General features: G+C 48.6%; 44 protein-coding genes, 1 pseudogene and 1 riboswitch (1 of these 46 running past the window's edge). Of the genes and pseudogenes, 3 read left to right on the top strand and 42 right to left on the bottom strand.

Features of this window, described 5'->3' with window-relative positions:
- The 5 genes from leuA to rfbA form a co-directional block, all read right to left on the bottom strand.
- On the bottom strand, positions 1-1460 hold the 5' portion of the coding sequence (leuA, locus tag DW826_RS10455) for a 2-isopropylmalate synthase (RefSeq protein ID WP_117552687.1). Its footprint begins 214 nt before the window's first position; 1460 of the gene's 1674 nt are visible here — the first part of the coding sequence; the start codon lies at positions 1458-1460; its stop codon lies beyond the left edge, outside the window.
- 577 nt (positions 1461-2037) lie between these two features.
- Complete coding sequence (glmM, locus tag DW826_RS10450) at positions 2038-3396, bottom strand: phosphoglucosamine mutase (RefSeq protein ID WP_117552686.1); 1359 nt, start codon at positions 3394-3396, stop codon at positions 2038-2040.
- 316 nt (positions 3397-3712) lie between these two features.
- Positions 3713-4561 carry a dTDP-4-dehydrorhamnose reductase gene (gene rfbD, locus DW826_RS10445; protein WP_117552685.1) on the bottom strand — a complete coding sequence of 283 codons (849 nt, stop codon included), beginning with the start codon at positions 4559-4561 and terminating at the stop codon, positions 3713-3715.
- A 31-nt stretch (positions 4562-4592) separates the two neighbouring features.
- Positions 4593-5630 (bottom strand): dTDP-glucose 4,6-dehydratase, encoded by a 1038-nt coding sequence (gene rfbB / locus DW826_RS10440; protein WP_015552506.1) that lies wholly within the window; start codon positions 5628-5630, stop codon positions 4593-4595.
- Positions 5631-5790: 160 nt separating this feature from the next.
- Positions 5791-6693: a glucose-1-phosphate thymidylyltransferase RfbA gene (gene rfbA / locus DW826_RS10435; protein ID WP_015552504.1), complete on the bottom strand. Its 903-nt coding sequence runs from the start codon at positions 6691-6693 to the stop codon at positions 5791-5793.
- A gap of 430 nt (positions 6694-7123) precedes the next feature.
- Here rfbA and DW826_RS10430 point away from each other — a divergent pair, with 430 nt between their 5' ends.
- Positions 7124-8461 carry an MATE family efflux transporter gene (locus DW826_RS10430; protein WP_117470444.1) on the top strand — a complete coding sequence of 446 codons (1338 nt, stop codon included), beginning with the start codon at positions 7124-7126 and terminating at the stop codon, positions 8459-8461.
- 277 nt (positions 8462-8738) lie between these two features.
- On the opposite strand, the gene prfA is transcribed toward DW826_RS10430, so the two are convergent.
- From prfA to DW826_RS10325, 22 genes and pseudogenes are all read right to left on the bottom strand, one after another.
- Positions 8739-9812 (bottom strand): peptide chain release factor 1, encoded by a 1074-nt coding sequence (gene prfA, locus DW826_RS10425; RefSeq protein WP_117552684.1) that lies wholly within the window; start codon positions 9810-9812, stop codon positions 8739-8741.
- Positions 9813-9825: 13 nt separating this feature from the next.
- Entirely contained in the window at positions 9826-10989 is a 1164-nt protein-coding gene (locus tag DW826_RS10420; protein WP_242994083.1) for a HemK/PrmC family methyltransferase, read from the bottom strand.
- Positions 10986-11987, bottom strand: coding sequence for a DUF1385 domain-containing protein (locus DW826_RS10415; protein WP_117552683.1), 1002 nt, complete (start codon positions 11985-11987; stop codon positions 10986-10988). The genes DW826_RS10420 and DW826_RS10415 overlap by 4 nt, the downstream gene beginning before the upstream one ends.
- A 260-nt stretch (positions 11988-12247) precedes the next feature.
- The gene (gene rpmE / locus DW826_RS10410; protein ID WP_015552500.1) at positions 12248-12457 is read right to left on the bottom strand and encodes a 50S ribosomal protein L31; all 210 of its coding nucleotides are present in this window, start codon (positions 12455-12457) and stop codon (positions 12248-12250) included.
- Between the two features lie 221 nt (positions 12458-12678).
- Positions 12679-13416 (bottom strand): GntR family transcriptional regulator, encoded by a 738-nt coding sequence (locus DW826_RS18860; RefSeq protein ID WP_278286575.1) that lies wholly within the window; start codon positions 13414-13416, stop codon positions 12679-12681.
- A 314-nt stretch (positions 13417-13730) separates the two neighbouring features.
- Positions 13731-14729, bottom strand: a complete 999-nt coding sequence (locus tag DW826_RS10400; RefSeq protein WP_021905624.1) for an SIS domain-containing protein — start codon at positions 14727-14729, stop codon at positions 13731-13733.
- A gap of 31 nt (positions 14730-14760) precedes the next feature.
- Entirely contained in the window at positions 14761-16500 is a 1740-nt protein-coding gene (locus DW826_RS10395; protein WP_117552682.1) for a hydantoinase B/oxoprolinase family protein, read from the bottom strand.
- A gap of 1 nt (position 16501) precedes the next feature.
- Positions 16502-18565 carry a hydantoinase/oxoprolinase family protein gene (locus DW826_RS10390; RefSeq protein WP_117504605.1) on the bottom strand — a complete coding sequence of 688 codons (2064 nt, stop codon included), beginning with the start codon at positions 18563-18565 and terminating at the stop codon, positions 16502-16504.
- A gap of 374 nt (positions 18566-18939) precedes the next feature.
- Positions 18940-19845: a PfkB family carbohydrate kinase gene (locus DW826_RS10385; RefSeq protein ID WP_117552681.1), complete on the bottom strand. Its 906-nt coding sequence runs from the start codon at positions 19843-19845 to the stop codon at positions 18940-18942.
- A gap of 19 nt (positions 19846-19864) precedes the next feature.
- Positions 19865-21673 carry an amidohydrolase gene (locus DW826_RS10380; RefSeq protein WP_117552680.1) on the bottom strand — a complete coding sequence of 603 codons (1809 nt, stop codon included), beginning with the start codon at positions 21671-21673 and terminating at the stop codon, positions 19865-19867.
- 49 nt (positions 21674-21722) lie between these two features.
- Entirely contained in the window at positions 21723-22724 is a 1002-nt protein-coding gene (locus DW826_RS10375) for a dipeptide ABC transporter ATP-binding protein (protein ID WP_117552679.1), read from the bottom strand.
- On the bottom strand, positions 22725-23708 hold the full coding sequence (locus DW826_RS10370) for an ABC transporter ATP-binding protein (RefSeq protein WP_117472448.1): 984 nt from the start codon (positions 23706-23708) through the stop codon (positions 22725-22727). It lies immediately after the preceding gene.
- A gap of 19 nt (positions 23709-23727) precedes the next feature.
- Positions 23728-25143 (bottom strand): M20/M25/M40 family metallo-hydrolase, encoded by a 1416-nt coding sequence (locus DW826_RS10365; protein ID WP_117472450.1) that lies wholly within the window; start codon positions 25141-25143, stop codon positions 23728-23730.
- 29 nt (positions 25144-25172) lie between these two features.
- On the bottom strand, positions 25173-26843 hold the full coding sequence (locus tag DW826_RS10360; protein ID WP_117552678.1) for an ABC transporter substrate-binding protein: 1671 nt from the start codon (positions 26841-26843) through the stop codon (positions 25173-25175).
- 20 nt (positions 26844-26863) lie between these two features.
- Positions 26864-27730 carry an ABC transporter permease gene (locus DW826_RS10355; protein ID WP_117472454.1) on the bottom strand — a complete coding sequence of 289 codons (867 nt, stop codon included), beginning with the start codon at positions 27728-27730 and terminating at the stop codon, positions 26864-26866.
- Positions 27731-27744: 14 nt separating this feature from the next.
- A complete protein-coding gene (locus DW826_RS10350) occupies positions 27745-28434 on the bottom strand; it encodes an ABC transporter permease (RefSeq protein ID WP_242994084.1) in 690 nt (229 codons plus the stop codon).
- Positions 28435-28452: 18 nt separating this feature from the next.
- Positions 28453-28698, bottom strand: a pseudogene (locus DW826_RS18630) (ABC transporter permease); the annotation flags it as partial.
- Between the two features lie 405 nt (positions 28699-29103).
- Positions 29104-30330 (bottom strand): MFS transporter, encoded by a 1227-nt coding sequence (locus DW826_RS10345; protein ID WP_117552676.1) that lies wholly within the window; start codon positions 30328-30330, stop codon positions 29104-29106.
- On the bottom strand, positions 30327-31418 hold the full coding sequence (locus tag DW826_RS10340; protein ID WP_117552675.1) for a sialidase family protein: 1092 nt from the start codon (positions 31416-31418) through the stop codon (positions 30327-30329). Before DW826_RS10340 ends, DW826_RS10345 begins: the two co-directional genes overlap by 4 nt.
- 17 nt (positions 31419-31435) lie before the next feature.
- Positions 31436-31876 carry an RbsD/FucU family protein gene (locus tag DW826_RS10335; RefSeq protein WP_117552674.1) on the bottom strand — a complete coding sequence of 147 codons (441 nt, stop codon included), beginning with the start codon at positions 31874-31876 and terminating at the stop codon, positions 31436-31438.
- Between the two features lie 276 nt (positions 31877-32152).
- Positions 32153-32560, bottom strand: a complete 408-nt coding sequence (locus DW826_RS18245) for a C-GCAxxG-C-C family (seleno)protein (protein ID WP_021905635.1) — start codon at positions 32558-32560, stop codon at positions 32153-32155.
- Positions 32561-33390: 830 nt separating this feature from the next.
- Positions 33391-34572, bottom strand: coding sequence for an acyltransferase (locus DW826_RS10325; RefSeq protein ID WP_117552672.1), 1182 nt, complete (start codon positions 34570-34572; stop codon positions 33391-33393).
- 321 nt (positions 34573-34893) lie between these two features.
- On the opposite strand from DW826_RS10325, the gene DW826_RS10320 reads away from it, so the two are divergent.
- Positions 34894-35673, top strand: coding sequence for a YwaF family protein (locus tag DW826_RS10320; protein ID WP_117552671.1), 780 nt, complete (start codon positions 34894-34896; stop codon positions 35671-35673).
- Between the two features lie 201 nt (positions 35674-35874).
- Here DW826_RS10320 and DW826_RS18240 read toward each other — a convergent pair whose 3' ends face one another.
- The 15 genes from DW826_RS18240 to DW826_RS10250 form a co-directional block, all read right to left on the bottom strand.
- Entirely contained in the window at positions 35875-36513 is a 639-nt protein-coding gene (locus DW826_RS18240) for a hypothetical protein (protein WP_181968043.1), read from the bottom strand.
- Between the two features lie 3 nt (positions 36514-36516).
- A complete protein-coding gene (locus tag DW826_RS18235; protein WP_181968042.1) occupies positions 36517-36756 on the bottom strand; it encodes a hypothetical protein in 240 nt (79 codons plus the stop codon).
- Positions 36757-37293: 537 nt separating this feature from the next.
- Positions 37294-38589 (bottom strand): phosphopyruvate hydratase, encoded by a 1296-nt coding sequence (gene eno / locus DW826_RS10310; protein ID WP_117552670.1) that lies wholly within the window; start codon positions 38587-38589, stop codon positions 37294-37296.
- A gap of 395 nt (positions 38590-38984) precedes the next feature.
- Complete coding sequence (mgtE, locus tag DW826_RS10305; protein WP_117552669.1) at positions 38985-40382, bottom strand: magnesium transporter; 1398 nt, start codon at positions 40380-40382, stop codon at positions 38985-38987.
- Positions 40383-40956: 574 nt separating this feature from the next.
- On the bottom strand, positions 40957-41850 hold the full coding sequence (locus DW826_RS10300; protein ID WP_117515317.1) for an EamA family transporter: 894 nt from the start codon (positions 41848-41850) through the stop codon (positions 40957-40959).
- Positions 41851-41995: 145 nt separating this feature from the next.
- Positions 41996-42946 (bottom strand): carbohydrate kinase, encoded by a 951-nt coding sequence (locus DW826_RS10295; protein WP_117552668.1) that lies wholly within the window; start codon positions 42944-42946, stop codon positions 41996-41998.
- Entirely contained in the window at positions 42934-43980 is a 1047-nt protein-coding gene (locus DW826_RS10290) for an aldose 1-epimerase family protein (protein WP_117552667.1), read from the bottom strand. Before DW826_RS10290 ends, DW826_RS10295 begins: the two co-directional genes overlap by 13 nt.
- Positions 43981-44667 (bottom strand): D-lyxose/D-mannose family sugar isomerase, encoded by a 687-nt coding sequence (locus DW826_RS10285; RefSeq protein WP_117552666.1) that lies wholly within the window; start codon positions 44665-44667, stop codon positions 43981-43983.
- Positions 44668-44917: 250 nt separating this feature from the next.
- Positions 44918-46756: a substrate-binding domain-containing protein gene (locus DW826_RS18970; protein ID WP_117504757.1), complete on the bottom strand. Its 1839-nt coding sequence runs from the start codon at positions 46754-46756 to the stop codon at positions 44918-44920.
- Positions 46757-46921: 165 nt separating this feature from the next.
- Complete coding sequence (locus DW826_RS10275) at positions 46922-47938, bottom strand: ABC transporter permease (protein WP_117504755.1); 1017 nt, start codon at positions 47936-47938, stop codon at positions 46922-46924.
- Between the two features lie 14 nt (positions 47939-47952).
- A complete protein-coding gene (locus DW826_RS10270) occupies positions 47953-49461 on the bottom strand; it encodes a sugar ABC transporter ATP-binding protein (RefSeq protein ID WP_117552665.1) in 1509 nt (502 codons plus the stop codon).
- Positions 49462-49648: 187 nt separating this feature from the next.
- Entirely contained in the window at positions 49649-50512 is an 864-nt protein-coding gene (locus DW826_RS10265; RefSeq protein ID WP_117552664.1) for an ROK family protein, read from the bottom strand.
- Positions 50513-50630: 118 nt separating this feature from the next.
- Positions 50631-52079: an ATP-binding cassette domain-containing protein gene (locus DW826_RS10260; RefSeq protein WP_242994082.1), complete on the bottom strand. Its 1449-nt coding sequence runs from the start codon at positions 52077-52079 to the stop codon at positions 50631-50633.
- Positions 52076-53155 carry a histidine kinase gene (locus tag DW826_RS10255; protein WP_347472330.1) on the bottom strand — a complete coding sequence of 360 codons (1080 nt, stop codon included), beginning with the start codon at positions 53153-53155 and terminating at the stop codon, positions 52076-52078. The genes DW826_RS10260 and DW826_RS10255 overlap by 4 nt, the downstream gene beginning before the upstream one ends.
- Positions 53152-54759, bottom strand: a complete 1608-nt coding sequence (locus tag DW826_RS10250) for a response regulator (RefSeq protein ID WP_117552662.1) — start codon at positions 54757-54759, stop codon at positions 53152-53154. Before DW826_RS10250 ends, DW826_RS10255 begins: the two co-directional genes overlap by 4 nt.
- 158 nt (positions 54760-54917) lie before the next feature.
- Positions 54918-54997: riboswitch (ZMP/ZTP riboswitch) on the top strand.
- 256 nt (positions 54998-55253) lie between these two features.
- On the opposite strand from DW826_RS10250, the gene pflB reads away from it, so the two are divergent.
- A complete protein-coding gene (pflB, locus tag DW826_RS10240; RefSeq protein WP_117552661.1) occupies positions 55254-57557 on the top strand; it encodes a formate C-acetyltransferase in 2304 nt (767 codons plus the stop codon).
- The last annotated feature ends 114 nt before the right edge of the window (positions 57558-57671 follow it).

Here is a 57671-nt window from a genome sequence, read left to right as displayed (position 1 = left end):
AGTCCGCGTTTCACAGCATCGATCGGGCCGTTTCCGACACCTTCAAACTGTTTTGTCTCGCCGTGGTCAGAGTAGGTAACAACAGCAACGGTTGTGAACTGGTCTCCGGACTCGAAATCTGTGATCTTGCACTTGCGGAAGTGGTACGGTTCCTTGCGGTCGAGATACTCTTTGCGGAACTCTTCCATGATCTGCTCCGGTGCAACCTCACCCTGCTTCTCTGCGATCTTCTGGATCACATCCGCAAACTCCTTGTGCATGCCGCGCGGAAGCTTGAAGCCAAAGAAGCTGTCCATAACGAAAGCAACACCGCCCTTTCCGGACTGGCTGTTGATACGGACCACCGGCTCGTACTCTCTTCCGATATCGGACGGATCGATCGGCAGATACGGAACCTGCCAGATCTCGCTCTTTCTTTCCATAAGCGCATGCATTCCCTTGTTGATAGCATCCTGATGGGAACCGGAGAATGCAGTAAATACCAACTTTCCAGCGTACGGATGACGCGGATCGATATGCATCTTTGTGCAGCGCTCGTAAACCTCCGCGATCTTCTTAATGTCGCCGATCTCAAGCTCCGGATCGATTCCCTGAGAGAACATATTGTAGGCGATGGTCAGGATATCCACGTTGCCGGTACGCTCACCATTTCCGAACAGGGTTCCTTCAACGCGGTCAGCGCCTGCAAGCATTGCAAGTTCTGCAGCAGCGACACCTGTTCCGCGGTCATTATGCGGATGAACGCTTAAAATGATGCTCTCGCGGTTCTCCAGATGTTTGCTCATCCACTCGATCTGATCTGCGAATACGTTCGGTGTCGTCATCTCAACAGTGGACGGAAGGTTGATGATCATCTTATTGTCCGGTGTCGGTCCCCATGCTCTCTGGACCGCGTTGCAGATATCAAGCGCATAGTCCATCTCTGTTCCGGTAAAGCTCTCCGGGGAATACTCCAGGATCACTTTTCCGTCATAATCTTTCATGTACTTCTTTACCATATCGACACCGTCGATTGCGATCTGCTTGATCTCCTCACGGTCCATATGGAATACAACATCACGCTGTAAGGTGGATGTAGAGTTGTAAATATGCACAACTGCCTTCGGGATTCCCTGAATGGACTCGAAGGTTCTCTTTAACAGGTGATCACGGCACTGGGTCAGAACCTGAACCGTCACATCGTCCGGGATCAGCCTGCGTTCAACGAGCTGTCTTAAAAAGTCAAATTCGATCTGGGAAGCGGCCGGGAAACCGATCTCGATCTCCTTGAAGCCCATCTGCACCAGCATATTGAACATTTCGATCTTCTCTTCAACGACCATCGGCTCTACAAGTGCCTGATTGCCGTCGCGCAGATCCACACTGCACCAGATCGGTGCTTTCTCGATCTCTTTATTCGGCCACTCCCTCTCCGGGTAATTCATGACCGGTACTCTCTGATATCTCTTATAATTCATCATAGTTTCTTTCCTCCGCTTTTCTGATAAAAGTCATTTTCATTCCTGCATTTCATGAATTTTTGTAATCATGCAGTCTTTCCAGGCACTGCAGTTTCCCTCCAGCTTCATAGTCGCAGGCCACGGAGTCGGTAAACCACGCTGTACTTCTCAATTATAAACAATGTTACGCTTTTAGGTCTAACCCCATTTTCATCAGTCCTTTTTTGTGAAATTCTGGCGGCGGCCGCGTTTTTCGGCCGCTTCCTTTTCGTTTCTTCATTATATCACTGCGAAAAAGGAATCGCAAGAATCTATACCATAACATTTAGATATGGGAGATATGCAGTGTTACAGTACACGGACACTCCATGCCCGCGCACTGTAACAGGATTTTGCCGATGCTTCGCATTCCGAATCGGCAAAATCCGCGGTCATAACAGTATCATACGGAATTTTCAGTTCAGAAAATTCCTACCCATGAAAAGTAACTACGAAGTCACTGTACACCTCCCAAGCCTTTCTGAGATTATAACCATATGTAAAATGAGGCAGCAAATTATTTCACTGCCTCATCCTTCATATTTTATATTTCAAGCGATCAGCTTTCTGTCACATGACCTTTTTTCTTCAATACATCGATCACCTGATCCACGTACTTCTCGCAGATCTCCGGTGTCTCCGCCTCGACCATAACGCGGATCAGCGGCTCTGTTCCGCTCTGACGGAGGAGAAGTCTTCCGTCATTTCCAAGTGCCTCATCAACAGCCTTTCCCGCTGCCTGCACATCCGGATCGTTCAGCGCAGCCGCTTTATCTGCCACCCGGACATTCTTTAAAAGCTGCGGAAGAATTGTTACCTCCGAGGCAAGTGTTCCGAGTGTTTCTTTTTTCTCCAGCATAACCTCCATGATCTTTAAGGACGTCAGGATTCCGTCACCGGTAGTCGCATATTTGCTGAAAATAATATGTCCTGACTGCTCACCGCCGAGGCAGTTTCCGGTCTTTGACATATTTTCATATACATATTTGTCGCCAACAGCCGTCTTCTCGTAGCCGATGCCCTCACGGTCAAGTGCCTTGTAAAGGCCAAGGTTTGACATAACTGTGGTAACGATCTTATTGTTGCGCAGAAGTCCCTGTTCCTTCATGTACTTTCCACAGATGTAGAGGATCAGGTCGCCGTCCACGACGTTTCCGTTCTCATCCACAGCCAGGCAGCGGTCCGCGTCACCATCATAGGCAAAGCCCACATCGAGACCTTTTTCCTTCACGAATTTCTGAAGCTCCCCGATATGTGTGGAACCGCAACCGCGGTTAATGTTCAGTCCGTCAGGCTTATCGTTGATGACATAAGTGTCAGCGCCGAGGGCATCAAATACGCTCTTCGCAACGGAGGAGGCGCTTCCGTTGGAGCAGTCGAGGCCAACCTTCTTACCCTTAAAGGATCTCGTAGCGATGGAGATCAGGTAACCGATATAGCGGTTTCTTCCCGCTGCAAAATCCTGCGTTCTTCCGATATGTTCTCTCTTTGCAAGCGGGATCTCTTCCATCTCTCCGTCTAAGTACTTCTCAATCTCTGTGATCACACTCTCCTCAAGCTTCTCGCCGTTGCCGTTCATGACCTTGATTCCATTGTCATAGTACGGATTGTGGCTGGCGGAGATCATAATCCCACAGTCAAAATCTTCCGTGCGGATCACATGGGACACGCTCGGAGTTGTCGTTACATGTAAAAGATAAGTGTCAGCGCCGGATGCCGTGAGTCCCGCCGCAAGGGAGTACTCAAACATATAGCTGGAGCGTCTCGTGTCTTTTCCGATCACAACTCTGCAGTGGTCTCCCTTGGCCTGTTTTCCATAATACCAGCCGAGAAATCTTCCGACTTTATACGCGTGTTCCACGGTAAGATCGACGTTTGCCTCGCCGCGGAAGCCGTCGGTACCAAAATATTTTCCCATTCCTCAATTTCCTCCATATACCGCGAACCTTATAGAGAATCGGACATTTCCATAAAACAATATCCTCATTCTCTATAGAGTCCGCGGTTTTCTGTCTCTTCATAGATTATGCGCATCTGCACCAAACTGTCCGGCATTGATACGCTGCTGACAGGACTTCGCAGATCCTGTTTTCTCTGATAAAACAGGCTGCCGGAGAACATGTCTTCACCGACAGCCGTATGTCTTTTTATAAGCAGGACCGGTCCTTCGCCGCCAAATCCTGATCTTTATCTCAGTCCGGTAAGACTCCACCGCTTTCAGGCAGTGAATCCTTCTACCAGGTGATCTCCTTCAGATATCTCGCAACCGCGTCCTTCCACTCCGGAAGACGCTCGAAGCCGTTCTCTGTAAGCTTTTCCTTGCTCATCCGGCTGTTCATCGGGCGTTTTGCCTTTGCTGCCGGATACTCATCGGAATGCACCGGTGTCACCTTGACATCTATGCCGGCTGCGCGGAAGATCTCGCACGCGAACTCATACCAGGAGCAGAGTCCCTCGTTGGTCGCATGGTATCTGCCGTATTTGTCGGTCTGGATCATATCCACAAGGAGTCTTGCGAGATCGTAAGTGTAGGTCGGGGATCCGATCTGATCATCAACGACAGATGCGGCTCCTCGCTCCTTTCCGATCCGCAGCATGGTCTTGATAAAGTTCTTGCCGTTTACGCCGAATACCCAGGCGATGCGGACGGTAAAGAATTTCTCTACCAGCTCCTCGACTGCAAGCTCTCCCTCATATTTGGACTGTCCATAGACATTCAGTGGATGTCTCTCGTCATCCGGCTCCCACGGGCGGGTTCCCTGTCCGTCGAACACATAGTCCGTGCTGATGTACATCATCTTAATGCCGAGCTTTTTGCAGACTTCCGCGATATTTCTTGTCCCGCCTGCGTTGACCTTCATGCAAACATCCACATTGTCCTCCGCTGCGTCAACCGCTGTATAAGCGGCACAGTGGATGACCGCCTCGACATTTGCCTCCGTGATCACACGGTCGCATGCCTCTTTATCGGTAATATCCATCTCCGCAAGATCGACTCCGATCGGAGTCAGACCGCGTTTTTCCATCTCATTTACAACGTCATGACCAAGCTGGCCTTTTACGCCTGTTACTAAAACTCTCATGTTCGCGTTATTCCTTTCACCTGAAAGTGCCTTACTTTAAATCTTTACCGAGGCGGTCGCCGTACATATTATCGAAGTAATTGCTGTACTCACCGCTTAAGATGTGCTTCCACCAGTCCTCGTTATCCAGATACCACTGGATCGTCTGCTGGATACCGGTATCAAAGTTGTATTTCGGCTTCCAGCCAAGCTCTGTCTCAAGCTTTGTCGGGTCGATGGCGTAACGTCTGTCGTGGCCCGGGCGGTCTGTTACGAATTTAATGAGGCTCTCCGGCTTATTTAATGCCTTTAAGATCGTCTTAACGACCTCCAGGTTTGTTCTCTCATTGTGTCCGCCGACGTTATAAACCTCACCGACACGTCCGTTGTGGATGATCAGGTCGATGGCCTCACAGTGGTCGGAAACATGGAGCCAGTCGCGGACATTCTCGCCTGTTCCGTATACCGGAAGCGCCTCGTCTGCGAGGGCACGGCTGATCATCAGCGGGATCAGCTTCTCCGGGAAGTGGTACGGGCCATAGTTGTTGGAGCAGCGGGAGATCGTCACCGGGAGTCCGTAGGTTCTGTGGTAAGCGAGAACGAAAAGGTCAGCGCTTGCCTTGGAGGAAGAGTACGGGCTGGAGGTGTGGAGCGGTGTCTCCTCTGTGAAGAAGAGATCCGGGCGGTCCAACGGAAGATCTCCGTAGACCTCATCGGTGGAAACCTGATGGTAACGCTTGATCCCGTAGGTGCGGCATGCGTCAAGCAGCGTTGTAGTTCCCATAACATTTGTGCGGACAAAGCTTTCCGGATCTACAACGGAACGGTCAACATGGCTCTCCGCTGCGAAGTTTACAACGATATCCGGTTTCTCTTTTTCGAAGAGGTCGAATACGAATTTACGGTCTGCGATGTCGCCCTTTACGAACTTGTAGTTCGGCTTATTCTCGACCGGCTTTAATGTCTCAAGATTTCCGGCGTATGTTAAGAGATCGAGGTTTACGATCTGGTACTCCGGGTATTTGTTTACCATATGGTGGATGAAGTTGCCGCCGATAAATCCGGCGCCGCCTGTTACGATGATTTTCATGTGTTTATTTCTCCTTCATGAACATGATCCTGACTGCAAAATTTCCCTACAGGAATACACTCAGCTCATGTTCCATCCTTTCCTGTATCAGTTCAGAAGCTTCCACTCAAACGCTTTGTGTTTGGGCGTGAGTGCGCTGAAAGCCTGCTGTTTTTTCTCTTTACTTATCTGCGTGTCCCGGCAGTTTGTCGATATATTTTCCGTCGATGACATCCTTTAAATACTGGCCGTACTGGTTCTTCTTATAGATCTCGTATGCGGCCATAACTTCTTCCTTGGAGATCCAGCCATTCGTGTAGGCGATCTCTTCCAGACACGCGATCTTTCTGTGCTGGTGGGTCTCGATGGTCTTAACGAAGTTTGTGGCCTCAACTAAGGACTCGTGGGTACCGGTGTCAAGCCATGTAAAGCCCTGTCCTAAAAGTGTTACATCCAGCTCGCCGTTCTCAAGGTAGATGCGGTTTAAATCTGTGATCTCAAGCTCGCCTCTTGCGGACGGCTTTAAGTTCTTCGCATACTCGACAACGCGGTTATCGTAGAAGTAAAGACCGGTCACGCAGTAATTGGACTTCGGTTTTTCCGGCTTCTCTTCGATGGAGATCGCTTTTCCAGTCTCATCGAACTCAACGATACCGAAACGCTCCGGATCATCGACATAGTAGCCGAATACGGTTGCGCCTTTCTCCTTCTCTGCTGCCGCACGGAGACGTTTCTTTAAGCCCTGTCCGTGGAAGATATTATCTCCTAAGATCATCGCAACAGAGTCACCATTGATGAATTTTTCACCGATGATGAAGGCCTGGGCAAGTCCGTCCGGGCTCGGCTGTACAGCGTAGGATAAGTTCACGCCGAACTGTTTTCCGTCACCTAACAGCGCCTCAAATCTCGGGGTATCGTCCGGTGTGGAGATGATGAGGATATCTCTGATTCCTGCGTTCATCAGCACGGATAACGGATAATAGATCATTGGTTTATCATAAATTGGTAAAAGCTGTTTGGAAGTTACCTTAGTGAGCGGATACAGTCTTGTGCCGCTTCCGCCGGCAAGTATGATTCCTTTCATATGCTCTCCTTTTCTCATCTGTTTTTGGGCACACTACGCCCTATACTGGGGTCATTATAGCATAAATGCCTTTTCTTTTAAAGGTACTTCCTCTTATAATTCTCTTAAAAAACATGAAGATTTTTGTGGATTTTTTATAATTTCCCCATATTTCACATCATACCTATGATGTTCGCTGTCCGTTTCCCTCTGCAGACATCTGTTTTTCCTTCTGACTCTTTTCTTAACTGCCCTTGCACCTTCTTCGACATTCATTTCCCTTTGCAGTTCTATTCTTAAATATTCTTATAGACTATCCCTTTGTTTAAGAAAATTCGCTGAAATCATACCACAGGACCATACTTAAAAACCGGAACTTTTCCCAATTGCAAATCTTATAAAAATATGTTAGAACCTATATTATATTTTTTTCTGGAGGATGTATCTACATATGAATAATCGTCTTTTCAGCCGGAACGACCTGGTGCGCCTGATCATCCCCCTGATCGTGGATCAGTTTCTACAGGTCGCCGTCGGTCTTTCCGACTCCATCATGGTCGCCCGGGTCGGGGAGGCAGCCGTCTCTGGTGTTTCCTTGGTCGACACGGTCATGCTTCTCATCATCAATATCTTCACGGCTCTCGCCACCGGCGGTGCGGTGATTGCCGGACAGTATCTTGGAAGAAAAGATCCGAAAACCGGCTGCGAAGCGACCGCCCAGCTTTTTAACTTCACATTCCTGTTCTCGATCTTTATTATGATTCTCGGCTACCTCGGACAGAACGTGATCCTGTACCATGTATTCGGAAAGATCGAGCCGGAAGTCATGAAGGACAGTCGTACCTACCTGCTGATCGTTCTGTCTTCCATCCCGATGATCGCCATGTACAACGCGGGAGCCGCGATCTTCCGTGCTATGGGAAATTCCAATATCGCCATGAAGACCTCACTACTCATGAACTCCATCAATGTATTCGGAAACGCACTTTTAATCTTCGGATTCCACCGCGGTGTCGAGGGCGTTGCGATCCCGACGGTCGTGTCCCGAGGTGTTGCCTGCGTGGTGATTCTTATTTTGTTAAACAACCAGAAACATGAACTTCACATTTTGCACCCATACCCGTTTAAGATCAAGTGGAATGTGCTGAAAAAGATCCTCTATATCGGAATTCCGAACGGCCTGGAGAACAGTATGTTCCAGCTTGGAAAGATCGCCGTTTTAAGTCTCGTCTCCGGTCTCGGAACCGCATCCCTGGCAGCGAACGCGGTCGGCAATAATATCGCGAACTTTGCGATCCTGCCCGGCATGTCCTTCGGCTTTGCACTTCTCACGGTCTGCGCCCAGTGCGTCGGCGCGGGAGATTTCGAGCAGGTAAAATATTACACAAAGCATATGATGCGCGTGGAGTATCTCTGCCTGATCGCATCAAACCTCATCGTGATCCTGGCGCTGCCGTTTATCCTGTCGGTCTACAATCTCTCCGACGAGGCCGCCCAGTATGCAAACGATATTATCCTGTATCATGCTGCCTGCGTTGTGACGATCTGGCCGCTGTCCTTCACGCTGCCGAATACGCTGCGCGCCGCGGCGGATGTGAAGGTCACCATGGTGCTCTCCATCATCTCCATGTGGGTGTTCCGGTTTGGTTTCAGCTACCTGCTGACCATGGTGTTCCATATGGGAATCTTCGGTGTCTGGGTTGCTATGACCATCGACTGGCTTGTCCGCGGAATCTTCTTCGTCTGCAGGTACAGGAGCGGGCGGTGGCAGAAGATTATTTTCTCATAAAGAGAATGTGCCTTTTGTGAAATAGGGAATTTCTTGGAATTTCCCATTTTTCAAGTCGAACGTCCATGAGACTTGACACGTAATTCTGGTCAGCGCAAGCTTACATATTCTTTACAGAATCACTGCGCATCCTCGCGGAGCGTCTCTCTCAGTCGGAGACCTAACTCCCACTGAGACTAATTTGTTATGACTCACCACCTGAAGAGGCGGGAGTCTTCTCGACTGAGGTAAAAAATACCTTCGAAGATCATTTCTGGTCCTCGAAGGTATTTTTTAATTAGTTCTCATTCATCTTCGCAAGCTTCGCCGCCTGATCCGCCGCAATAAGGCTGTCGATCAGCTCCTGAATATCGCCGTCCATGATGGCATCGATCTTATAGAGTGTCAGCTTGATCCTGTGGTCTGTCACACGTCCCTGCGGGAAGTTGTAGGTACGGATCTTCTCGGAGCGATCACCGGTACCGATCTGGCTGCGGCGCTCTGCCGCCTCCTCATTCTGGCGTCTCTCCAGCTCCATATCATATAACTTGGAACGCAGTAAACGGAACGCTTTCTCCTTGTTCTGAAGCTGGGACTTCTCAGTCTGGCTGTAGATCACGATTCCTGTCGGGATATGGGTTAAGCGCACCGCGGAGTCTGTGGTGTTGACACACTGTCCGCCGTTACCGGACGCACGCATAACATCAATACGGATATCCTTATCATCGATCACAACGTCGAATTCCTCAGCCTCCGGCATGATGGCAACGGTTGCCGTGGAGGTGTGGATCCTTCCGCCGGACTCTGTCTCCGGGACACGCTGTACACGGTGGACGCCGCTCTCGTATTTTAACTTGGAGTAAGCGCCGTGTCCGGTGATCATAAACTCAACTTCCTTCATGCCGCCGATTCCGCTCTCACTGACGTTGATCATCTCTGTCTTCCAGTGCTGGCTCTCCGCATAGTGCACATACATGCGGTATAACTCGGAAGCGAATAATGCTGCCTCGTCTCCGCCTGCACCGGCACGGATCTCGACGATTACGTTCTTCTCATCGTTCGGGTCTTTCGGGAGAAGCAGGATCTTTAACTCCTGTTCCAGCTCCTCGATCCTCTTCTTTGCGTCGGCAAGTTCTTCCTTCGCGAGTTCCTTCATCTCCTCGTCGCTCTCCTCATCGAGAAGCGTAAGGCTGTCCTCCACGTCCTGTTTCGCCTGCTTGTACTGCTTGTATGCGTCAACGATCGGCGCCAGGTCTGCCTGCTCCTTCATCAGCTTGCGGAATTTTCTCTGGTCTTCCGCCACCGACGGGTTATTTAATTCCAGCATTAACTCTTCGTAATGCCGTAACATGTCATCCAAACGGTCAAACATCTATAAAACCTCCTCATACGCCTGCGGTCTGCCAGGCTCCGCACACAACGCGGTCTTTTCCTGCCAGATCCTGAATCACTCTTGTATCCTTAAAACCATGGATATCCAGCAGTTCCTTCACCGCTGCTCCCTGGTCATATCCGGTCTCAAAATACACATGTCCTCCCGGCGTCAGATGTTTGGCACATTCTTCTGCCAGAATTCTGTAAAAATAAAGCCCGTCCGCGGTCCCGTCAAGAGCTCCTCGCGGCTCATGGTCCCGCACTTCCGGTTCCAGCTCTTCGATAACTGCGCTGGGGATGTAGGGTGGGTTGGAAACGATCACATCAAACTGTTCTGTCTCCGGAAAATTGCTGAACATGTCACTGTGGCGGAATGTTACACCTGCCTGCGACAGCTTGCTGGCTTCAGAAATCTTGCGTTTTGCAGAATTATTCTGTTTATTCTGATTATTTGTCAGATTCGTGCAATTCTGTATTTGTTCTGTCCTGCTGCTGACTGCATCATTATTTACATCGTTGTTTTCAAGAATCTCTTCTGAATTTCTTTTTGCAACCTTTAACGACTCTTCCGAGATATCCGCGCCTTCCACATGCGCATATCCTCCAAGCTTCTTCAAGCTCACCGCAATACAGCCGGATCCAGTACACATATCAAGGATCGAAATATCCTTATCCTTCTGCTCCTGCAGCACAAGCTCCACCAGCGTCTCCGTATCCTGCCTCGGGATCAGTACATGCTCATTGACAAAGAACGAAAGTCCCATGAACTCCTGTTGTCCTATGATCTGCTGCAGCGGAATGCGGGCTACGCGTTTTTTCAGTGCGTTCTCATACGCTGACAGTTTCTCTTTCAGCCACAGTTCTACACAGTCCAGCGCGTTTTTGCTCTCCAAAGAATTACCAGTCTGCTCTTGAGCAGTCATTTTCTGTGCCGTGCTTCCGACAATGTTCTCCCTTGCGCAAAGAAAATACTGCGCCCTGGAGATCCCGAAGCTCTGCTCAAACAGATACCAGGCGTCAAGATCCGCCTCCACAATCCCCGCATTCTTTAAGATCTTTTTTCCGTAGTTTAGGACATCTGCCCAGATCTTAAATTCACGCACACTATTTCCCGCGCATAGATCATCTCCAGACCGACCTGTTCCAGCCCCGACAGCGTTCTTCATCTCGCTCATGCCGTTATCTCCTGCGCGTTCTTCCCTGTCTGATCTTCTCTCTCAAAATATCCTGCCGGATACTGCTCCGGGAAATTTTCTTCCAGATATTTCTTCCAGTCAAACACAGCCTCGACCGCGACAATCGCTACCTCGATCATCGAGTCATCCGGCTCCTTTGTCGTAAGTCCCTGCATCCACATGCCCGGACGGCTGACGATGTCCATGATCTTCGAATTGCTGGTTCCTGCAAGGCGGAGCACCTCATAGGAGACACCCGCGATCACCGGGATCAGGACGATCCGGCTGACGATCCGAAGCCAGATCGTATCTACACGGACCACCATGAAGAACAGGATGCTGATCACCATAACGATCAGAAGAAAGCTCGTTCCGCAGCGCTTATGCTCTTTGGAGCTTTTTCTTACATTCTCCACGTTGAGCACAAGGCCATGCTCTAAGCAATTGATGCATTTATGTTCCGATCCGTGGTACATGAACGTCCGCTTGATGTCATCCATCCGTGAGATCACCTTAATGTAGGTGATGAAAATCGCAATTCGGATACAGCCTTCAAGAATCGCCATCACAGTCTCAGAGTGGATAAATTTCCGGAAGATTCCCGCGATCAAAAGCGGGAGTACCATAAAGATCGCAATCGCCATAAAGATGGAGAATACCATCACCGCCGACATAACGACATTATCTACTTTTTCACCAAATGTATCGATCAAAAATTTCTCGAACTTTCCCGGCTCCTCGTCCTCCTCATCGTCCTCAAAGAAGCTTGCCGACCATGTCAGGGAACGCATTCCCAGGATCATGGAGTCCGCGAAACTAAAGATTCCTCTCACAAACGGCAGGGAGAAAAACTTTACTTTTTCTGTCATGCTCACATAGGTATCTTTCTTGACAACGATCTCGCCGTCCGGCTTTCTGACAGCCGTGGCGTAATTGTCCTTGTTCTTCATCATGATACCCTCTAATACTGCCTGTCCCCCGATACCGGAATATTTCAAGATTTTACCTCCATATATGTCTCATAGTGTCATACCAGAATCGCTCCGCACTTCGTGCTCCCGCGATTCTCCACAAACATTCATAATCCGCTCATTTTTCTTACGAAAAATGGCTGCTTGTTCATGTTTGTGCGGGAATCAAAGAGAAAAAATCCCCTGCAAGCAAGCTTGCGTTGATTTTTTCTCCTTGATTCCCTGTATGACAAAAAAGGCTGAGTTTTCAGAGTTATCCAAAAGCTCAACCTTTCACTAATCAAACCTTATTTGTCTGTTTTCATACCATACTTACGGTTGAACATCTCGATACGTCCGCGAGCGGAAGCAGCCTTCTGCTGACCAGTATAGAATGAATGGCATTTGGAACAGATTTCTACGTGAATGTCTTTCTTGGTAGAACCAGTTACAAATTCATTACCGCAGTTGCAAACGACCTTGGCCTGATAGTAATTTGGGTGGATTCCCTGTTTCATGATTTTCACCTCTTTAAAATTTTTGGTACATGACTGACAGTCACGTTACGTTAATAATATAATACGGCGTTTTCAGCCATATGTCCTGTTCCGCCAGAACAGCTTAATAATTATAGCATATGCATACTGCTAATGCAAGTATATTTTCCGCGGTTTTTCATGATTTTTGCAGGTTATCCACAATGACCGCAGGCAGCCCATCATTTTTCCACTTCCCGCTGCTACTGTTCTACAGATTCACAGACATAGAGGGAACATACCTCACCGTTAAAGACCTGGGCACCCGCGTAGAGAGGTTCCCTGTCGTACGTATAGGCAACACTCTTAATATATAGAAGTGGAGCTCCTTTCTTTACTTTCATCAACTTTGCCTCTGCTGCTGTGGCCCGGCATAACTCGATCTGCTTTTCTGACGTGATAACACGCACCTTCGCCTCCTCCTGAAGGCATTCAAACAGAGAGTTATCATCAAACTTCTTCTCCAGGAGGAATGAGTATTTCACTGGGAAATAGTTTCTCTCGATCGTCACCGGTTCACCATCGGCTGTCCGCAGCCGGGAAATATAGATCACGTATGCTCCCGGCTCCAGATTTAACTGTTTCCGAATCTTTTCATCAGCGCGAACCAGCTTGTTCTCCAGCATCTGTCCGCCCGGTTTCATATTCATATGATGACACATCTCTGAGAAACTCTGAAGGTTTTTAATATCTTTCGCAAATTTCTGGCGACAGATAAAAGTTCCCTTTCCCTGTTTTTTCTCGACCAGTCCCTGACTTACCAGATCATCCACAGCTCTGCGGATCGTGATCCGGCTCACTTTATACTGTTCTGCCAGTTCCGCCTCCGTTGGAATTCTTCCTGTTGCATTGTATACTCCGTTTTCAATATCGCGTTTTAGACATTCTACGACCTGTACATATAACGGAACAATGCTGTTTGGATTCATATTTATTTCCATACACCCCTCCTTCTACCCCATTTTTTCAGAGCAGTTAATTATACTAATTAGATATATAATGTTATATATACTATAATACTATTTGTACTATTAGATAGCAAGATATTTTTTCTCTTCGCCTTGTATTTCTAATTTTTTTCTCAAACACAAAACAGGCTGACATCCACATTCCGTAGGCATCAACCTGTCTTATATCTCATTTGTAATTCAAGTCAAACAGCTGTGAGACTGGGCTCCCACGGGGACGCATTTACCAGTATTCACCACTTGAAAGAGGTGAAAGTCTTCTCTGACTGAGATAAATTAATGAGCAATTAATAATCAAATTTCCACATGTAACGACGATAGGTCATCGGATGCATTCTCACATCTGCCATCGCGGAGATGAACTGTTTGGAGATCGGGTGGAACAGAAGAGAGTTAAAGTACTCTGCAACTCTCTCATCCAACTCGCCTAAGCCCAGCTCCTCGGCATCAATAATCCAGTGATGTCCGCCGAACTGATTTAAGAAGCGCTCGGCTCTCTCATCCACCGGACGTGTGCGTCCAACGCTCTTAAATAACAGAATTGCCAGATCCTTGTCGCATGTCTCAAATGCGCCGTGGAAATATTCACCGGAGTGGATCGGAACACAGTGAACGGTCTGCATCTCCTGGAAGAAGCAGAATGCGTCAGAATAGGAAACTTCCCATGCAGCTCCGCTGGACATTACGTTCCATACGGTGTCATCCTTATATGTCATGGCGAATTTTGCTGCTTCCGCGCGCACATCCTTGTATGCCTTACCGTAGATCGTCTCTAACTTCTCGAAAGCTTCCAGAGCCTGATCATATGCCTCATAATTATCGTACTCTTTTAAGAGCCAGAACGCGATCTTTAATGCTGTACCCTGACTGTTGTAATGAACAAGTGTCGGGTCCTTATACCACTCGTCTGCGTGATAATATGTTACATAATAATCAGCTGTCTGGGCTGTCAGGGAATCCGCGTAGCCGGATAATCCGATGGTGACCGCACCCTTTGCCTTAGCCACTTTCAGCGCTTCTACGGTCTCTGCCGTCGCCTTTGTGGATGTGCCGATCACAAGAGTGTTTTTATCTACATTCTTCGGGGTTGCATTGACGAACTCGCTGCTGTTGTAACCCTGGACACGGATGGAACTCTCCTGATTTAATAAAAAGCGTGCCGGATAGGAAGATGCGAAAGAGCCTCCGCAGGCTACAAAGATCACCTGCTTTAAGCCGCCGTTTTTATCCAGATCTGCTTTTGCCTTTGTCATCACATCGATGACTTCCTGCATCCCTTTGATCATAGGAATATCCTCTCTTTCTTACAATTGATTTTTATTCACGGAGTGCTTTGGTTGCCTGCTCATCTACATGGTAATCAACTCCATCGGATACAACAACCACACCGTATTCCTTCTTTGCTGCCTCTGCAGATACTTTTTTCTCTCTAACGTCCTTCAATACCTTTTCCGGATCACGTTTCATCGGATCACCGTAACCGCCGGCACCAGGTGTTGTAACACGGATCACATCGCCCTTCTTTAACGGGAAGCTTGTCGTCTTATGGCCCATCTTTGTGACGGTGCCGTCTGTCGCAACGCGGTAGAATGCGCCTGCTGCGCCCTCTTTGCCGCCTGCAAGTCCCCACGGATGGAATTTATGACGATCACCGAGTCCTGTGTATGCCACATCATCCTGCAGTACTTCAAGCTCACGCTCAATTCCAAGACCGCCGCGGAACTGACCTGCTCCGCCAGTATCTTCCTTCAGTTCATATTTTCTGGCAAGGATCTTCGTGAACTCCATCTCTGTTGCCTCGATCGGCATGTTGGATGTATTCGTCATATTTACCTGAACACCCGACAGACCGTCTAAGCCCTTGGAAGCTCCGCCGCCTCCGGCGATAACCTCATGGAAGATAAATACGCTGTCTGTACCGATCGCACCTTCACCTGCTAAGATCGTTGTGGTGCACGCGCCGTTTCCTGCGGTAACTACGGTATCCGGGAAAATCGGAGCGAGGGCACCGAAGATCGCGTCCGGAATTCTCTGCTGGCAGTCGATCTGCGCGCCGATCGGGCTCGGCTCTGTCGGATTTACAATGCAGCCCTTCGGAGCAATGATCTTGATCGCACGGTTGATTCCCTCATTGGCTGGGATATCGTCGCCCATCAGGGCTTTTACTGCGAAAAATACTGCCGCTTTTGTACACGGATACGGTACGTTGATCGGAGCTTTGATCTGATCTGCAGTTCCTGTAAAATCGATCGTTAAATTGTCGCCCTTGATGGTTACTTTTACTTTGATCGGAAGCGGATCCGGATATTTGTCTCCGCAGCCGTCTACATAGTCCGTGTAGTTATACTCGCCGTCCGGAAGCTCTGCAACGACAGCGCGGACACGGCGCTCGGAGTAGCCTACCAGTTCCTTCATGCACGCAATCAGGTCATCCTGGTAGCGGGCATATGCCTCCTGGATTCTCTGCACACCGATCAGGTTTGCAGACATCTGTGCAGTCAGGTCTCCCTCACGTTCCTGTGGAACACGGGTATTGTCAAGGAGGAGATCAAGAACGCTGCTGATCGTCTCGTTATTTTCGCGGATACGGATCACCGGAATACGGATACCTTCCTGGAATAAGCTGTCAGCGTCACCGGATGTGGAGCCCGGTACTTTACCGCCGATATCAGAATGATGGGCAATGTTTGCGATCCAGCCCACCAGCTTGTCGCCTACAAAGGCCGGAGCCGCGATTACAATATCCGGCAGGTGGTTGCCGCCGCCGTGATACGGGTCGTTAGCGATAAACATATCGCCCGGGCGGACATTTTCTTTTCCGAATTTTTCATAAATATTTGGAACTACACTCAGCATGGAGCCTAACAGTGCAGCTAAACTTTCTACCTGCGCAACGCTGTTTCCATCCGGATCGATCACAGCCGTACAAACGTCACGGCGTTCCTTCATATTGGTGGAGTATGCACTGCGGACAATGATTCCGTAAGTCTCCTCAGCAATGGACATCAGGAGATTGCGGACAACCTCAACAGTTACGGTATCGATCTGCTTTGCCATCTTACTTCTCCTCCTCATCACGAATCTTTAAGTTATGATATCCATCTACATGGATCGTCCAGCCCTTCGGCACTACAAGTGTGGTATCCATCTGTTCGCAGATACACGGACCTGGGATCGCCTGACCCGGAACGAATTCTTCTCTTAAGTATACCGGAGTCTCAATATACTCGTCGCTGTTCTGGAAGAGGACCTGACGGACTTCGATCGGTGCCGGGATCGGTGCTTCCGGATGAAGCTCTGATGCCTTAAGATCCGGTTTGTCGATCACGCCGATCGCGGAAACACGGTAGCTTACAAACTGAACGATTGCGTCTTCCTTGCAGTAACCGTAGCTTCTCTTGTGCTCTGCATGGAAATCAGCCAGTGCTTTCTTTAATGTCTCCTCTGTCATCTTTCCAGCCGGTACCGGAATGCTGATCTCGAAGTTCTGACGCTGATAACGCATATCAATAGCAAACTCAAAGTAACGGCGGTCTGCCGGAACACCTTCTTTGTCTAAAAGACCGGTTCCCTGTTCTACCATATTGTCAAACTGCTCGTTGATGCTGTCTAAGTTGTCAGCCTCACCGTTCATAACTTTTGTTCTGGATAAGTCAAACTTTGTATCAGCTAAGAGTAAACCTAAGCTGCAGAGTGTGCCCGGATGCGGCGGAATAAGAACTTCCTTCATTCCCAGTTCTTTTGCTACTTCGCACGCATGGAGCGGACCTGCGCCGCCGAATGCCATCAGACTGAATTCGCGGACATCGTAGCCTTTCTCTACGGATACGCTTCGGATCGCACGGACCATGTTGGAGTTAACTACGGTGATGATTCCGTTTGCTGCACGTTTCATATCAAGATTAGATTTATCACAGATCTTTGTCTTGATCGCATTCTTTGCCAGTTCAATATCCACGTCCATTCTGCCGCCGAGGATCTTCTTCTGGTTCAGTTTTCCTAAGACGATGTTTGCATCTGTTACGCACGGATTCTCGCCGCCGCGCATGTAGCATGCCGGTCCAGGAGTTGCGCCGGCACTCTTCGGTCCTACCTTTAACGCGCCGCCGTCATCGATCTTTGCGATGGAGCCGCCGCCGGCACCGATGGTGATGATGTTGATCATCGGGATTCTTGCCGGATATCCCTCAACGTAACGCTCGTTGGATACCTGCGGTGTATAGTTCTCGATCAGGGAAATATCTGCGCTGGTACCGCCCATATCGAATGTAATGATCTTGTCTGCTTCGCACTGTTTGCCGATATAAGCCGCTGCGATAACGCCGGCACTCGGTCCAGATAACGCGGTCTTGATCGGGCAGTCGATCGTCTCTTTAATGGAAATGATGGAACCGTTGGACTGTGTTACATACGGCTCAACCTTGATGCCGAGCTGTGCGATAGACTCGCGGAAGTTGTTTACATACTTCTTCATAACCGGTCCTAAGTAGCTGTTCATGACCGTTGTACTCATACGGCTGAACTCACGGAACTCCGGTGCCAGCTTGCTGGAAATCGTTACGTAAGCTTCCGGGAACTCCTCATGAATGATCTCTTCGATTCTTTCCTCATGAACCGGATTGATGAAGGAGAAGAGGGTGCACACTGCGATAGCAGCAACTCCCTGGGCTTTTAAGTAGCGGACCACTTCTCTGGTCTCTTCCTCATCAAGCGGTGTCTCAATGCTGCCGTCATAGCGGATACGCTCTGTAACGGTGCAGTTTAAGCCAGACGGAACTAACGGATACGGCTTCTGTGCCTGAAGGTTGTAAAGAGACGGACGGCGCTGTGTTCCGATCTCCATCAGGTCTTTAAATCCCTTTGTGGTGATAAGACCGAGGCGGCAGCCTTTCTTTTCGATCAGCGCATTGGTTCCTACTGTGGTACCATGTGCCAGATAGCTGACTGTCTCCGGTTTTGCCTTCTTTATCTCTAATACATCCTGCACACCTTTTACAATTGCCTTGGACGGGTCTGCCGGTGTAGAACTGTCCTTATAATTGAACAATTCGCCGGTTTCCTGATCAAAAACAGAGAAATCTGTAAACGTTCCTCCAACGTCTACGCCAATCATATAAGACATATTATTTCCTCCCATGTATTGGTTGTTTGTAAGCTGCTCTGTCCGGGCATGACTATTTGCATGTCCGCTGCTTCATATTGATTTCATACAGCTTGTATTGTTATATATCGTCATATATTCTTTAATGATAAAATACTTTATTTTTGACCATTTGTCAATACTATTCTTCATTTCTTTCTCATAACAAGCTACTCCGATTCTTTCAAGTCGAATGTCCGTGAGACTTGGCGCGTGATTCTTGTCAGCGAAGCCGACATATTCCTATCAGAATCACTGTGCATCCTCGCGGAGCATTTATCTTAGTCGGAGACCTAACTCACACTGAGACAAATTTGCTACGACTCACCACCTAAAAGAGGTGGGAGTCTTCTCGACTAAGATAAATCTTTATACACCTGCTCATATACAGAATCCGGCACTTGAACGCCTCCACCAAAAGCGCCTTTGATCAGACATGTTTTTGCTGAAAAAGCTGCGGCAGTCTTCAATGCTACTGGCAAAATCTTCATTCTTATTTCCGGATCTTCCCAATTTGCTTCTGACTCCTCTTCTAATTTTTTCAAAATTGTCACCAACATGGCCGTCGCAAAGCTGTCTCCCGCCCCCATTGTGTCCACAGGGATCACATAGTCCGGCAGTTGACGGTAAAAATGGTGTCCATCATAAACTGTCGCACCTTTGCTTCCGCGGGTAGCTGTCACAACCCCACAGCCTTTTTCATGCAGTTTTCCGCACAACCTTTCCGTTGCTTCATCGCTTAAATCGCTGCAGGAAAGAAACGCAAAATCAATATACGGGCAGACACGGTCCACACGGTCCTCCTCATTCCAGCGGTAAGAAAAGTCGTAGCTTACAAATGGTGAAAGCACATGCAGATCAGGAAGCAGATCATCCGTAAATCCATTGTTTGTCGTGTGGATCAGATCAAATCCGTCCGCATACTCAAGATCCTCTTTCTCAAGACGGATCGGATGTTTCTGGATTACTCCGCCTTTATTGCTTCCCTTAAACACACGGTCCCCATCGACGATCATCACTCTCGCAAAACCATTTTCTCCGGCATAGCTGCGACAATGGCTGTATCCAACGCTATGGGCGTCGAGTGATGCCTTCACATGACCGGCAATCGCGTCATTTCCAAAAACGCCCATAAAATCTGATTTTACGCCAAGCATACCTGCGTATACCGCAAAATTAACTGCCTGCCCACCTGGATACATCGTCCTCTCATTCAGGTAGATATCACACACATTGTCACCCAAACCCAAAACCTTAACCATTTTTGTATCCTCTTATTTTTTACTCAAATAAAAATTTTACCTGGCAGCCAGTCACTTCTGCCGCCCCTGTGGCTACCATGTCCACACCTGTAAAAAATTCTCTGAGATCATCACTGCGAATGTCTTCCTGCTGCTTTACAGTCACCAGGATCTTCGTCAGTTCCGGAACCTTAACCATATCCTCATCGCCTGTTTCCATGATTCTCGTCTCATAGCCAACCTTATCGAATATATCTTTGTTCCCATATGCCAGACCCAGAGTGAAAAATTCCAGCGCCTCTAATGCATTTCCATTTTTGGACAGGGCTTTACCTGTCTGTCTTTGTGCTAATCCATCGTCACACAGACCAGTAAACTCTACCTGCACTTTCCGGGACTTGTTAAAATCAGACAGCTTCCTCTCCATATCCATTTTTTGTGCAGACATTTCCCCGTTCTCTACAGTTTTCCTTGCAAGGAGCGGCAGATATGAATATGCTTTTCTCTTTTCCTCAAACTCTTTCCGAACCTGCTCCAAAAGAAGCGGCTGTTCAAATAACTCAGCTCCCGTCAGTGCCATTACCTTTGCCGCTACCAGCATTCCCTTCATGCAGATATCACTGCGCCCTTGGGCAACCTCCTGCCAGGAATGTCCCAACGTATCCTTTATATAGCACGCTGCCACACACTGTACAGTAGGCGTTGCAAAGCTTACATCGCAAATATCTGTTGAACCAGGCTTATGGATATTAATTTCGCGGAAAGGATACAATACATCATTATACGGCTTTCCTTTCACCTGCCTGATAATATCTTCTGCCTGTTCCTCATACAACAGTCGCATTAAATCGAAGGTTGCCTGTTCTCCGTTTTCCGGAAGAGACTGATGCATATGTTCTGCATATTTCCAGTCTGCTTCCGTCATTGGAACAGTGCCCACTATCTGGTATTTTTTATACATAGTGCGTTCCAGCGTCCGGTTCGGAAGCAGCTCAGTTGTTCCTGTCTTATAATCCGCCGTCAATACGCATCCGGTCATGACAGCCGCGCCGTATGCTGCCATATGTAATAGCTGAAATCCTTCTTTGACCTGACTACTCACATGAGCGCGATATGCATATAGAATCCGGGCTTCAGGCACTTCTCCATCGTTTGCATCATCGCCCGGTGAAAGAATTGTGGAACGTACGACAAAGCAGGGATCAAGATAATGTCTGACATTTGTCGCGCCCATCAAAAAGATCTGCAGCGCATCAGCAGCGCGTTTTCCCTTAAAACTGTAAATTACTTTTTGCTGCGCGTGAAAGTTGATCGACCATATACCGTTATCGTCTGTCGGATGCCAACTGATCGCTGCGGCGCAATCATCAAATACTCCAGCCTGTTTCATCAGCACTTTTCCGGCACCGCCTTCCTCGGCCGGGCATCCATAAAAACGGACGGTTCCTTTTATTCCGTTTTCCTTTAAATAGTCTTTCACCGCGATTGCAGCAGCGACAGCCGCTGTTCCCAAAGTATGATGACCACACCCGTGACCGTGTCCACCCTCGATGATCGGTTCTCTTTCAACGGAATCTGCTTTCTGGCTCAGATTTGGAAGCGCGTCAAATTCTCCCATGAACCCGATTACGGGCTTTCCCTCACCCCAAGAGGCAATAAATGCGGTCGGCAGACCGGCAACCCCTTTTGTCACGGAAAAGCCTTCCTGTTCAAGAAGTGCTGAAAGGCGGGCAGAAGATTTATATTCTTCAAAAATTGGTTCCGCATAATCCCAGATATCAAGAGCAGCATGAATATACTGCTCCCTTTTATCTTCAATTGTCTTCAGAATACTTTCCTGTGTGTTCATCGTTTCCATTCCTCCATCCATGCAAATATCCCTGTTTGGTCACATCACGTCATTTTTCTTCATGCTTTGTTTCTGACTGCTGCTCTTCTGCCAGCCAACATAATACCTGATGTCCCGGTTCAACTGTTACAAACGGCGGTACTGTTTCTGAACATTCTTTTTTTGCATAAGGACAACGCTTATGAAAATGGCATCCTGATGGGGGATCGGCCGGATTTGGGACATCTCCCTGAAGAATGATCCGTTCCCGCTTTACCTCCGGATCAGGCATTGGAATTGCCGACAACAGAGCCTTTGTGTATGGATGGACCGGATTCTCATATATCTGTTTTTTATCTGCTATCTCCACAACCCGTCCCAGGTACATAACAGCCACGCGATCGCAGATGTGATGTACAACACTGAGGTCATGAGAAATAAAGATATAAGTCAAATTCAGTTTGTCTTTCAATTCCTTCATCAGATTCAACACCTGCGCTCGTATGGAGACATCCAGTGCCGATACTGGCTCATCACAAATGATCAATTTAGGATTCACCGCCAGTGCTCTTGCGATCCCAAGACGCTGTCTTTGTCCACCGGAAAATTCATGCGGGAAGCGATTAATATACGCACGGTTAATCCCAACCAAATCCATGAGCTTATAAATTCTCTCTTCTTTTTCCTTGCCCTCGCAGATATGAAACACTTCGAGCGGTTCTCCGATAATTTCGCCAACCGTCAATCTTGGATTTAACGAGGCGCCCGGATCCTGAAACACGATCTGCATTTCCCTGCGTTTCAGACGCATTTCTTCTTTCTTTAATCCGCAGATATTAGTGCCTTCAAAAATGACTTCCCCGCTTGTTGGCTCTATCAATCGTAAAATACTTCTTCCGAGTGTTGACTTTCCACAGCCGCTTTCTCCGACAATTCCAAGAATTTCTCCCTGCTTTACCGATAAGTTAATGCCGTCCACGGCTTTTACGCTGCGGCAGTCCTTATTCAGAAAACCAGACTTAACTGAATAATATTTCTTTAAATTTCGTACTTCTAATAAATTCCCTGCCACCTATACCACCTGCTTTCGATTTTCATGTAAAAAGCATCGTACCTTGCGATCACCTATCTGATATAAATCGGGAACTTCTGTTTTGCATCTCTCCGTCGCATAAGGACAACGAGGCCAGAATCCACATCCGGCAGGCATGTCATACAGGCTTGGAACATTTCCTTTTATCACATATAATCTGTCCTTCTGATCGTTAATATTAGGAAGTGCGCTGATCAGACCCTGCGTATATGGATGCAGTGGATCTTTAAACAGGGAATGGACATCACAATATTCCATTACCCTCCCCGCGTACATCACAAGCACATAATCAGCCATTTCCGCAATAACACCCAAATCATGCGTGATCATCATAATAGATGTATTCAGCTTTTTCTGTAGTTTACGCATTAAATCTAAGATCTGCGCCTGGATCGTCACATCAAGAGCCGTTGTCGGTTCATCTGCGATCAAAAGTTCCGGATTGCAAGACAGCGCCATGGCAATCATAACCCTCTGGCGCATTCCTCCGCTCAGTTCATGTGGATATTCGTCCACTCTTTTCTCGGGAGACGGAATACCTACAAGCCTGAGCATTTCGATAGCGCGCTCTCTTACTTCCTTTTTTGAGACTTTCTCATGGGCAGTTATCATTTCTGAAATCTGGGTTCCAACTGTATAGACCGGGTTCAACGATGTCATCGGCTCCTGAAAAATCATCGCGATTTCTTTTCCACGGATTTTTTCCATCTGCTCCGCAGAATAATTCACAATATTTTCCCCTTTAAAGATAATCTCCCCATCTACAACCTTTCCTTCCGGAGGCAATAGCTTTAATATTGACATCGATGTAACGCTCTTTCCGCATCCCGACTCGCCTACGATACCAAGGGTTTCGCCTTTTCGTATGGTGAAATCAACTCCATCGACAGCAGGAACTTTTCCAGTTCGATCAAAGAAATATGTTTTCAGATCTTTTACCTGTAATATTACATCATCCTTCATTACACATTCCTCCCCGCATCTATTTTTTCTTGCTGTCCGCGTATTCAGGGAATAGTTTCAGATAATATATCATGGATTTTTCGAAATCCAGTACTCCTTTGACTGTGCAGTATTCATTGCTGGAATGCTGCCTGGATCCATGTCCCATACCGCCTGTGACGTATGGGATCCCCAATATCTTCTCGAACAGGAAATATGGTGCGGAACCCGGATTCCAGGGCCAGATCTGCGGTCTTGTTCCCATCAGCTCATATGTTTTCTTCAAGGTCTGAACAGAAGAAGAATGATAAGGTACGCTGGACGGATCATATGGCTTTCCATACTCCTCGATCTCGATATCCTGGAAGCCTCTGGAATCCAGATGTTTCCGTACTTTCTTCAGCATTTCGTCCGGCTTCATTCCCGGAACAAGGCGGATATCCATCTTAACCGTTACTTCGTGCGGTAAAAGTGTCTTTGAACCTTCACCGATATAGCCGCCTTTGATACCATCAATATTCAGAGTCGGAACCGTCAGCATCTTTTTCCACAGATCCAGACCGGTTAAGTCCCACTTGAATTTTTTGACGTCATACGCTGTTTTCCACTCTTCTTCATCCAGAAGGTCCGCGGAAGCAGCCAAAGCCTCGTCTTTTTCCTTTTCCAATGGTAAGATTCCATCATAAAAACCATCGATCAAAATTTCATTTTCATTCTCGCCGATCATCGATGAGAGCGCTTTTGTCATTCTCCACACAGGGTTCGCAACCCAGGCTGCAAAAGCGCCATGGATCCCTCGGTCTGTCGGACCGCCCCAGTCTCCGCCTTTTGACTTCAGTTCAAAGCTTACAATTCCCTTCACCCCCATAAAGATGGAAGCAATTCTGTTTTCCTCTCCAAATGATGGGAAAAACATTGCATCGCAGTCTTTAAATTTATCCTTGTTGACTTCCAGGAACTCCTGGAGGGATTTGGAGGAAAGTTCCTCCTCCCCCTCTATCAGGAATACAAGGTTTACCGGAAGTTTTCCGGCAATTTTTTTATATGCCTTTATCGCTCTGAAGAAAGCGACTGTCGGTCCCTTTGTATTTACTGCACCACGACCGATAATGCAGTCTCCGTAATCTCTGAACGGATGGATTTCTGCTGCCCACGGATCTGAAATCCAGTCAGGCTCCTCAGCCGGAAGCACATCGTACATGCTGTAGATAAGAAGCGTGTGCTCTGCTTTTTCATCAATGCGGCCGTAAACAATGGGATTACCAGGTGTCTCAATCAGCTCAGAGGTGCCGCCGCACTCTTCGATCATTTCCTTCACGCGTTCCGCTGTTTCCCGGATACCTTCCCCTGTCGCTGAAATGGATTTCATACGCATAAAATCCTGGACAGCCTTTAAATCATTATCAAAATTCTCGTCAAGATATGTCAATACTTCCTCGATTTTCGGTCCTTCCATCGCTATGCTATCTCCTTTCCGTCCACGGATCAATCTGCAAGTTTCCATTTCCATACTTCGAAATTAAACCATACAAAATTCTCGATCGGAACTTCTGCTAAACGTTTTGAATATGCCCATAAATCATTCTGATGGTATAACCAGATATACGGCTGATCTTCTACTAATGCTTCCTGATATGCGTCATAGCACTTTTTCCGCTCTTCCTTTGTTACTTTAGAAACGCCTTCGTTAGCCAGATCAAACCACTTTGGATCTTTTACAAGTGAATAGTTTCTTGCGTCATTCGGTTTTAAAATTACGCTGCTTTCGTTCGGATCGATATTACTTCCGCCTCCGAGAAGACCTAAATCAGCTTTTCCTTCGCGGAGCATCTGAAGTAATGTAGTGAAATCATATGTCTCAATTTTTACTTTCACACCGATTTTTTCAAGGTCCTGTTGGATTAGGAGCGCAGACTGCTCTCTTACCTGATTTCCTTTCGGAACGATCATCAGATACTCTTTGTCAAAATTAAATCCTGCTTCTTTCAGCATTGTCTCTGCTGCTTCCGGGTCATATGTATTAGGTTTCAGGTTCTCATCATAATACGGATGATATTTTGGCATCGGTCCGACAGCAACCTGACCTTCTCCCAGCATCAGCTGATCAACCATCACCTGTTTGTTGATCGCTTTATCAAATGCATTTCTCACCTTCGCGTCCTGGAAATCAGGATCCTCGTCAGACAGATTAAATAACATATACTGATAAGAATAATCTTCTACAGAAGCAGCCACAAGAGAGTCTGAGCTCTTGACAGTTGCCCAGTCGGATAACGGGATACTTCCCATGCCAACCACATCAATATCTCCATTTAAGAGTCCTGCTGTCAGGTTTGCTGCCGGCACAACACGAACGACTAATGTCTTAAAATCAGGGCATCCCTGATAATAGTCTTCAAATGCTTCCATCTCTAAAGTCTCACCTGCAGTATCTTTCACATATTTAAATGGTCCGGCACCAACTGGACTTGTCCAGAAAGAAGAGTTATTGATATCCGCATAATTTCCAGTATCTAAAATATGTTCCGGAAGAACATAAAGGAAGCTTAAGAATGCGTTTAAAATAGTATCCTGATCCTTCGGCTCTTTAAATGAAAATTTTACCGTATAATCATCGACAGCTTCTACACCTACCTGATCTGTGTCTGCTGCAATGCCGTCATCATCGGTTCCCGCTAACACATTAAACGCGGAACGATAATAGTTATCCACATCTGGATTCGTCATTGCCTTACAGGTAAATACAATGTCATTTGCCGTCAGTTTTTCTCCGTCATGCCACAATGCATTTTCAGCTAATTTGAAAGTCATCGACTTGTTATCATCTGCTATTTGCCACTCAGTCGCAAGGCGGGGTTCGATAACTCCATCATGTGTTCTTGTAACCAGACGTTCAAATAATTGATCTGCTACCGCGTTTCCGTAATTTCCTGACGTATTGTAAATATTCAATGTGTCCCAGGAAGAAATAACTGCCATAGTTACTACTTCATCTTTAGGACCTTTCTGCGCTGTTTCTGTTCCCGTTTTTTCCGCTGCAGCCGTTGTTTCCGTTTTCCCTTCTGTCTGTGTGGTCGTTGTACCACTTCCTCCGCATCCGGACAGCGCTGTCATTGCCGCTAATAAAATTGCCAGCATTTTTGTCGTCTTCTTCATTTTCTTTTCTCCTCCTATAATTATTTTTTTGCTGTTTTCGGATCTAACGCATCCCGCAAACCGTTTCCAATAAAGTTAATCGAAAGAATTGTGATTACCAGTGCCAGTCCCGGCGGAACCCACATCCATGGACGGCTGGTCAAGATCGTGATGGACTGTGCATTATAAAGCATATTTCCCCAGGAAGCAGCCGGCGGCTGAACACCCATTCCAAGGAAGCTTAACGAAGATTCCAAAATAATCGCGGAGGCGATCCGAAATGTAATGGAAATAAAAATCGGAGCGACCGCGTTCGGAAGGATATATCTGGTAATGATCAACTTGTCTTTTGCTCCAATCGCCACAGCACCTTCAATGTAATCCTTTTCTCTTATGCTCAAAACACTTCCATAAATCTGTCTTGCGAATTTCGGCCATCCGAGCACACCTATCACAACCGTGACGGTGATAATTGACGGGCCAAACATGGATACCAGAAACAAAATCAGAATCGTGGATGGAAATGACATGAAAATATCTGACAAACGCATTACCACAACTTCAAATGCCCCACGATAAAATGCTGCCAGCATACCCAGAGGAATTCCCACAATCACGCTGACCGCCGTGGAAAAAATTCCAACTGCCAAAGACACCCGGCCACCGTAAAGTAATCGACTTAATACATCTCTGCCGACATCGTCTCCTCCCAACAGATGTTTCGCGCTAGGCGGCATATTGAATGCCAACGGATCGATCTCAGCTTCCGAAAACGGAAGGAACGGAGGAGCTATGATAACGATCAGTGTGATAAGCACCAGTGTGAAAAAACCGATTACCGCCAATTTGTTGTTACAATACCTCTTGATAAAGTTTTTCGCTTTCGACTCTTTTTTACTATCTTCCACCTTTCTCACCTCCCTTAATTATACCGGATCCGTGGATCAAGAATTCCGTAAACAAGATCTGTTAAAATATTAAATACCAGCACCGCAATTGCGACCAACACTGTAATCCCCATAACAACCGGATAATCTCTGGCATCTATGGACTTGATCATCAGGCTTCCGATTCCCGGCCAGGAAAAAACCTGCTCCGTGACAACTGCTCCGCCAATCAGCAGCGGTATTTCCATACCAAGATATGTAACCACCGGTATCAAAGAATTTCGCAGCACATGTTTTATTATAACTTTCTTTTCTTTGATTCCTTTTGATCGTGCTGTTCTGACGAAATCCTCCCTCATAACCTCCAGCATGCTGCTTCTTGTATACTGGATCAGGCTTCCCACTAGCTGCATTGCCAGGACGACCGACGGCATAAATAAATGGCGCAATAATGAACCTATGGTCTCCTTTTTTCCAACATCGTACATGCCGCCAATAGGAAGCACTTTTAATTTCACTGAAAAAACATATAAAAAAATCAATGCCAGGAAGAAGCTCGGAGTTGAAGTCGCCAGGAATGAAAATACCGACGAACCATTGTCCCAGCCTTTATTCTGATATCTTGCTGACTGAACTCCTAATGGGATTGAGATCAGACAGGCAATGATCACTGCCGCAAAGGTCAACAGAATTGTCGGACCAAGACCTTCCAAAATCATTTGCATTACCGGCTGTCCTGTTCTGTATGAATCTCCCAGATTTCCCTGGAAAAAGTTTTTGATCCAGGTGAAATACTGGATATACAACGGTTGATCCAGACCAAGCTTTATCCGCTGTCGTTCAACTTCTGCCGCTGAAATATTCTGGTTGTTGAGCAACAACTCTAATGGGCTTCCGGACGCCATAGAAGAAATTAAAAAAACCAGAACTGTAATTCCAAAGAAAATTGGTATTGCTATCAAAGCACGCCGTAATACATACTTTTTCATTCTATTTCTCCCTTCCATTGATCATGTAAACATTTGCATATGCTATATAACATTATATAATATTAGATACGTCTATATTAGCATTCAAGTGCTGATTTGTCAAATAATTTTGTACTCTGACATATTTTTTAAGTCAGATTCTGTTATCCGGATTTTTTTCACAAAGTGTACCGAAGAACGATCATATCCTTATGCCGCACCATCGAAAATATATATCCGGATTCTGCACGGATCACCGCATGGCTGACCATTTGATTTCATGTTTATACAATACATTATGTAACATCATGGCTTTATATGATTCAGTATAAATAAATTGTGAACAATCAACATTTTTCTATTCTTTTTTATTTTTAGTTCAGAAAATGCATACCACGTGTACAGTAATGTAATTTTTACAATTCTTCAGCCATGTTTTTCCATACTGTGGTATAACCGTTCTGCAAAAAATACAGCTGAATTCAGGAATCCCAGAGCAAAGCTAACCAGAATCAGGATCCCTGGATAGAACATATCACACAGTCTGCCTCCCACCAGGTTTGCAAGGACTGTTCCCACCACACTGCTGACGGTCAGTCCCATTGAAATACTGAAGCTGCGCAGGCGCTCATCCGCTGCCTCCGCAAAGCACTCCACGCTGACACTCATGTAGAACGCAAAACTGGCACACTGCAGCATCTGCCCCAGATAAAGGGCCCATGTACTGGAAAACAGCTGAAAGCAGAGCGGTCTGAGGAGATTTGTGATCAGAGCGATCGCCATTCCCAAAAGGGCATGGGAATTCTTCTTTTTCCATGCAAAAGCCAGCAGCATAAGACCTGCAAACTCCACTGCCGCTCCTGCCCCACAGACATTTCCATATGTCTCCGCATCTCCGCCCAGTTCCACGATGATTAGGGAGAGAAAGCTTCCCACCAGACGGTGGCTGAACCAGTAAAATGTGATGATCCCCAGCCAGAACAGAAAACGACGGTTCTGCACCAGAGTATGAAATGCCTGGAAAAAGGAGAGACTTTTCTCTTTCTCCTCCTGTTTCCGGCGATTCCCGAGACTGGTATCTGGAAGAAGAAGGAGACATGGGATCATGAAGAGAAATATCACCATTTGTACGAGAAAATAGTCATCCCAGCCTCTGTGTTTAAAATAATATCCACCAATCACCGACATCACCGCATACCCGATGGACCCGCCGGCACGAACCCGGCTGTAGATCAGATCCGGCTGTTTTTCCCGGCTGATATTGACCCAGGCATCCATCAGCTGACTGAACGGATAAACGATCCCGGCAGACAGGACCATCCCAGGAAGCATGATCCAGGGCTGGTCCATATATTTTGTACAGAAGATACACAGCGCTGAGATCATTCCGATAAGCAGAAGAAGATACCGCCTTGTTGGAAGAAATGTGTCCGTGATATAACCGCCCACCGGCTCCATCAGAAGATTTGCCAGAAATGTCAGGCTGGTGATGATTCCGCAGACCGTGGCGCTGTAGGCGCGTTCCGTCAAAAACAGGACCGTATAGCTGGAAAATATGCAGTATGCGGCATAGTAAATAAAGTATGCAGAAAAAAACAGAACCGTATAGTGAGAGCCGCTGTTTATTCCAGCGGCCCTCTCGCGTCTCATCATAAAACTTCCAATGGAACAGATGCCAGCAGTAACCTCCTGTTAAAAATACAGTTACCGTCCTGCCATCCTTCTTCATAGAAGCAGTACACCGGACCTGTTCCCGCCAGGTCAGACGCCCCGCCCTCTTCTGCCAGAAGGAAACCATCGTCCCAGTTTTTTCCATCATCTGCACTGATGCGGATCGTCAGTTTCTGACGGGCGTCAAGACTCCACCGGACCGCCTCGCCGTTTTTCTGGCGCTCCAGTGCCGGTTCATCTCCGTAAGCGCAGTTGACAAAAGCCATCTGTCCGTCTGGAAGTGCAAGCAGCGCTCCGCCGCAGATCGGATCCGGAAGTTTTTCGTTCAGCCATGGTGCTCCCCACCGGACCGCATCCTGTCCTTTCTCCGTTTTTCTGCTCTCACAGAACGCTCTTCTCCGCACTCCCGGGATCTCATGGCGCATGGTGGCAAGCAGAGTTCCGTCGCTCCGCTCCGCCACGGAGCTCTCGGTTGGATCACCGATTCCATTCTCCGCTGGAACCGTATTGCTGCAGTGCCACGTCCCACCCCAGTCATCGCTGGAAAGGCAGGCAAAGCAGGCCGGGAGGTGCGCATTCTCTCCACGGCTCAGCCACAGCGGCAGTATCAGGGTTCCGTCTTTTTTGCAGATTCCATGTCCCGGAGCAATGGCCCACAGCGTCACCGGCCATTCCTTTCGGAAACCGTCGATCAGAGATGTCAGCTCACGCTCCTCTCCAAAGGTTTCCCCATTATCACGGCTTTCCCTGAGAAACAATCTTTGATAGTCCTGACACCAGAAGAAATATACTCTTCCCTCCGGTGCTGCGATCAGTAAAGGATTATGAAGAAGTTCTTCTCCTTTCGGTGATACCATTGTGATCCGCTCTCCTGCGGGCTGCGGCTGTCCGTCCTTTATCTGATATCTCCTGAAGAATAAAGTTCTGCGGTTTCCTCCGGCTTCCCTGCCCTCATATGCCAGAAGCAGATCCCCGTTGGAAGCCGTAACGATTCCCGGGACACGGTAAGAGTCAAAGCCATGTTCCCCATTTTCCTCCACCAAAACCTTAACACAAGTCTTCTCCGCCATCATTTTTCCTCCCCACTTTACTCCTGCATTGGAAAATCACAGTTAAACTGTGTTACATACTTGTCCCTTCCGGACGTGGAATATAAAACCATTGTACAGCAGCTGCCAAAATCTCCAGTCCGCACTACTGCCTTAGCATTTTTCATTATCTCCATCAGGCGCTCCTGGCTGATCGTTCCGCCCGGAAGCTGAGGCACGAGAGACTGGATCTTCTGATACATCGCATCATTGTACTGCGGCATCAGCTCAAATACTTCATAGCGCTCCGCAACCAGATCATTCAGGATCGCGCACATCGTCTGCACCAGCGTCGGAACTCCCCGCACGAGAGAGACATCGATCACATTACATCCATCCGGAATTGGCATATTCGCGTCACAGATCACGATCGCATCCTTATGTCTCGCTGTCGCCAGCGCATATCCAAGCTCCGCATTGATCACCGTGTGTTTAATCATTTAATTTCTCCTTTCGCTAAATACGTTATATAACATCATTATTTTATATGACCAGTATAGAGGAATCTGAAAAAAAGGTCAATATTTCTTTTTTCTTTTTTTAATAACATTTAAAATTAAAAAAAGAAGATGCATCTTTGGTGGTATGTTAATGCCTTTTTGTCCAACAGGACGTCCCATCAGAATTTCCTGTTACATAAGAAAAAGCCCTGTAAGCTGTTTATATCAACAGTTTACAAGGCTTTGGGGCTTTTTTCTTGATTTTCCAGGTTATTTTCACTTTTCTGCAATCAATGTATTATAAAACTCTTCAAACACATCTGCTGCAAGACAGACGGTTTCCAGACAGCGTACATCGTCTTTCTTATAGATCTTTACCAGCTCTGAGCAGTCTGTGTTTCCAAGCTTCTTTCGGAATTCATCTACAAGGTCCGCGCATGTATCCTTAAAACCATCGGTTGCATGGGCACGGGTCTTCACCGTCAGCCGTCCCAGCGCTGCCATTGCGCCGCATAATGCACCGCAGGAGGAGCCGCATCCCATGCCGCCGCCAAACGCACTGACCAGCTTGAAATCATCCTCCGTAAGACCGATCCCGTATTCCTCGTCAATACATCGTAAGATCGTCTCCGCACAATTGTAATCCTGTTCCAGATAGTATTTTTTTACGTTATCTCTCAGCATATCCTCTTCCTCCGGTTCTTTTTTCTGACTAAGTCCCAATTCTCTCTTAAAGTATTTTAATGATGAAAAATGATATCGACGTCCAAATTCTCTTTCATGAAGCTTTTTTATTCCTTTTATATGTTCGACATAATCATCAACAAATTTTATCACAGATTCTACTATCTTTTCAATATTATATATAACTTCTTTGTATTCGTCCTGATCAACAATAGCGATATCCTCGTTTATAAATTCTTGATTGGCGACAATTACCGCCTTTGTAAAATCCAGCCCAGAATGGTGCTTTCTCGATCTTTTCGATGCTTGGAAATGATACGCATATTTATGACGTATTTCAGTCCGAAACGGTACACATATAAAATATCCATATTGTTTAACAAGAAGACATGAATATGGTCTATCCTCTTTACTTAGAATTTCCTCATACATTTTAGATGGATACCTCTGATAAAATTTTTTGCTTAATTTCTTTATACAAAATTCAATTGATGTATTCATGGTAAGAATCCCCTAAGAAAAATAGACTGGTATAGAAAAGGGAGGATTTCTCCTCCCTCAAAGATTCTTCGCTCGGTCACTTTTTATTTTACCGACGAGTCGGAACCGTCACTCGTCTCATCGCTCGGTCACTTTTTATTTTACCGACGAGTCAGAACCGTCACTCGTCTCATATGCGAAGGAAAGATTAACTCTTTCACTGATAGTATAGTGGATTTCTTATCGAAATACTATTAGCATTTTTTACAAAAAAGAACGTTTGAATTTTACGTGCTGCTGTTCATGCGGTACGCAGACAGTAACGGATTTTCTGCAGTTCTTATTCCCCCCTATCCTTCCAGTTTTCTCCCTCCGGACAATACTCTCCACACCCCCGGCAGGAAGCGGACGAGGAATTTTGCGAGAATGTAAGAGACAATAACTGCGATTGCCGGAAGCAGGAAATAGACGACCAGAGAGATTCCGGCGGCTGTTGTCGTACCTGCAAGACTTCTCGTCACGGCGGCAGTTCCTTTGTTTACGAATCGTACGACGATAAAATGGATCGCATAAAGAAACATGCTCTGGCGCATCCATGGACGGATCTTCGGAAGACGCACTCCGCAGGCAAAGGCCCAGCACGTCATCGGCACAGCCATACGATAAAAGCAGGTCCAGAGGACGGCTGCTTCAGGCGCCATCATCCTCCGGTAACAAAATACAGAGATCACGACTCCCGCCAGACCTTCTGCAAAACAGCGCCTTCTCACATAGTCCGGGATGACACTGGCTGTATTTCCATCTTTGTCCTCTGGAGCAGCTTTCTTTTCTTTCGTTCCATGATCTTCCTTCCACCCGGCTGCTTCTTCCTCCATACTTCTCTCCACCAGCCCGCGCCGATGGACTGCAAAGTATGCAGCAACCGAATAGTAAAGCAGGGCGTCCGTATTCGGATGGCGCATATCCAGATGGAGATGAACCGCAAATACAAGGCCCACGATCCAGAAAAGACCGGTCACCCGATTCTTAACAAGTGCGTAGATCAGCGGTGACACGATGATCAGGAAGATCAGCTGATAAAGATACCAGAAGATCGGCGCATACGCATACTGTGAGACTGCCCGCCAGATCTCCTGCACGGAAAATGGAATGATGTCACGTCCGACCACGGATCGTATGGCGAGAAACCGGGATGCTGCCATATAGCCCAGATAGTAGATGATATTCCAGACTACATAAGGGATCAGGACACTGAATACCCGGCTCTTCCATTTTCCGGTCAGCTTCTCCCAAGAAAAATTCCGGAAAAACAGGTAGGAGGACAGCAGGAAAAAGCCAGGAACGGCGATTTGTCCCAGTCCCACCGACACGAAATTTTCGATCCGGTCCGCAAGACTCCATATCACATCCCGCGCCCCACCGGAAAACAGATCCACATTATAAGAGTGGACCCATATCACAAATATGCTGAATAAAAACATCAGCCATGATATCTGATCATGAAACCGTCTTTCTCCGCTGCCTGTCACCATACGCACTCCCCGCAGTTTTCTTTTATCTTATCATATCCCATCTGACATTTCCAGTAAGTGTTCAGTCATTCCATGTATTTGCCCCGCAGACCGGAGGAAAATACATAATGACCGGCTGACCGTTTTGACAATGTCCTGTGCATGACAGTATTCCATTTGACATAACCAGAAATCCGCACTAATATTTAGCTCAGTACAGGTGCTTTAAAACACAACACCGCGCTTTCCATCTTACAGCGTATTTTAACTTTGTATACACTCCGGCATACAATATTTTTCTTTACCTGCGAATTTTAACTTTGAAAGAAGGTTTCTTTATTTATGTACGCTTTTTTCGAATCCATCCTGCGCGTGACCGCATGGCCGATGACGCCCCCGGCGCCCTATTCCGCCTTTCATATTCTTCTGACACTGTTCGGCGCAGGACTTGCGGTCTTTTTTGCCCGGATCTTCAGAAAAAAAATACGGTCCACATCAGCTCCCGAACCGTATTTTCGCCGTATTCTCTTTTCCTGCGGGGTGCTCCTCGCTCTCATGGAGCTCTATAAGCAGGCATTTTTATATGTCATCGAGTTTGACAGCCACTTCAACTGGTGGTACTTTCCATTCCAGCTCTGCAGCGTCCCCATGTACATCTGCCTGGCAGCACCGCTCCTGCGCTCCGGACAGACACTCCGCCGCGCCGCAACTTTTCTCCAGGACTTCGGTCTGCTTGGTGGAATCATGGCTCTGGCCGTTCCACCGGGGCTCATGCATCCGTACTGGACGATGACGCTGCACGGGTTTATCTGGCATTTTATCCTGCTCCTTTTGGGGCTTTTATCCTGCATGTCAGGCAGTGCCGGACATACACGGCGGGACTATCTGGAAATTCTCCCGTTCTTTCTCCTCTGCTGCCTGATCGCCTGCGTGATCAACATCGCCGCAGGTCCCACCGCTGATGCCGACATGTTCTACATATCCCCATTCCACCCATCCTCGCAGCCGGTTTTCCACCAGATTGCCTGTGCGCTCGGTATCTTCTGTGGAAATCTGCTGTATGTTCTTTCAATGATAGTGGGCGGATTTCTAATGCATAGAATCTCGTCACGGCTTGTCTAAACGTTCCTCGCATAAATAAAAGACCGATCTGCCATTCCATTCTTTGGTTCTTTATGATCTTTGGATATTAGTAAAAAAGCAGGTATGGATATATCTGCTTTTTTACTGACCAGCTGCTTCTTATCTTTGGGTATTTATAGTATAATAAAACCATCACAGTCGAACGAAGATGATTCATTTGAAATACGTCCCAACGTAAGACTATTCATTCATCAGCTTTTCAAATTCTTTAACAGAACCCGCTTTCGCAGCTAACTTTACCAGACAATACAAGTGTTCCTTATCCTCCTCGTCACGGATTTTCTTTTCAAGAGTCGCTGATACTCTTCCTTTTTCTTTTAGCAAACGTAAAATCATTTCAAGTGTTGCCTGATGTTCCCCTCGTTCTATTCCATCTTCTACTCCAACCGAATAAATGCTCATCCTGACATCCTCCCACTCTTCCGATTTCTTGACTTCTTCTACGATCCGGTTCAGATTCATAATTCTCTCATCCCGAACCAGGATCTCCGGATTGTCAAGTTCACTCTTTTTCATATATTGCAGCAGACTGACCAGTTCTGCCCGTCCATTTTTACTGGACATATTTAAAAAAATCTTTTTTGTTCCATCACCCAGATGAAGTCCCTGTATCTCTTCACACTGCTCTGTAAATGTATACATTGCCCGGTCCAGTCCGAAAATATCCTCCTGAGTAATAAATGTGACGATCGTGGACGGTAATTCCCGGTATTTCGTCTTCTTCCCCGCCTTCAGAATCGGTGTATCCAGTAGGCCCTGATAAAATCTGGATCTCCTGCGAACATCATCATTCTGGGTGTCATTCTGCATCTCTGTCACAAATTAGCGCTCGTCTTCCGACTCTGCCCACGCATCCAGCCGAATTGCCCTTTTTCCTATGGCATTTAGAACGACCTCTTCTACATGGACCCGCGCCAATTTCAAGCCCGGTTCATCCATGATAATACTGAGTACGCTTTCATGTGCTTCTGGATACTTCATCACCGATAGAAACAGTGCAAAATCACTCAGATTCACTCCTGCATCCTTGAAGGACGCAAGTTTCTGTCCATTTTCTTTCATTCAATCTTCCTTTCCTGTGTGCGGCAGGAAGATCTTTCCGATTCCTCCCTGCTTGTTTTCATTGGGTGTTTAGCAAAGAGCCATCAGATGCTGTTTTCAGCTAAGAAATTTAGAATTTTAGATGTATAGAAACTTTGCCTGAGATAATAAAGACATTGATCTTTATATCTGGCTCTAAGATAACATATTCCTTTCAATAAGACAATGGACCAGACCATAAAATATTATTAAAATCCTGTAAACTGTTACAGTACACGGGCACTCCATGCCCGCGCACTGTAACAGGATTTTGCCGATGCTTCGCATTCCGAATCGGCAAAATCCACTACCACCACTGTATTGTACGGAATTTTCAGTTCAGAAAATTCCTACCCGTGTACAGTAACTGTAAACCTACAAGGTACTCTATCGGCTGCGATTTTCGGGTTCACACCATAAAAAGACCCCCAATAGCCTCATCAGCCGTCGGGGATCTCTTCGTGCAATCATACCTTAAGTTTTAGTTGGAGAATATCTATTTTATATTATAAATCTGTCTTAGTTTACATGAAACGCATCCATTCCCGGATATACCCCATTCTCTCCGAGTTCTTCCTCGATTCTGAGAAGCTGGTTATACTTCGCGACACGCTCGGATCTGGACGGGGCACCAGTCTTGATCTGGCAGGTGTTGAGAGCTACGGCGAGGTCTGCAATAGTCGTATCTGCGGTCTCACCGGAGCGATGGGAGGAGATTGCTGTGTAGCCGGCACGGTGCGCCATCTTGATCGCCTCCAATGTCTCAGATACGGAACCGATCTGATTTAACTTGATCAGGATGGAGTTTGCGCAGCCGAGCTTGATCCCTTTGGAAAGTCTCTCTGTGTTTGTTACAAAAAGGTCATCTCCGACTAGCTGCACCTTCGTTCCAAGCTCTGCGGTCAGCTTTTTCCATCCTTCCCAGTCTTCCTCATCAAGGGCATCCTCGATGGAAATAATCGGATATTTCTCAACAAGCTTTTTCCAGTGCTCGATGAGCTGCTCGGAAGTATAGACAGTTCCTGCCTTGGGGAGCTTGTACTCTCCGGTTTTTCCTGTCTTCCACTCGGAGGACGCCGCGTCCATAGCGATCCTGAAGTCACGGCCCGGCTCATATCCGGCTTTCTTTACTGCCTCGAGGATCGTCTCGATCGCTTCCTCATCAGACTTCAATGCCGGAGCAAAGCCACCCTCATCTCCAACGGAGGTTGCAAGTCCGCGTTCTTTTAAGATCGCAGCCAGTGCATGGAAGACCTCTGCACACCATCTTAAGCACTCCTTGAAGGACGGAGCACCGACCGGCATGATCATAAATTCCTGAACATCAAGACCGGAGGAAAGTGCATGGCAGCCGCCGTTGATAATGTTCATCATCGGAACCGGAAGACGGTTTCCGCCTATTCCACCGAGGAATCTGTATAACGGAATATCTAAGGAGATGGCTGCGGCACGCGCGCAGGCGATAGATACCGCAAGGATCGCATTCGCTCCAAGTTTTGACTTGTCCTTTGTTCCGTCAGCCTTGATCATCGCGCGGTCAACTGCATAAATATCGGACGCGTCCAGGCCTGTCAGGGTCTCGTTGATAATTGTATTGATATTTTCAACAGCCTTTGTCACACCTTTTCCGCCATAACGTGCCTGATCTCCGTCTCTTAATTCCAGCGCCTCGAACTCGCCGGTAGATGCACCGCTCGGCGCAGTTCCTCTCCCGATGGTTCCGTCTGCCAGATATACTTCCGCCTCAACCGTGGGATTTCCACGGGAATCTAAGATCTCTCTTCCAATGACTTTCTCAATTTCCAGATAATTCATCATCATAAGCTCCTTTCGAGTATCAACGCCAATTACTCTCCCACCCGGATCAGGCAGGAAAAACAACGTGATCTATTGATCTGTCCACCTGCGAAATCAACCACCTGCACATGTTTAGGAAATGCCAGCCAGTATTTCGGTTAGTTTTTTCTAACCATCATGATTTTATCATAGCATCATTTTCAGTTCAAGAGGATCGTATGCCAAAACATCCAATTGAAAAAAGTTGTCGTTACCATAAATTGATCGGCAATCCCCGGAATAGAAAAGAGTGTGCTTTTTTATGTAACAGAGAATTCCTCGGAATTTCCTGTTGCATAAAAAATGGACCATCCTGATATCCTTAGGATCGCCCATTTTTTCTATATTTATTCACATTTTTATTTCATCTGATATCAGCCCGTCACATGCAGCAGATCGACCAGGAATAACATCGCCAGTCCATAATAAACCACAATTGCGACAAGGTCGTTCACCGTCGTGATCAGCGGGCCGGACGCAACTGCCGGGTCTACGTTAATCTTCTTAAAGAACATCGGGATCAGTGTGCCGACCATACTGGAGATCACCATCGCTGTCACAAGCGCGATTCCGACACAGCCGGAGACAAGCAGCGCATGATGGATCGGATATCCCTTGATCACGCAGATATAGATTCCGAGGAAAAGCCACGCCATAACCCCAAGAAACAGTCCGTTCACGAAGCCGATCTTCATCTCTTTCACAACAAGCATAAGCTTCTGCTTTGCGGTCAGTTCCTCATCCATAAGCACACGGATCGTAACAGCCAGGGACTGTGTTCCGACGTTTCCTGCCATGTCGAGGATCAGGGACTGGAAGCACATGACGATCGGGATCACCGCAACGACAGCCTCAAAAGCGCCCACAACGGAAGATACTACCATGCCCAGGAATAACAGAATGACCAGCCACGGAAGTCTCTTTTTCACGCTCTCCGTCAGTTTCTCGTTCAGGTCCTCCTCCGCAGTCAAACCGGCTAATTTCGCGTAATCTTCGCCCATCTCATCATCCACGGCCTCAACGATATCCTGGGATGTGATGATACCGGCGATCGTTCCGTCTTCCTGCAGTACCGGGATGGAATCCTCGGCGTAATCCTTGATCTGCTCGATACAGTCCGCAACCTTTTCATGATCCTTGACATACGGATACGAGTGGCTGATCAGGTCCTCAAGGTCCGTATACTCTCTTGCGATGATCAGGTCCTTCAGATCGATCGCACCGTAAAATTTATCCTCGTCATCGATCACATAGATCGTGGAGATATTGTCGTTTTCCCCTGCCTGCTCGATCAGTTCCCGCATCGCCTGACGGATCGTCAGGTTATTGTGGATCATAATAAAGTTGGTAGTCATGCGGCTACCGATCTCATCCTCATCGTATGAGAACAGGAGTCTTACATCCTCGCTGGCTTCCTTATCCAGCATGCCGACGATCTTATGCTTCGTCGTCGCATCCATCTCTTCCAGGACATCCACCGCATCGTCGGAGTCCATCTCGGAGACGATCTTTGCGGCGCTCTCGATCGGAAGCTCCTTCAGGTACGGCTCCGCGTCATCTAAGTACGCGAAGATCTCCGCAACCCGCTCCACACCGATCAGCGGATAGAGTTCCCGCCTCTCATCCGGTGTCAACTTCGTGAGGGCATCCGCGATATCGTTATCATGATAATCGGATAACCGGTCGATCAGCTGCTCTTTCGGAAGTCCGCTTCGGATGATATCGACCAGTTCTTCCACATAATGTTGTTCTTTTAAAACTTCTGTTTCCATTTCTGCCTCCTTTTCCGTTGTAACTGTCTTTTATCTGTCCAGTTACTTCTTATCATCAGGACTGTGTGTATCTTCACGCCTCCTGATCGAATTGCCTGAATTTCGGCAACAAAAAGAACACCGCCCAGGATCATTCCTGGCGGGGTCCAACCATACATCGCTGTGATGGACAGGCCGTTCCCTTGCGGTGTTCTCGAGACATCTCAATATGGAATCCAGCTATCAGAGGATTACATCATCGCACCGATAGCCGCATTCTGCGCCTGTCTGTTTTTCACACCGCATTTCGTACTTCGCCCTGTACTATCGCAACTATCCATGCAATTCACCTCCGTAAAATTTCTTGGTTTTAAATATTCTCTGCGAAAAAAGGAAACTGCTGCGCACAGATATCTTTTTCCGCACACAGCAGTATAACATTTTTTTATAGGAATTGTAAAGTAAAAATCTGGCAAAATAAAGGTGGGAAATACGGTTAAAACATGTAAAATGTTCCGGCTGTCTGCTGGCCTGATCCTCAACATCCGCGATAACAGGACTACACAGCTATCCGGGAAAAGCCCGTAATTTTTTTCTATCTCATCAGCACTACCGTTGCAAGAATACACGCAAACCCGATCAGATCCGTCGGAGAAAAGCTGGAGTGCAGCCAGACGACAGACAAGGTTGCCGCAGTCAAAGGTTCCAGACAGGACAGGAGTGCCGCTTTTACGGGGCCTACCAGAGCGATCCCCTGAAGGAATAACGTAAACGCACCGACAGTCCCAAGCAGGACGATCACCGCCATATAGAGCATCGCCCGTCCGTCCAGACTTGCCGGGATCCTCCAGCTCTGGGCGATCAGGGACAGAGCGATCCCGCCGATGAACATCCCCATTCCGGACACAGGGATACTTCCACGATGTTTTACCGGTGCTCTGGAAAGCAGGGAGTAGCTTGCCGCGCCGATTCCGGCCATGAGTCCCCAGAAGAGCCCCCTCGGTGTGAGCTCCATGTTTCCGGGCTTTCCGCCAGTGGCGAGAAGCCAGACACCAAACAGCGCCAGAAAAATACAGATTACGGTCCGTTTATCCGGTGCTGTCCTTGTGGTCAGGCAGACATAGACTGCGATAAATACAATGGATAGATTCTGGATCACCGTTGCGGTTCCGGAATTCGTCCATTTGATGGCGCTGAGGTACGCGTACTGGCAGAGCGCCAGACCCGCAATGGCAAACAGAATGATCTCTATAAGCCCTTTTTTGTCTTTTCCAAGTTCTTTCAGATTCAGACTGTGCTTCGCAAACGCAAGAAACAGCAATATGATCCCCGCTGATGTCATTCTCACCGCCGTCACCCATGTCGTATCTACCGGGTACTGGGAAAACAGCGCCTCACTGCAGGTTCCTGAAAGTCCCCAGCTCGTCGCCCCCGCCGTGCAGCAGAGAATTCCAAGTTTTTCTCTCTTCTTGTCCTTTGTGTCTGTCATAACACCCTCCAGATAATCGATCGATCTTCATAATACCGTCATTGCAGCCTACCCGTCTGGACCTGCTGCCCTGACATTTGAATTATATCGGGATTCCGAAGATGTGTACAGCAGAATTTCAATAAAAAGCCGAATTTGTCTTTCTTTACATCCGGTCCAGAACCGCCGCTTCCTCCGGAATACTCGGGATCCCGCCCGACTGTGTCGTGGAGATGCTTGCCGCTGTGCAGGCGAACTGACCGATAAATCCAAGTTCTTCCGTGCTGAGCTCTTCCGGCGCTTTTCCGTTCTTTAACAGTCTGGACACCGCGCTTCCTCCGAAGATATCCCCGGCTCCTGTCGTATCGATCGGTTTTACCTCCGGGCACTTTGCGTATGCAGCGCCGTTCTGGTTTGCCAGATACGCCCCCTTCGGTCCCATCGTGATCATCGCGAGGCGGATTCCGAACTCATCGAGGAGCTTCTTCGCCGCCTCCTTCTCATCCGTGATCCCCCAGAGGAACTCCACTTCCTCGTCACTGATCTTCACAACATCGGCATGTGCCAGTCCCCATAAGATCTGCTCTTTCGCCGCGTCCGGCGTCTCCCAGAGCGGAAGCCTTAAATTCGGATCAAACGTGATGAGTTTTCCCTGTCGCTTCGCATATTCCACACACTTTTTCGTCGCCGTGCGGACCGGATCATCGGTAAGACTCAGGGTTCCGAAGTGAAACACCGATGCCTCATCGATCATGGTAAGATCGATCTCCTCAAAGCTCAATCTCGTATCCGCTCCCGGTTTTCTCGCAAAGCTGAAGGAACGGTCTCCCTCCGGCGAGAAGGTCACGAACGCCAGCGTCGTAAACACTGACGGATCCGTCACGATCCCCTTTGTCTCGATCCCGGCTTTCTCAAATGTCTTTAAGAGGAGCTTTCCGAACGCATCATCCCCGACTTTTCCGAGGAATGCAGTCTTTGCCCCATATTTATTCAATGCTGCAAGGAAATTTCCCGGCGCTCCGCCCGGATTCGCCTTCATCGTCGGATAGCCGTCCGAGTCCGTCTCCTTCGCCGCAAAATCGATCAGAAGCTCACCAAGAGCGATCACATCGTACATTCCAATACCTCCCTGCACTCACGTTCAAGTAATTCAATTTCGTCTTCTCCGTCCAGGATCTGGAATCGGATCCGGTTTACATGTTTTTCAAATGGCTTTAGAATTTCCGTCGCCCCGGCACGCCCGTCAAACCCACAGTTTGTCGGCTCCAGCGCCATCGCAAAATCGCCGGCTGCCAGACTCTTCCACTGGGTCAGGTAGGGGATCACAGATTTTTCAAAACGAATGCAGAGCCCGATCTGCAGCTCGTCATTGACAAATGCCGCAAACGTATTTCCATTACGATCCGCTGCCAGCTCATGCTGGAATACCTGCTCCGGCGCATGCTCCACCGGCTCCTCCATGATGTTCCAGGCCGCCGCGCCTGCCTTTGCGTCCGCATCTCTCGGACCGCAGAAGATCGATGGCATCACGACCCGCAGCCCCGGCACCAGAAACGGATATCCGGCATTGCAGTGATAGAGAAAGCAGAGCGGCTGATTCTCAAAGCCCTGATTTTCGATCTCGTCCGTGAATACGATCTCCCGGCTGCCGTAAGTCGTCTCAATCGTTCGTCTGAGCACCAGGTTTTCACCAAAGATCTGTGCCTCCCGCATCTCCCCGGACACCAAAATCTTATACTCCCCGTTCTCCCAGAACGCGTCCATGGAGATCTTTTCCGCCGGGGTTGTTCTCATCCGTCCGTGAACCGGATATTCCACACCGTCCACCACCCGGTTTCCGTGGACATTTCCAAGGCCGCAGGTGAACATCGCGCCGCCCATAATGGAGCGCACCGCCTCGTCTCCCGCAGTATCATAGGGATTTCTCCCCTGAAGTCCCGGTTTTGTGAGGAGACTTAAGTTGATCCCCTTATACCGGATCCAGGCCGGGTCCAGGCATTTATCGAGCATCAGCGGAAGCTCCAGCGGTCCATTATGGATCATCGCACAGCGAAGTCCCGCTGCCCGCCCATCCTGAAATTCCATATGACGGACTCCGGCGACCTGATCCATATGACCGCAGACCGCCATCAGTGTTCTCTGATCTACCATCTATTTTGCCTCCGGATACTCGTTGCAGAGCAAACGGTACGGTGCTTCATCCTCCTCGATCTCCGGGAATCTTCCCATCTTCTCATAGAAACGGTTATCCACGTTATCGTCGTTGCACTGGCTGACTTCTCCTAAAAGGACCGGACCGGTTCCCTCTTCCACCTCGAAATCATGGTACATGTACGGGTAGATGGAAATGCTCTCACCGGGAGTCAGGCGCACATGGGTGCCGGCCGGAACGACCATCTCTCTTCCATCCACATGGACATGGACATCGTTCACTTTATCAAGGTCCTCATCCTTTGTGGAATTATATACACGGATCAGAACATTTCCGCCGCCGCGGTTGATGATGTCCTCCATCTTGGACCAGTGGAAGTGCATCGGGGAGTACTGTCCCTCTTTGATGTACAGGAGTTTTTCCGCATATGTCTTTGTGTATTTGTCCTTCATCTTCAGGTTGCCGTTGCGGATCGTGATCAGGGAAAACCCGACCTTATCGAAGTCCCCGAGACCGTAGTCTGTGATATCCCAGCCTAACATATTGTCACGGATCTCATCGTAATCATGGCCTTTTTCCTTCCACTCTTCCGGTGTGAAATTACAGAACGGCGGGATCGCAAATCGGTATTCCCTGATCATCTGTTCCATCTCTTTTAAAGCCGCGTTGATCTCACTGCGTTTCATACAAATGTCCTCCTGTCCCTTATATGCAGGAACGCCGATCCTTTCGGCCCGGCGTTCCATTGCGTTACATGGTTCAGTAACTGTCCGTCGCGCGGAAGCTACCGTTATTTTAATTCATTTTCGTGCCGGTTTCCAGTTTATTTTCCTGCCCGGCACCTTTTCTTTCATTCAGGGCCATCATTCATGCGCTGCACGAACTGTAACCATTGAAATTCTTTATCAGTTCGTAACTGTTCCGTACACAGTTACATCAGTTCTTTTTCAGAACAGATACGCCTGTATCGCTGACAGCGCCGCCGAGTTCTTCGCCCTCTAACGCTCTCACTGCTGCCTTTACGCCCTCTTTACCCATAACATCAGGGTTCTGAGCCATTGTGCAGAGGAGATATCCGTCATTGATGAGGTTCATGATCGCATCGGATTTATCGAAGCCAACGCCTACGATATCTGTCTTTCCGGATGCCTTAATCGCATTACCGGTACCAGTCGTGGAACCTTCGTTGCAGCCGAAGATGCCGACAACGCCCTGTGTGATGTAGTTTTCAGCGATGGTCTGGGACTTCGCTGCATCACCTTCGCCGTACTGAGTCTCCATAAGCTCGTAACCTTTTCCTTCAAATGCGGAGCGGAAACCAGCTTCTCTCTTGACTGTGGAATCTGTTGCTGCGTTTACGTTTACGATACCGATCTTACCGGATGTGATGCCTGCTGCCTCGAGAGCCTTGATCATCTCATCGCCTGCTGTCTTACCAGCTGCCTCGTTGTCTGTGGAGAAGGTTGCCTCTGCCTCTACGTTTGCCGGAGAGTCAACATACACGATCTTCACGCCTGTGGAAGCTGCTTCCTTTAATGCGGAAGAGATCGCATCCGGGCCGTTTGCTGCTACGATGATCGCCTCATAGCCGCCTGCGACTGCGTTGTTCACACACTCGATCTGCTGAGCGTCGTCCTTTGTGTTCGGGGACATGAAGCTCACTGTCACGCCAAGTGCCTTTGCCTCTGCCTGAGCGCCCTCATTTAAGGTTACCCAGTGCTGGTCGATGGAGTCCATGGTGATCAGCGCGATCTTCCAGTCCTTTGTTGCTGTCACGTCGGTTGTTCCTGCTGCATCCTCAGTGTTGCCTGCCTTGATGACAGAGACACCTGTATCCGTTACAAGACCGCCAAAGGTTTCGCCCTGAAGTGCGCGGACAGCTGCCTCAACACCGTCTCTACCCATGAGATCCGGGTTCTGAGCCATTGTGCAGAGAAGATATCCGTCGTTGATAAGGTTCATGATCGCGTCAGATTTATCGAAGCCAACGCCGATGATGCCTGTATTGCCGGATGCCTTGATGGCATTACCGGTACCGGTCGTGGAGCCCTCGTTGCAGCCGAAGATGCCGACAACGCCCTGTGTGATGTAGTTCTCAGCGATGGTCTGGGACTTCGCTGCATCGCCTTCGCCGTACTGAGTCTCCATGAGCTCAAAGCCTTTTCCTTCGAATGCCTTACGGAATCCGGCTTCTCTCTTGACTGTGGAGTCTGTTGCTGCGTTTACATTTACAATACCGATCTTACCAGATGTGATGCCGGACTCTTCAAGAGCTTTGAGCATCTCTTTACCGGCTGTCTCACCAGCTGCCTCGTTATCGGTGGAGAAGGTTGCCTCTGCCTCCACGTTTGCCGGGGAGTCAACGTATACGATCTTAATGCCTGCGTCCTTTGCTTCCTTCAGTGCAGAAGAGATCGCGTCCGGGCCGTTTGCCGCTACGATGATCGCCTGATAGCCGCCTGCGACTGCGTTGTTCACGCACTCGATCTGCTGGGCATCATCCTTCGTGTTCGGGGACATAAAGCTTACAGTCACGCCGAGCTCTTTCGCCTCTTCCTGAGCACCCTCATTTAAGGTTACCCAGTGCTGGTCAATGGAGTCCATGGTGATCAGCGCGATCTTATAATCGCCGACTTCTTTGGACGGAGCACCTGTGGTGGACTCTGCCTCTGCAGACGCAGCTGCGGATTCTGCAGGTTTCTGGCTGGAACAGCCGGTGATGCTGGCTGCCGCAAGGGCTGCACAGCTTAACAGTGCGAACAATCTCTTTTTCATAAAAATCCTCCTTAAGATTTTCTTATATGTAACTTCCGTATATCATGGGAGTTAGATATCCATGTAACGATATTTCCGGACCAGCATCCTGCTTATTCTCATGCAGGACTGCGGACCGACTGTTGCTGCAAAATGCCGCAGACACAAAACAGTTTTTTCTCTGTCTTATTTGGATGCTTTCTTTCCGAAGTTTCCGGAACGAACGACAACATCAAGAAGTACAGAGAATACAACGATGATACCGATGACAAGTCTCTGGATGCCGACCTGTGCACCGATCATGTTCAGACCATTCTCCAGTGTCTGCCATACAGCCGCACCAGCAAAGGTTCCGAGCAGAAGTCCTGTTCCGCCGAGCGGGGAGATGCCGCCGATAACGCCGGCCGCAACGCCGTACATCTCGTACATGTTTCCTGCTTCCATGTTGCCCATTCCTGCCTGTGCGCAGAGGATATAACCAACGACACACGCGCAGACAGCACTTACCAGATATGCCTTAATTGTTGTATTTACAACATTCACACCGGACAGTTTCGCAGCATCCACGTTGGAGCCGATCGCGTAAATATGTCTTCCTGTGCGGGTCTTTGAGAGCAGGAAGAAGAAGATCAGAAAGATCACGAGAGCGATCCAGAAGGTGTTGTAAACACCAAGTGTCTTTCCATAGTAGAAGACGTTCTGGAACTTATCCCCTGCTTCCTTTCCGATACCGGTGGCGATGGCATCCGTGTTTCGGTTGTTATTGACCATGTAGGCAACGCCTCGTGTCACGAACATGGTACCCAGGGTAGCGATGAACGGCGGAAGCTTGAACTTTCCGACTAACATTCCGTTGATCACTCCGGTAACCAGGCAGCACGCCATCGCAACCGCCATCGCAACGAACGGATTGACGCCCATCGCCATCAGGGTTGCCGAGATCATGGCGCTCATTCCGACCATGGAACCGATCGAGAGATCGATGTTTCCGGTGATCAGAAGATAGCTCTGTCCGACGCCGATCAGAAGGTACTTTGACATGGAACGCAGAAGGTTCATGACGTTCTGTCCTGCAAATACTTTACGGTCGATGAGACCGAATGCTACATAGATGATGATCAGTCCCGCGAATGCCGTGATGACCGCGCCCATTCCGCGTGTCCCCAGGATCCGCTTTACTGTACTCTGCTTCTTTTCATTCATTCTCCTGTCCTCCCTCAGCTAACCTGTTGTTTCTTCTCAAATTCGGTAGCGAACTTCAGAACCTCATTCTGGCTTGTCTCCTTCGCCATGACTTCGCCGGTGATCTTTCCGTCGCACATGACGATGACGCGGTCCGCGATTCCCAGGACTTCCGGCATCTCCGAGGAGACGAACATAACGGCAATGCCCTGTTTCTTTAACTGGTTCATCAGGTTGTAGATCTCGACCTTCGCGCCTACATCGATGCCTCGTGTCGGCTCATCGAAGATCACGACTCTGGAATTTCTCGCCAGCCACTTTCCGACAACCACTTTCTGCTGGTTTCCTCCGGAAAGATTGCCCGCGTTGACCTCCACCGTCGGGGTCTTGATCAGGAGGTCCTTCACCGCCTTCTCGCAGAGGTCATCCTCCTTTTTACTGCTGATCACGCCGAGCTTGCTACAGATGAGGTCCAGGTTCGGGAGTGCCAGGTTATGACGGATGCTGAGTTTCGTGCAGAGACCGTCTTTTTTCCGGTCCTCCGGCGCCAGTACGATCCCGGCTTTGATGGCGTCCATCGGACAACTAATTTTTACCTCTTTTCCATCCAGAAAGATCTCTCCGCCTGTCTTCGGGTCAACGCCGAAGATCGCTCTCGTGGTCTCGGTACGTCCCGCTCCCATCAGTCCCGCGAATCCGACGATCTCGCCCTCATAGAGGGAGAAATTGATGTCGCGGACGAGATGTCCGGCATTTAAGTTTTTCACCTCGAAGATCTTCTTTCCTTTCGGGCAGGAGACTCTCGGGAACTGTTCCTTGATCTCACGGCCGACCATGTTTGCGATGATCTGTTCCATCGTCATATCTGCGAAATTTCCGTCTGTGATATACTGACCGTCACGCATAATCGTCACCCGGTCCACGATGGCCTTCAGCTCCTCCAGACGATGGGAAATATAGACGATTCCGCAGCCGTCTGCCTTTAACTGGCGGATGATCCGGAAGAGCTCCTCGATCTCTTTTGCTGTCAGGGAAGAAGTCGGCTCATCCATGATCAGGATCTTCGCGTGGATCGAAAGTGCCTTCGCGATCTCGACCATCTGCTGTTTGGATACCGGAAGATCGCCGACGGTCTGTCTCGGGTCGATGTCGATCTTCAGATCGCCGAGGATCTTTGCCGCCTCTGCCTCCATCTCCCGGTCATTTAAGACGATCCCGTTGACCTTCTCTCTTCCGAGGAACATGTTTTCCGCGACCGATAAGTGGCGGCACATGTTTAACTCCTGGTGGATGATCGCAACGCCGACGTCCTGTGCCTGCTTCGGCGTCAGATTGTCATATTCCGTTCCGAATATGGTCATCGTTCCGCTGTCTTTTGTATAAACACCGCTTAAGATCTTCATCAGTGTAGATTTTCCTGCTCCGTTCTCCCCGAGAAGCGCCATGACCTCTCCCGACCGGAGTTCGAAATTTACATGATCCAGGGCTTTGACGCCCGGGAATGTCTTGACGATGTCTTTCATTGAAACAATTACTTCGCCCATCTTCTCCCCCACTTTCCAGTTTTGGTTTCTCGTTTGATCCGGTCTACCGGGTCGTTTTATGTGTGCGAAAATATGCCCTGCACATCCTTTTGTGGCTATATTTCTAATGTTTTTCCTGTAACTGCAGGGATTCCGGACAGTTACATTCTTTTTGTGGTTTCTCCGCAAATCCCGGCATTTTCATTTTTTACAGGTTCATGGCGACACAGAGTGCCGCGATATCTCCGATTGATTCCCCGAGTCCCGCCGGAACGATCCGGCAGATCTCTACGCCCGGTTTCAGTGCTTCTTTCCGGATCTTTTCTTCCATGGAAGCTCTCAGATACTTCTCCGCCCGGACGAAAATACTTCCGATGACGATCACCTCCGGATTTAAAAGGTCGATCAGGATCGCCAGCATGCTTCCAAGATGTTCTCCTGTCTGCGCCCAGATCTTTTGCGCCTCCGGATCTCCTTCTTCCGCCCGTTTTCCTAGCTCCGCCGCGGTTCCTTTTCCGTACTGGGCGATCCCGCCGCCACTCACATATCCTTCGTACGAGCCGGACTTTCCGTAGCCAACGTGTCCATCCTCAAAAAGCCGTACATGACCGATCTCCCCGGCCAGCCCGCATGTTCCTTCGTAGAGCTTTCCGTTTAAGATCAGCCCCGCGCCGATCCCGGTCCCGAAGGTAAGAAAGATCATGTTCTCCGCGCCTTTTCCGGCTCCGAACTGCCATTCCGCCACGGCACAGGCATCCGCATCATTTCTTAAATATGCCGGAAGTCCGAACCGCTCCGTCAGCATATCCGTAATCGGAACTTCGTCCCATCCCGGAAGATTCGGAGGTCCCAGGATCACACCCGTCCTGCTGTTTAACGGTCCGCCGCAGCTGACGCCGATCGCTTTCGTCTGATCTGTTTTCAGATCCGCAACGCTCTGAAAGATCATTTCCAGAGTTTCTCCCTTCGTTGTCGTCGCGAATCGCTTCTTTTCAAGGATCGTTCCGTTCTCGTCTCCACGAACGATGGCTGTTTTCGTCCCGCCGATATCGATTCCTATGTACTCGTTCATATAGACCTCCCCTGTTAGTTCCATCTTACATGAAAAATGTCCCCCGTAACAGAGGACAATCCTACGGTTATGGGGGACAATATTTTGATGTATACAACAGGACGGGGCAGCTCCAATCCTACCTCACAATTCTCTTAAACTCACTCTTCTCATACACTGCCGCCACCTTCCCCTGCTCCACAACGAGCAGTCGGTCCGAGATATCAAGCGTATCGGAGATACTCGCGGTGATCATGAGTATCGCCGTCCCCTGTTTCTGGATCTGGCGCAGCACATTTAAAATTCTCATGCGGCAGAACATGTCGCCCTTTGCGAGCGGCTGGATGCAGACCATGATCCGCGGACGCAGAAGATTCATCTTATGATAGAGCAGGGCAAACTGGTCTTCCTGCGGAATATCGCGCACACAGGGCGCGTCGATCACCGGCCCCACGAGCGGCAGATATTCTGAATGGATGCTCCTATAGATCTTCCCCGGAATCAGGCTTTTTTTGAGTTTCCGGTCCAGGAGAAATGTCAGGTTCTCCATGTAGCTCCCATCCAGAAACAGCAGCCGGTTTACCCCGTCCGCCGGGATCACAGCGATCCCCTCATCGAGATAATCCGCCGCTTTTTTCTGCGTGTAGGTCACATGTTCCACTGTGATCCATCCTGATCTGCACCGCTTCTTCCCGGTCATCAGATCCATCATGTCCCCTGCGATCTTATTCTCCTTGTCGAGGATCGTCATACACTCACCGCGGTGCAGGATGAAGCGAAGACCATTTAAATTTCCGACTCCCACGGTGTGAAAGTGCAGGATCCCGTCATCCCCGGCATCCTGATCATTCTCCGTGGACATGATCTTCCATTCTGAGATGTACGGTGCCATCTTTTCGTCCGTCATCTCATCCCGCTCAAAGACCTTGTAGATGTGACCGTCCGAAAAAAGTGCGGTCCGGTCCGCGATCTTAAAGAGCTCCTGGTGGTGGTTTCCCACATAGAGCACGGAGATCCCCTCTTTCCGGATCTTCTTTAACATCTGCTGGAACTCGAAGAGCTCATACTGGCTCAGATAGTTCGCCGGGTTGTCCACGATAATGAGATGACAGCCCGAAAGCAGCGCCTTTCCGAGCTCCACAAAGCATCTCTCAAGCTCTGTCAGGTTCTCCACTCTCTTTTCCAGGTCCACTTTCAGCCCTTTTTCCTCAAAAAAGCAGACCGCCTGGCTGAAGATCACCTGCTCATTGATAAAATATTTCCGGAAACCTTCCCGCAGGATAAAAAGGTTGTCCACAACGCTGAGTCCCTGCACGAGATGGCTCTTCTGCTCGATCAGCGCCACCTTGTTGGACTCGCCGCTGCTGTAGGCGTAGCTATTTACAACGTTTCCGTCATACCACACGGATCCCAGGCTGATCGGATCGTTCCGGCAGATCAGATCCACCATCTCTTTCTGGCCTTTCCGGTTCCGAGCCACCAGGCCAAAGATCTCCCCGGCAAACATCTGGAATTCCAGATCATCCAGGAGCAGCTCTCCGTCCCGTTCAAGATCGACATGCGATATCCGAAGAAGTTCTTTTCTCATCGCCATCCTCCCTGACGATCCCCGTCGCGCACCAGCGGAAGCTCCACTATGACATCAGTTCCGATCCCCTCTTTGCTGTAGACATGGATTCCGTACTCCTCGCCGAAGAGGAGCCTGATCCGCCTGTTCACGTTCACCACCGCGATCCCGCCGCGGGCCGGCTTCTTCTCCTCCTCTTTTTCCGGGACATCTGTCTCCACATCAAGACGGCGCAGTTTTTCATTCAGTTCCTTCAGTTTTTCGTCCGTCATTCCGCGTCCATCATCGGAAATCCTGATGTAGAGCCGTTCCTCACTCGCACTGATCCGGATCACAAGATGACCTTTTCCGATCTTTCGCTCGATCCCGTGGTAGATGGAATTTTCCACGATGGGCTGCAGTGTCAGCTTCGGAAGTTTGCACTGCAGAAAATCCATCTCCGTGAAATCGTCGTCCGGATCCCGGTCATACTGGATCTTCAGGTCCAGTTTGGAACCGAATCGGAACTGTTGAATATAGTAATAATTCTCGATATTGGCAAGTTCGTCCTCCAGCGTCACGAGATTTTCCAGGTTTGAGATCGTGTAGCGGAAGAAGGTCGCCAGCGCCTCCGTCATCTCCGCGATGCTGTCCAGCCCCGCGATCAGCGCCTCACTCCGGATCCCCTCCAGCGTGTTGTAGAGGAAATGGGGATTGATCTGGTTCTGAAGCGCCAGATACTCCGCCTGTTTCTTCGAGATCGCGACCAGGTTGTTCCGGTCGATGATCTCGTTCAGGCGCAGGACTGCCTGCTCACTCTCCGGTGAAAACGGATAGCGGACCTTAAAAAGGTCCTCCATGACATAGCCCATGACAAACTGCTCATAGATCTTCCGAGTCTCCCGGTATGGGATCAGCACCGTCCGGTAGACGATCACCGCCAGAGCAGCGGAAAGCGCCGTAAATACAGCCGGGACCATCAGGGACTGCATTTCCCGGATGCACACCACCCACATTCTCACGAGGAATGCCCCGATCAGCCCGGCTGCGAGAAGTGCACACCATTTGATCCGGACGGACAGGTAATTTTTCTCATCGGTATATTTCTTCTCCATCATGAGTACAGCTTTCTGTATTCCTTGGGCTTTAAGCCCGCATATTTTGTAAAGGTCTTCGTGAAATACCGCACATCGCTGTAACCGACCTTCCCGCAGATATCGGCCACCGTGTCATTTGTCTCCTTTAAGAGCTTTTTTGCCATGTCCATGCGAACCTTCGAGAGGTATTCCAGAAACGTCATCCCCGTATCCTTTTTAAAGATCGTGCTAAGGTACGTCGGGGAGAGATCCACAACCTGACTGAGTTCTTCCAGCGTCAGCGGCTCTCCAAAATGTTCTTCCACATACTTTTTCACCACGCGGATCGGGCGGTTTTCGTCCTGTCTCTTTAATCTCGCCGCCTTCTCGTAGGAGGTCGTGATCCGTCTCGTCAGATAATCGAAAAGCTCCGCCGCATCTGCACAGTTGTCGGCACTGACGCTGAAGTTCTCCATAAAGTTCTCTTCCACCGGAAGGCGGTACTTTTTCATAAAAAACAGGTACTGGTTGCAGATCTCCTTCGTCATCTGAAGAATCTCATGACCGCTGATCTCCTTCTCCGCCATCATTTTCGTCTTCAGATAGATCAGTTCTTCCCTCACTGCAAAGGAATCCAGACTCTCCAGCGTGTGGGCGATCCGGTCATTAAACTTTGCGAAGCTCTCACTGTCCGCGAAGGACTCCCCGCTTTCGATCTTTCCTTCCATCAGCTTTCCCGTTCCTGCGAGCAGCCGCTCCTCGATGAGGAGTCTGGCATTTTTCAAGGAACTGCCGATCTCCGGGAGACTTTCCACGCCCTCTCCGAGTGCCAGTGTCACCGACAGGTTCTTTAAAATATCCCCCTGGACCCGAATCTCCGAGAGCAGGGCTTTCATCTGTCTCCGGATCTGCATCCGGTCTTCTGCGTCATAATTTAACAGAAAGAAATGGAATCCATTGAGCTCCGTATTCTCTGTCTCCATAACATAGTCTTTTAAAAATCTTTCCGACGCAGACTGGACTTTCTCCGCCATAAACTGGACATTCTGCTCCTCGTCGCAGACACGCCCATCCAGTTTTAAGATGGCGATACAGAATTCCCCCGGCTCAAAACGATAGTGAAATTCCCGGTTGATCTCCAAAAGCGGCTGCGACAGGGTCTCCTTATTTCTTCTCCCCACAAGATCCTGTAAAAAGGCCTGTCTCAGGTTCTTCTCATCGCTTCTGATCGCCAGTCTGGTCTTCTCCTCCTGGCTCAGCTGTTCCGTCTGTGCCCGGAAACGGGTGCTGAGGCGTTTTAATGTCTCCGTCAGCTCGTCCTTTTTTATCGGTTTTAAGAGATACGCATTCACCCCGTACCGGATCGCCATCTGCGCGTATTCAAAATGGCGGTAACCGCTGATGATCACAAACTCTGCCTTCGGAGCTTCCTCTTTTCCCAGCCGGATCAGGTCCAGCCCGTCATATCCCGGCATCCGGATATCCGTGATCACGATATCCGGGTGAAATTCTTTTATTTTTTCCAACGCCTCGATCCCGTTCTCGGCAACTGCGACAACCTCCATCCCAAGCGCATCCCAGTCCACAAGCTTCTCGATCAGCTGGCACACCTTGCTCTCGTCGTCGGCGATCAGTACTCTCAGCATCCGCAATTCCCCCCTGTTTCCCCCGAAAGTAATATAATTTCATTGTACCCCGCATGGGACATTTCCGTCAACCCATATGAATTACTGCCCTTTGCGTTTTTGGTCAGACCTTTTATTTCCACTTGACTTCCCCCACAACATCTGGTATATATAGCTTATACCGATCATATGACTGACGGATAAGTGGATAAACCACGTGAAGTATGATCGAAGAAAGCCGACCGTCTGGGCAATCATAGCGCAGACCGTGGGCTGTTTTTTTGCCCTTTTGTCTGATGGCGCATTCTGCGCCGCGCTGTGATTCTGTAACAGCTGAGATCTCCCTAAAGAGAAAATTTCCCATATGACGGATTTTGATAATGGTTCTCATTTAAAGTATTGTTTTTTCCTGTCACGATCTGTTATAATGGCGAAGCATTTCTTCACAACCGAAGATTTCAGAATGATCCCTTTTTAACAATATGTAATAGTAATGGAAACAAGGAGGAACCACCATGTCTGAACAGAATACCAGAAACGGAAACGCTGATGTTTTCAAAAAAGCCTGGAGAGGATTCCAGGGCGCAAAATGGACCGACGAGGTCAATGTCCGCGAATTCATCCAGAATAACTATACCCAGTACGACGGAACCGAGGATTTCCTTGCAGCTCCGACCGAAGCTACCGATAAACTCTGGGGACGTCTTCAGGAGCTCCAGAAAGAGGAACGCAAAAAAGGCGGTGTCTTAGAGTGCGAGACTGAGATCGTGTCCAGCCTGACTTCCTACGGCCCGGGCTATATCGACGAGAGCTTAAAAGACCTCGAGACCATCGTCGGACTCCAGACAGACAAACCGTTAAAACGTGCATTCATGCCTTTCGGCGGAATCAAGATGGCGGAGGAAGCTGCCGAAACTTACGGATATAAGGTAAATGAGAAGTTCCACAAGATCTTCACTGAATACCACAAAACTCACAACCAGGCTGTTTTTGATGCCTACACACCGGAGATGAAGGCTGCCCGCCACTGCCATATCGTAACCGGTCTTCCGGATACCTACGGCCGCGGACGTATCGTCGGTGACTACCGCCGCGTGGCCCTCTACGGTATCGACTTCCTGATCGAAGAAAAGAAGAAAGACCTGGATCTCTGCGGAAACGGTGCGATGTACGATGAGATCATCCGCCAGAGAGAGGAGATCGCAGAGCAGATCCGTGCCTTAAAGGGCATGAAAGAGATGGCAAAGATCTACGGCTATGACATTTCCGCTCCGGCAACAAACGCAAAAGAGGCAATCCAGTGGCTTTATTTCGGCTATCTTGCCGCTGTTAAGACTCAGAACGGCGCAGCTATGAGCGTTGGACGTATCTCTACCTTTATCGATATCTACGTAAACCGTGACCTCGAGGAAGGTACACTTACCGAGTCCCAGGCACAGGAGCTGATCGACCATATGACCATGAAATTCCGCATGGTGAAGTTCGCGAGAATTCCGTCCTACAACCAGCTCTTCTCCGGTGATCCGGTTTGGGCGACACTGGAAGTTGCAGGTCTCGGACAGGATGGGCGTCACATGGTAACAAAGACAGACTTCCGTTTCCTCCATACTTTAGAGAACATGGGACCGTCCCCGGAGCCGAACCTGACTGTACTTTATTCCTCCCGTCTCCCGGAGAATTTCAAAAAGTACGCGGCAAAGATCTCCGTTAATACATCCTCGATCCAGTATGAGAATGATGATGTGATGCGTCCGGTATGGGGCGATGACTACAGCATCTGCTGCTGCGTATCCGCTACCCAGACAGGTAAGGAGATGCAGTTCTTCGGAGCACGTGCAAACCTTGCGAAGTGCCTGCTCTACGCGATCAACGGCGGTAAAGACGAGAAGTACAAGACAAAGGACGGAAAGCCGATGCAGGCTGGTCCGGAGTACGCACCGATCACCTCCGAGTATCTTGATTATGACGAGGTGATGCATAAGTATGACCTGATGATGGACTGGCTGGCAGGAATCTATGTAAACATCCTGAACCTGATCCAGTATATGCACGATAAATATTACTATGAGGCAGCTGAGATGGCTCTCATCGATACCGATGTACGGCGTACCTTCGCAACCGGTATCGCAGGCTTCTCCCACGTGGTAGACTCCCTCTCTGCGATCAAGTACGCAAAGGTAAAGGTTGTCCGCGACGAGAACGGTATGGCGACAAGCTTCGTAACAGAGGGTGATTTCCCGCGTTACGGAAACGATGATGACCGTGCGGATGATATCGCGGTTTGGCTGTTAAAGACTTTCTTAAAGAAAGTGAAAAAGTACCATACCTACCGGAACTCCGAGGCGACAACTTCCATCCTTACGATCACTTCCAACGTAGTTTACGGTAAGGCAACTGGCGCTCTTCCGGACGGACGTGCAGCGTTCACTCCGTTTGCCCCGGGCGCTACCCCGTCCTACGGTGCGGAGCAGAATGGTCTTCTCGCTTCCTTAAACTCCGTTGCAAAGCTTCCGTATGAGTACGCTCTCGACGGAATCTCCAACACTGAGACGATCGCTCCGGGTGCTCTCGGACATTCTGAGGATGAGAGAAAGAACAACCTTGTCCATGTTCTCGACGGATATTTTGATCAGGGCGCTCATCACCTCAACGTGAACGTATTCGGTCTTGATAAGCTGAAGGACGCGATGGAACATCCGGAAAAGCCGGAGTACGCAAACTTCACGATCCGTGTTTCCGGTTATGCCGTTAAGTTTATCGACCTGACAAGAGAGCAGCAGCTTGACGTCATCGCAAGAACCTGCCACGAGGCGATGTAAAATAAGCAGCAATCGCTCACTAACTTTATCGATTTAAAATCAGCCGGGAATGTTGTTTATTCCCGGCTGAGTCTAAATTAACCTGTTGTGCTAGATAAAATAATATAAAGAAAC

The organism is Clostridium sp. AM34-11AC, from assembly GCF_003435375.1.
In the GTDB taxonomy this organism is placed as follows: domain Bacteria; phylum Bacillota; class Clostridia; order Lachnospirales; family Lachnospiraceae; genus Pilosibacter; species Pilosibacter fragilis.
This window is presented reverse-complemented; position numbering and strand designations above follow the sequence as displayed.

Bases quoted from the DNA above. Each gene is read 5' to 3' on its own strand.
- glmM (WP_117552686.1), bottom strand. From the start codon at position 3,396: ATGGGAAAATATTTTGGTACCGACGGCTTCCGCGGCGAGGCAAACGTC.
- rfbD (WP_117552685.1), bottom strand. From the start codon at position 4,561: ATGAGAGTTTTAGTAACAGGCGTAAAAGGCCAGCTTGGTCATGACGTT.
- rfbB (WP_015552506.1), bottom strand. From the start codon at position 5,630: ATGAAAATCATCGTAACAGGCGGCGCCGGATTTATCGGCGGCAACTTC.
- rfbA (WP_015552504.1), bottom strand. From the start codon at position 6,693: ATGAAAGGAATCATACTTGCCGGCGGAAGCGGCACAAGACTGTATCCG.
- DW826_RS10430 (WP_117470444.1), top strand. From the start codon at position 7,124: ATGAATAATCGTCTTTTCAGCCGGAACGACCTGGTGCGCCTGATCATC.
- prfA (WP_117552684.1), bottom strand. From the start codon at position 9,812: ATGTTTGACCGTTTGGATGACATGTTACGGCATTACGAAGAGTTAATG.
- DW826_RS10420 (WP_242994083.1), bottom strand. From the start codon at position 10,989: ATGAGCGAGATGAAGAACGCTGTCGGGGCTGGAACAGGTCGGTCTGGA.
- rpmE (WP_015552500.1), bottom strand. From the start codon at position 12,457: ATGAAACAGGGAATCCACCCAAATTACTATCAGGCCAAGGTCGTTTGC.
- DW826_RS18860 (WP_278286575.1), bottom strand. From the start codon at position 13,416: ATGGAAATAAATATGAATCCAAACAGCATTGTTCCGTTATATGTACAG.
- DW826_RS10400 (WP_021905624.1), bottom strand. From the start codon at position 14,729: ATGATCAAAGGGATGCAGGAAGTCATCGATGTGATGACAAAGGCAAAA.
- DW826_RS10395 (WP_117552682.1), bottom strand. From the start codon at position 16,500: ATGGCAAAGCAGATCGATACCGTAACTGTTGAGGTTGTCCGCAATCTC.
- DW826_RS10390 (WP_117504605.1), bottom strand. From the start codon at position 18,565: ATGTCTTATATGATTGGCGTAGACGTTGGAGGAACGTTTACAGATTTC.
- DW826_RS10385 (WP_117552681.1), bottom strand. From the start codon at position 19,845: ATGGTTAAGGTTTTGGGTTTGGGTGACAATGTGTGTGATATCTACCTG.
- DW826_RS10380 (WP_117552680.1), bottom strand. From the start codon at position 21,673: ATGAACACACAGGAAAGTATTCTGAAGACAATTGAAGATAAAAGGGAG.
- DW826_RS10370 (WP_117472448.1), bottom strand. From the start codon at position 23,708: ATGAAGGATGATGTAATATTACAGGTAAAAGATCTGAAAACATATTTC.
- DW826_RS10365 (WP_117472450.1), bottom strand. From the start codon at position 25,143: ATGGAAGGACCGAAAATCGAGGAAGTATTGACATATCTTGACGAGAAT.
- DW826_RS10360 (WP_117552678.1), bottom strand. From the start codon at position 26,843: ATGAAGAAGACGACAAAAATGCTGGCAATTTTATTAGCGGCAATGACA.
- DW826_RS10350 (WP_242994084.1), bottom strand. From the start codon at position 28,434: ATGCAAATGATTTTGGAAGGTCTTGGTCCGACAATTCTGTTGACCTTT.
- DW826_RS10345 (WP_117552676.1), bottom strand. From the start codon at position 30,330: ATGATGAGACGCGAGAGGGCCGCTGGAATAAACAGCGGCTCTCACTAT.
- DW826_RS10340 (WP_117552675.1), bottom strand. From the start codon at position 31,418: ATGGCGGAGAAGACTTGTGTTAAGGTTTTGGTGGAGGAAAATGGGGAA.
- DW826_RS10335 (WP_117552674.1), bottom strand. From the start codon at position 31,876: ATGATTAAACACACGGTGATCAATGCGGAGCTTGGATATGCGCTGGCG.
- DW826_RS18245 (WP_021905635.1), bottom strand. From the start codon at position 32,560: ATGCTGAGAGATAACGTAAAAAAATACTATCTGGAACAGGATTACAAT.
- DW826_RS10325 (WP_117552672.1), bottom strand. From the start codon at position 34,572: ATGGTGACAGGCAGCGGAGAAAGACGGTTTCATGATCAGATATCATGG.
- DW826_RS10320 (WP_117552671.1), top strand. From the start codon at position 34,894: ATGTACGCTTTTTTCGAATCCATCCTGCGCGTGACCGCATGGCCGATG.
- DW826_RS18235 (WP_181968042.1), bottom strand. From the start codon at position 36,756: ATGAAAGAAAATGGACAGAAACTTGCGTCCTTCAAGGATGCAGGAGTG.
- eno (WP_117552670.1), bottom strand. From the start codon at position 38,589: ATGAATTATCTGGAAATTGAGAAAGTCATTGGAAGAGAGATCTTAGAT.
- mgtE (WP_117552669.1), bottom strand. From the start codon at position 40,382: ATGGAAACAGAAGTTTTAAAAGAACAACATTATGTGGAAGAACTGGTC.
- DW826_RS10300 (WP_117515317.1), bottom strand. From the start codon at position 41,850: ATGACAGACACAAAGGACAAGAAGAGAGAAAAACTTGGAATTCTCTGC.
- DW826_RS10295 (WP_117552668.1), bottom strand. From the start codon at position 42,946: ATGTACGATGTGATCGCTCTTGGTGAGCTTCTGATCGATTTTGCGGCG.
- DW826_RS10290 (WP_117552667.1), bottom strand. From the start codon at position 43,980: ATGGTAGATCAGAGAACACTGATGGCGGTCTGCGGTCATATGGATCAG.
- DW826_RS10285 (WP_117552666.1), bottom strand. From the start codon at position 44,667: ATGAAACGCAGTGAGATCAACGCGGCTTTAAAAGAGATGGAACAGATG.
- DW826_RS18970 (WP_117504757.1), bottom strand. From the start codon at position 46,756: ATGAAAAAGAGATTGTTCGCACTGTTAAGCTGTGCAGCCCTTGCGGCA.
- DW826_RS10275 (WP_117504755.1), bottom strand. From the start codon at position 47,938: ATGAATGAAAAGAAGCAGAGTACAGTAAAGCGGATCCTGGGGACACGC.
- DW826_RS10270 (WP_117552665.1), bottom strand. From the start codon at position 49,461: ATGGGCGAAGTAATTGTTTCAATGAAAGACATCGTCAAGACATTCCCG.
- DW826_RS10265 (WP_117552664.1), bottom strand. From the start codon at position 50,512: ATGAACGAGTACATAGGAATCGATATCGGCGGGACGAAAACAGCCATC.
- DW826_RS10260 (WP_242994082.1), bottom strand. From the start codon at position 52,079: ATGAGAAAAGAACTTCTTCGGATATCGCATGTCGATCTTGAACGGGAC.
- DW826_RS10255 (WP_347472330.1), bottom strand. From the start codon at position 53,155: ATGATGGAGAAGAAATATACCGATGAGAAAAATTACCTGTCCGTCCGG.
- DW826_RS10250 (WP_117552662.1), bottom strand. From the start codon at position 54,759: ATGCTGAGAGTACTGATCGCCGACGACGAGAGCAAGGTGTGCCAGCTG.
- pflB (WP_117552661.1), top strand. From the start codon at position 55,254: ATGTCTGAACAGAATACCAGAAACGGAAACGCTGATGTTTTCAAAAAA.